The organism is Hugenholtzia roseola DSM 9546, assembly GCF_000422585.1.
Classification (GTDB): domain Bacteria; phylum Bacteroidota; class Bacteroidia; order Cytophagales; family Bernardetiaceae; genus Hugenholtzia; species Hugenholtzia roseola.
The window spans coordinates 1-57,671 of the sequence record NZ_AUGI01000032.1 but is presented as its reverse complement, the minus strand read 5'-3'; the positions used below and the strand labels follow the sequence as shown (position 1 = coordinate 57,671).

At 43.9% G+C, this 57,671-nt stretch carries 48 protein-coding genes and 1 pseudogene (1 of these 49 running past the window's edge); 29 read left to right on the top strand and 20 right to left on the bottom strand.

What is annotated here, in order from left to right:
• On the top strand, positions 1-9 hold the final stretch of the coding sequence (locus G500_RS0101130; protein ID WP_027001260.1) for a vWA domain-containing protein. The gene continues 1,020 nt to the left of window position 1, outside the view; the window shows 9 of its 1,029 coding nt (coding positions 1,021-1,029); its start codon lies beyond the left edge, outside the window; the stop codon is at positions 7-9.
• 204 nt (positions 10-213) lie between these two features.
• On the opposite strand, the gene G500_RS0101125 is transcribed toward G500_RS0101130, so the two are convergent.
• Positions 214-2,073: a M61 family metallopeptidase gene (locus G500_RS0101125; RefSeq protein ID WP_051203199.1), complete on the bottom strand. Its 1,860-nt coding sequence runs from the start codon at positions 2,071-2,073 to the stop codon at positions 214-216.
• Between the two features lie 344 nt (positions 2,074-2,417).
• Between G500_RS0101125 and G500_RS0101120 the strand changes: the two genes are divergently transcribed.
• From G500_RS0101120 to fabG, 6 genes are all read left to right on the top strand, one after another.
• On the top strand, positions 2,418-3,152 hold the full coding sequence (locus G500_RS0101120) for a choice-of-anchor L domain-containing protein (protein ID WP_027001258.1): 735 nt from the start codon (positions 2,418-2,420) through the stop codon (positions 3,150-3,152).
• Between the two features lie 10 nt (positions 3,153-3,162).
• Positions 3,163-5,292 carry a choice-of-anchor L domain-containing protein gene (locus tag G500_RS0101115; protein WP_281169304.1) on the top strand — a complete coding sequence of 710 codons (2,130 nt, stop codon included), beginning with the start codon at positions 3,163-3,165 and terminating at the stop codon, positions 5,290-5,292.
• An 86-nt stretch (positions 5,293-5,378) separates the two neighbouring features.
• On the top strand, positions 5,379-5,792 hold the full coding sequence (locus G500_RS0101110) for a hypothetical protein (protein WP_154656968.1): 414 nt from the start codon (positions 5,379-5,381) through the stop codon (positions 5,790-5,792).
• 255 nt (positions 5,793-6,047) lie between these two features.
• Positions 6,048-7,700 carry a DNA repair protein RecN gene (gene recN / locus G500_RS0101100; protein ID WP_027001255.1) on the top strand — a complete coding sequence of 551 codons (1,653 nt, stop codon included), beginning with the start codon at positions 6,048-6,050 and terminating at the stop codon, positions 7,698-7,700.
• Between the two features lie 91 nt (positions 7,701-7,791).
• A complete protein-coding gene (locus G500_RS25595; protein ID WP_154656967.1) occupies positions 7,792-8,157 on the top strand; it encodes a hypothetical protein in 366 nt (121 codons plus the stop codon).
• A 727-nt stretch (positions 8,158-8,884) separates the two neighbouring features.
• A complete protein-coding gene (gene fabG, locus G500_RS0101090) occupies positions 8,885-9,610 on the top strand; it encodes a 3-oxoacyl-ACP reductase FabG (protein ID WP_027001253.1) in 726 nt (241 codons plus the stop codon).
• A 132-nt stretch (positions 9,611-9,742) separates the two neighbouring features.
• Here fabG and G500_RS0101085 read toward each other — a convergent pair whose 3' ends face one another.
• Both G500_RS0101085 and speD read right to left on the bottom strand, forming a co-directional pair.
• Entirely contained in the window at positions 9,743-10,531 is a 789-nt protein-coding gene (locus G500_RS0101085; RefSeq protein ID WP_027001252.1) for an amidohydrolase, read from the bottom strand.
• 77 nt (positions 10,532-10,608) lie between these two features.
• The gene (speD, locus tag G500_RS25910) at positions 10,609-11,907 is read right to left on the bottom strand and encodes an adenosylmethionine decarboxylase (protein ID WP_161626055.1); all 1,299 of its coding nucleotides are present in this window, start codon (positions 11,905-11,907) and stop codon (positions 10,609-10,611) included.
• A 172-nt stretch (positions 11,908-12,079) separates the two neighbouring features.
• Here speD and G500_RS0101070 point away from each other — a divergent pair, with 172 nt between their 5' ends.
• On the top strand, positions 12,080-12,508 hold the full coding sequence (locus G500_RS0101070; protein ID WP_027001251.1) for a hypothetical protein: 429 nt from the start codon (positions 12,080-12,082) through the stop codon (positions 12,506-12,508).
• 22 nt (positions 12,509-12,530) lie between these two features.
• On the opposite strand, the gene G500_RS0101065 is transcribed toward G500_RS0101070, so the two are convergent.
• The 3 genes from G500_RS0101065 to G500_RS24655 form a co-directional block, all read right to left on the bottom strand.
• Positions 12,531-15,530 (bottom strand): WD40 repeat domain-containing protein, encoded by a 3,000-nt coding sequence (locus tag G500_RS0101065; RefSeq protein WP_154656966.1) that lies wholly within the window; start codon positions 15,528-15,530, stop codon positions 12,531-12,533.
• 222 nt (positions 15,531-15,752) lie between these two features.
• Positions 15,753-16,790, bottom strand: coding sequence for a T9SS ring complex lipoprotein PorK/GldK (gene porK, locus G500_RS0101055; RefSeq protein ID WP_027001248.1), 1,038 nt, complete (start codon positions 16,788-16,790; stop codon positions 15,753-15,755).
• 515 nt (positions 16,791-17,305) lie between these two features.
• Complete coding sequence (locus tag G500_RS24655; RefSeq protein ID WP_154656965.1) at positions 17,306-18,241, bottom strand: leucine-rich repeat domain-containing protein; 936 nt, start codon at positions 18,239-18,241, stop codon at positions 17,306-17,308.
• Between the two features lie 146 nt (positions 18,242-18,387).
• On the opposite strand from G500_RS24655, the gene tpiA reads away from it, so the two are divergent.
• From tpiA to rfbB, 3 genes are all read left to right on the top strand, one after another.
• Entirely contained in the window at positions 18,388-19,167 is a 780-nt protein-coding gene (tpiA, locus tag G500_RS0101040; protein ID WP_027001245.1) for a triose-phosphate isomerase, read from the top strand.
• 122 nt (positions 19,168-19,289) lie between these two features.
• Positions 19,290-20,129: a hypothetical protein gene (locus G500_RS0101035; protein WP_027001244.1), complete on the top strand. Its 840-nt coding sequence runs from the start codon at positions 19,290-19,292 to the stop codon at positions 20,127-20,129.
• A 137-nt stretch (positions 20,130-20,266) separates the two neighbouring features.
• Entirely contained in the window at positions 20,267-22,075 is a 1,809-nt protein-coding gene (gene rfbB, locus G500_RS25415; protein WP_086047767.1) for a dTDP-glucose 4,6-dehydratase, read from the top strand.
• A gap of 54 nt (positions 22,076-22,129) precedes the next feature.
• On the opposite strand, the gene G500_RS0101025 is transcribed toward rfbB, so the two are convergent.
• The 3 genes from G500_RS0101025 to G500_RS0101015 all read right to left on the bottom strand — a co-directional run bounded on the left by G500_RS0101025 (position 22,130) and on the right by G500_RS0101015 (position 25,161).
• Positions 22,130-23,251, bottom strand: a complete 1,122-nt coding sequence (locus G500_RS0101025) for an AAA family ATPase (protein WP_051203197.1) — start codon at positions 23,249-23,251, stop codon at positions 22,130-22,132.
• 64 nt (positions 23,252-23,315) lie between these two features.
• Positions 23,316-24,323 (bottom strand): RNA ligase family protein, encoded by a 1,008-nt coding sequence (locus G500_RS21860; protein WP_051203196.1) that lies wholly within the window; start codon positions 24,321-24,323, stop codon positions 23,316-23,318.
• A gap of 49 nt (positions 24,324-24,372) precedes the next feature.
• The gene (locus G500_RS0101015; RefSeq protein ID WP_027001242.1) at positions 24,373-25,161 is read right to left on the bottom strand and encodes an RNA ligase family protein; all 789 of its coding nucleotides are present in this window, start codon (positions 25,159-25,161) and stop codon (positions 24,373-24,375) included.
• Positions 25,162-25,519: 358 nt separating this feature from the next.
• On the opposite strand from G500_RS0101015, the gene G500_RS0101010 reads away from it, so the two are divergent.
• Positions 25,520-26,179, top strand: coding sequence for a hypothetical protein (locus tag G500_RS0101010; protein ID WP_154656964.1), 660 nt, complete (start codon positions 25,520-25,522; stop codon positions 26,177-26,179).
• A gap of 66 nt (positions 26,180-26,245) precedes the next feature.
• On the opposite strand, the gene G500_RS21855 is transcribed toward G500_RS0101010, so the two are convergent.
• The 3 genes from G500_RS21855 to G500_RS0100990 form a co-directional block, all read right to left on the bottom strand.
• The gene (locus tag G500_RS21855) at positions 26,246-26,659 is read right to left on the bottom strand and encodes a DUF983 domain-containing protein (RefSeq protein ID WP_027001240.1); all 414 of its coding nucleotides are present in this window, start codon (positions 26,657-26,659) and stop codon (positions 26,246-26,248) included.
• Positions 26,610-26,930, bottom strand: coding sequence for a hypothetical protein (locus G500_RS0101000; RefSeq protein WP_245574447.1), 321 nt, complete (start codon positions 26,928-26,930; stop codon positions 26,610-26,612). The genes G500_RS21855 and G500_RS0101000 overlap by 50 nt, the downstream gene beginning before the upstream one ends.
• A 240-nt stretch (positions 26,931-27,170) precedes the next feature.
• Positions 27,171-28,352 (bottom strand): OmpA family protein, encoded by a 1,182-nt coding sequence (locus G500_RS0100990; RefSeq protein ID WP_027001239.1) that lies wholly within the window; start codon positions 28,350-28,352, stop codon positions 27,171-27,173.
• A gap of 124 nt (positions 28,353-28,476) precedes the next feature.
• Between G500_RS0100990 and G500_RS0100985 the strand changes: the two genes are divergently transcribed.
• The 4 genes from G500_RS0100985 to G500_RS0100965 all read left to right on the top strand — a co-directional run bounded on the left by G500_RS0100985 (position 28,477) and on the right by G500_RS0100965 (position 32,686).
• Positions 28,477-29,409, top strand: a complete 933-nt coding sequence (locus tag G500_RS0100985; protein ID WP_027001238.1) for an ABC transporter ATP-binding protein — start codon at positions 28,477-28,479, stop codon at positions 29,407-29,409.
• A complete protein-coding gene (locus tag G500_RS0100980) occupies positions 29,406-30,653 on the top strand; it encodes an ABC transporter permease (protein WP_027001237.1) in 1,248 nt (415 codons plus the stop codon). The genes G500_RS0100985 and G500_RS0100980 overlap by 4 nt, the downstream gene beginning before the upstream one ends.
• A gap of 102 nt (positions 30,654-30,755) precedes the next feature.
• Positions 30,756-31,859: a Fic family protein gene (locus G500_RS0100970; RefSeq protein ID WP_027001236.1), complete on the top strand. Its 1,104-nt coding sequence runs from the start codon at positions 30,756-30,758 to the stop codon at positions 31,857-31,859.
• Between the two features lie 182 nt (positions 31,860-32,041).
• Positions 32,042-32,686, top strand: a complete 645-nt coding sequence (locus G500_RS0100965; protein WP_027001235.1) for an ABC transporter ATP-binding protein — start codon at positions 32,042-32,044, stop codon at positions 32,684-32,686.
• Between the two features lie 13 nt (positions 32,687-32,699).
• Here G500_RS0100965 and G500_RS25585 read toward each other — a convergent pair whose 3' ends face one another.
• Positions 32,700-32,846, bottom strand: a complete 147-nt coding sequence (locus tag G500_RS25585) for a hypothetical protein (RefSeq protein WP_154656963.1) — start codon at positions 32,844-32,846, stop codon at positions 32,700-32,702.
• 293 nt (positions 32,847-33,139) lie between these two features.
• Between G500_RS25585 and G500_RS0100955 the strand changes: the two genes are divergently transcribed.
• The 3 genes and pseudogenes from G500_RS0100955 to G500_RS0100945 all read left to right on the top strand — a co-directional run bounded on the left by G500_RS0100955 (position 33,140) and on the right by G500_RS0100945 (position 35,912).
• On the top strand, positions 33,140-34,552 hold the full coding sequence (locus G500_RS0100955; RefSeq protein ID WP_027001234.1) for an MBL fold metallo-hydrolase: 1,413 nt from the start codon (positions 33,140-33,142) through the stop codon (positions 34,550-34,552).
• Positions 34,553-34,729: 177 nt separating this feature from the next.
• Positions 34,730-35,308, top strand: a pseudogene (locus G500_RS0100950) (YeeE/YedE family protein); the annotation flags it as partial.
• A gap of 157 nt (positions 35,309-35,465) precedes the next feature.
• A complete protein-coding gene (locus G500_RS0100945; RefSeq protein WP_245574448.1) occupies positions 35,466-35,912 on the top strand; it encodes a DUF6691 family protein in 447 nt (148 codons plus the stop codon).
• A gap of 120 nt (positions 35,913-36,032) precedes the next feature.
• Here the strand turns inward: G500_RS0100945 and G500_RS0100940 are convergent, their stop codons facing one another.
• Positions 36,033-37,037 (bottom strand): hypothetical protein, encoded by a 1,005-nt coding sequence (locus tag G500_RS0100940; RefSeq protein ID WP_027001231.1) that lies wholly within the window; start codon positions 37,035-37,037, stop codon positions 36,033-36,035.
• A 119-nt stretch (positions 37,038-37,156) separates the two neighbouring features.
• Between G500_RS0100940 and lolB1 the strand changes: the two genes are divergently transcribed.
• Positions 37,157-37,954 carry a lipoprotein insertase outer membrane protein LolB1 gene (lolB1, locus tag G500_RS0100930; RefSeq protein WP_027001230.1) on the top strand — a complete coding sequence of 266 codons (798 nt, stop codon included), beginning with the start codon at positions 37,157-37,159 and terminating at the stop codon, positions 37,952-37,954.
• 89 nt (positions 37,955-38,043) lie between these two features.
• Here lolB1 and G500_RS0100925 read toward each other — a convergent pair whose 3' ends face one another.
• The 4 genes from G500_RS0100925 to G500_RS0100905 form a co-directional block, all read right to left on the bottom strand.
• Positions 38,044-38,439: a DUF1987 domain-containing protein gene (locus tag G500_RS0100925; RefSeq protein ID WP_027001229.1), complete on the bottom strand. Its 396-nt coding sequence runs from the start codon at positions 38,437-38,439 to the stop codon at positions 38,044-38,046.
• Between the two features lie 34 nt (positions 38,440-38,473).
• Positions 38,474-39,031, bottom strand: coding sequence for a SiaB family protein kinase (locus tag G500_RS0100920; protein WP_027001228.1), 558 nt, complete (start codon positions 39,029-39,031; stop codon positions 38,474-38,476).
• A 210-nt stretch (positions 39,032-39,241) separates the two neighbouring features.
• Positions 39,242-40,579: an adenylosuccinate synthetase gene (locus tag G500_RS21850; RefSeq protein ID WP_035755902.1), complete on the bottom strand. Its 1,338-nt coding sequence runs from the start codon at positions 40,577-40,579 to the stop codon at positions 39,242-39,244.
• A 193-nt stretch (positions 40,580-40,772) separates the two neighbouring features.
• The gene (locus G500_RS0100905) at positions 40,773-41,525 is read right to left on the bottom strand and encodes a ParA family protein (RefSeq protein ID WP_027001227.1); all 753 of its coding nucleotides are present in this window, start codon (positions 41,523-41,525) and stop codon (positions 40,773-40,775) included.
• Between the two features lie 373 nt (positions 41,526-41,898).
• Here G500_RS0100905 and odhB point away from each other — a divergent pair, with 373 nt between their 5' ends.
• The 3 genes from odhB (at position 41,899) to G500_RS0100875 (ending at position 46,714) form a co-directional block, all read left to right on the top strand.
• Positions 41,899-43,407, top strand: a complete 1,509-nt coding sequence (gene odhB, locus G500_RS0100890; RefSeq protein WP_027001225.1) for a 2-oxoglutarate dehydrogenase complex dihydrolipoyllysine-residue succinyltransferase — start codon at positions 41,899-41,901, stop codon at positions 43,405-43,407.
• 228 nt (positions 43,408-43,635) lie between these two features.
• Positions 43,636-45,819: a DNA helicase RecQ gene (gene recQ / locus G500_RS0100885; protein ID WP_027001224.1), complete on the top strand. Its 2,184-nt coding sequence runs from the start codon at positions 43,636-43,638 to the stop codon at positions 45,817-45,819.
• 304 nt (positions 45,820-46,123) lie between these two features.
• Positions 46,124-46,714 carry a YceI family protein gene (locus G500_RS0100875; protein ID WP_027001223.1) on the top strand — a complete coding sequence of 197 codons (591 nt, stop codon included), beginning with the start codon at positions 46,124-46,126 and terminating at the stop codon, positions 46,712-46,714.
• Positions 46,715-46,926: 212 nt separating this feature from the next.
• Here G500_RS0100875 and G500_RS0100870 read toward each other — a convergent pair whose 3' ends face one another.
• Positions 46,927-47,529, bottom strand: a complete 603-nt coding sequence (locus G500_RS0100870) for a Uma2 family endonuclease (protein ID WP_035755900.1) — start codon at positions 47,527-47,529, stop codon at positions 46,927-46,929.
• 106 nt (positions 47,530-47,635) lie between these two features.
• Positions 47,636-52,018, bottom strand: a complete 4,383-nt coding sequence (locus tag G500_RS0100865; RefSeq protein WP_027001221.1) for an MG2 domain-containing protein — start codon at positions 52,016-52,018, stop codon at positions 47,636-47,638.
• Positions 52,019-52,236: 218 nt separating this feature from the next.
• Here G500_RS0100865 and G500_RS0100855 point away from each other — a divergent pair, with 218 nt between their 5' ends.
• From G500_RS0100855 to G500_RS0100825, 6 genes are all read left to right on the top strand, one after another.
• Positions 52,237-52,674, top strand: a complete 438-nt coding sequence (locus tag G500_RS0100855; RefSeq protein WP_027001220.1) for an acyl-CoA thioesterase — start codon at positions 52,237-52,239, stop codon at positions 52,672-52,674.
• 44 nt (positions 52,675-52,718) lie between these two features.
• Positions 52,719-53,354 carry a flavin reductase family protein gene (locus G500_RS0100850; RefSeq protein WP_027001219.1) on the top strand — a complete coding sequence of 212 codons (636 nt, stop codon included), beginning with the start codon at positions 52,719-52,721 and terminating at the stop codon, positions 53,352-53,354.
• Positions 53,355-53,488: 134 nt separating this feature from the next.
• Positions 53,489-54,883 (top strand): caspase family protein, encoded by a 1,395-nt coding sequence (locus G500_RS21845; RefSeq protein WP_161626054.1) that lies wholly within the window; start codon positions 53,489-53,491, stop codon positions 54,881-54,883.
• Between the two features lie 69 nt (positions 54,884-54,952).
• The gene (locus tag G500_RS0100840) at positions 54,953-55,390 is read left to right on the top strand and encodes a hypothetical protein (protein WP_161626053.1); all 438 of its coding nucleotides are present in this window, start codon (positions 54,953-54,955) and stop codon (positions 55,388-55,390) included.
• A gap of 241 nt (positions 55,391-55,631) precedes the next feature.
• Entirely contained in the window at positions 55,632-56,687 is a 1,056-nt protein-coding gene (locus tag G500_RS0100830; RefSeq protein ID WP_027001217.1) for a DUF4848 domain-containing protein, read from the top strand.
• Between the two features lie 18 nt (positions 56,688-56,705).
• Positions 56,706-57,491 carry a hypothetical protein gene (locus G500_RS0100825; RefSeq protein ID WP_035755895.1) on the top strand — a complete coding sequence of 262 codons (786 nt, stop codon included), beginning with the start codon at positions 56,706-56,708 and terminating at the stop codon, positions 57,489-57,491.
• Positions 57,492-57,671 lie beyond the last annotated feature (180 nt).

The following is a 57,671-nucleotide window of genomic DNA, read 5'->3' as shown; positions in this document are numbered from 1 at the left end:
GAAGACTAACATTTTTATGAAGTAGCGCGAAGCTCCAGCTTCGCAAGGCAAACTTATTTCTAACAAAACTACTGATTCCTGCCACAATTTTGGAACGAAATAAAATTTAGCCAAAACCCAAAGTATCTTGAAGATGCTTTGGGTTCTTTTTTAAATACACAATTTTTTTCAATCCAAATTCGGACAAGGTAGTGCCTTGTCCCTACAAAACGCTTATTGGGCTTTGGTAAGCCATTTCTGACGCGCTGCCTGTGTTTTTTCAAGCTCTTTTTCGGAAGTGGAAAGTACAAGTTTTCGGTTCAGACTTTTTTGTGCCTTCATCACAAAAGGCAAACTAACCAAGACTTTGTCCCGACTAACTAATAATTCGCCCTCTATTCCAAGCTCAAAGAGATTCCAAATATTTTTAAAGTCATTGATATTTTTGGTGCGAAAGCCATTGAGAGCCAAAATTTCGTCATTGACATTTAGCCCCATCTGCTCTGCCAAACTGCCTTTATCGATGCCTTTTGCTACCAAACTGCCCCCTTCTTCGCCTACACGCGCTCCCAAGTCTAAGGTCGTTGTTTCTTCAACTTGTAAGGTAACGCCTACTTTTGCGAAAAATTCGGCATAGTTGGGTACTTCTACGCCATAGATATATTTTTCGAAAAAATCGTCGAGTTTTGTACCTGCAATCTTTTCTGCCGCCGCCTTAAATTCGGCTTCGGTAAAGCCACGCGCCTTTTTCTGGTAATATTCGGCATAGAGATAGCGCATCAAATCATCAAGATTTGCCTTTCCTTTGGTGCTTTCTGTGATGGTGATATCGAGCAGAGCGGCATAAACCGTTCCTGCATTGTAGTAGGAAATGCTATTGTTGGACGAGTTTTCGTGTGGGCGGTAGAATTTTATCCACGTATCGAAGCTGGATTCTGAAACGGCTTGCACCTCTCTGCCTTTTCGGTTTTCTAAGGTATTGATAGCCCATTCGAGCTTTTTGAAATAGTCTTCTTGGCTAATAAAACCTGCACGATAGAGGAGCAATTCGTCGTAATAGCTTGTAAAACCTTCCGAAATCCAGAGTTGGCGCGTATAATTTTCTGCGTCGTAATTGAAGGGACCCAGTTCAATAGGTCTAAGCCTTTTGACGTTCCAAAGGTGGAAATATTCGTGTGCCACTAAGCTCAAAAAGTCGAGTAAGCCCTTTTGGGTAGTATAAGCAAAGCGATTGACTATCAAGCTGGTAGAATTGAGATGTTCCAAGCCGCCATTATTTTCCGAAACGTTATGAACGATAAAAACATAGTTTTTACAAGGGTGCGGTGCTTCGAAAATAGCCGCTGTGGTTTCTACCATGCGCTGCATGGCTTTGCTAAGAAGTGGCTCGTCGTAAAATCTTTCGCCATACATCGCTACCTCGTGTTCTATGCCTGCGGCGATAAAGAAAAAGCTATGATGGTTGCCAATTTCCATGGGCGAATCCACTAAAAGGTCGTAGTTTTCTGCTGTCCTTGTCCATTTGTCGTCGCCTACGGTAGGGAGCGAAGTCGAGATATTTTTCCACTCGGCATAGGGCGTAACTTTCAGCGTTGTGGGCTGATTTTGCAAGCCTTCTACCCACATAAAGACACTGCTGCCATTGAGATAGCCATGTGAAGCATCTAAAAAACTTGTCCTGACGCTATGTTCATAGGCATACACGCGATACGAAAAGCGCACAGTGCTGCCTTTTTTGATAGATTTGGTATCGATGCGCCAAGTGTTTTTAGTGGTCTTTTCAAAAGGTAGTGCCTTTCCTTCTGCATCTTGCGCCATTTCGCCTTCTACGTGTCGTGAAAATTCGCGAATCAGATATGAGCCCGGTGCCCAAGTGGGCATCTTGATGAGCAACTGTTCTTGTTTCCAATCGGCAATCGCCATTTCTACTTCAAAATAGTGCGTATGGGGCTTGGGCATGGAAAGGTGATAGGTGAGATTTTGCCCCCAAAGGAGTGGCATTTGAAGGCAGCAGAGCAGCAAAAAGCCAACGCAAAGCCCTATCGAGCTGCGTGTTTTTTTTGGGGTCGGGTGCGATTGTGGGTCTAATTTCATGTCGTAAAATTGATAAAAGAGAAATTTATGGGTGCATTTGGAAACACAAACTTGCTTTTAAATTCTTAAAATCGCAAATTTGAAGTGCTAATCGCACTGATTTTCAGAAGCCAAAAATTAGCGTGGCGTTTTTTAATCGAAAAAACAAGGACATTTTCTTTTTGGCGGGAGTGGCGTATTTTATTTGGTAAAATTTGCTTCGGCTTATCGCAAATAAGGTATAAGTGTAAGATTTCGAACAGAAAAAAAGCTGTGTAAAGAAAAAGTTATGACAATAGACATCGAACTTAAAAAAAAGCTATCTTTAAGCCCGAAAAAACACAACAAAACCCATTTAGGCTCTTATGATAAAAAATCTTACACGCCTGACATTAACGCTATTATCGTGCCTACTTTGGTGTTTTTCTGCGAAAGTAGAAGCCCAAATTACGATTACACAGACTCTCACCCCTGCTGAAATTGCACAACGCTTGCAGGGAATAGGCATTACCGTTACCGATGTGCGCATTATCCGCTGCCACCCCACTGCACAAGGCGGCTTTGATGTAACACAGCCGCTCAATGAAATTGGTGCTATTAACTTGGGCAACACAGGCATCGTAATGGCTTCGGGCGACATCCGTAGCTCTGCTGCCATACAGGTTGGTGCGCCTGCCACTACCTTTTTAGCCACAGACTTGACAAATCCTGTTTCGCCTGCTGGAACAAGCGAACTTGGCTTATTTCCTGTTGGTACGACTATTAACTTAGACAATGACGCACAACTGCAAGCCCTATCGGGTCAGGTAATTCGCGACGTTTGCCATATAGAAATTGATATAATTCCCGAAGGCAATGAAATTCGCTTCCCCTTTACTTTTGCTTCGGAAGAGTACGCTGAATTTGTGAATGACATCTTCAATGATGCTTTCGGCTTTTTCCTATCTGGACCCAACCCTTTGGGCGGCAACTATGTAGATTTGAACTTAGCCGTAGTGCCAACTACCACAACACCCGTAACGATTAACACCATCAACTGGGGCGAACCAGGGGGGGGCAGGGGGCTGTCCTGCCACCAACCCAAACTTTTATTACCATAACTTAGCAGAGATTCTTTGTGGCAACGTAGCACCGCTCAATTTCCCTGTTAGCCCTAACGGGACGCGCATTGCTTATGACGGTCTGACGCGCAACTTAGTAGCAGAAGCGGACGTAGTACCTTGTCAGCCTTACACAATCAAACTCAAAATTGCAGATGGTTTTGACGGCACGTTGGATTCGGGCGTTTTTATTGAAAAAATCCAAAGCGATTTATTAGATGTAGATGTACCACTTACCTCTTGGGACGGTTGTAGCGACATTACCTATGGCGTTTCGCGCAGCGTAGTCGATGGCAACACGATTAACTATACCGTAGATTATTCGGGCAGTGCTACTCTAAACGGGGTAATTGATGCCACCGCTTTGCCTACCAACTTCTCCATTACCGATGATGGCTCTTTCAACTTTACCATCACGCCTGACTACTCGCTTATCAACCCAAATGGCGATACCCTCATTGTGCGCTTGCTTGGCAATAGCCTCTGTCCTGGTCTGCCTCCTATTTTGTACGATAGCGCGGCGATTATCATTGTACCACCGCTAAATATTGGCGAAGACGAAGTAGCTTGTTTGAACTTCCCCGACCCTGTCGAGCTTTTCCCCAACTACAACTACTATGGTACTTACACTTGGACGGTAACAGGGGCAAACCCACAAACCTTTATAGGGCAGAATTTTACCTACACGCCTACTGCACCGGGCGTAGATGAAGTTATCTTGGCAGTAGATAATGGCAGTGGCTGTATTGATAGAGATACGCTCATTGTGGAAGTTTTTGGCAGTCAAGTACCGCTTACGATTGGCGATGACCAAATCTTAGCCGTCGGCGAACAAACTGTTTTGGAAGCCAACCAAATCTATACTTCTTACCTTTGGGAAGATGTATCTGGGGGCGGCAACACTTTCCTAACCAATGATTCAGTCTTTGTCTTTGATGCCACTACGCCTGGACAGTTCGACATCAAACTCACCGTATTTGCGGGCTTTCCTACTTGCGAAACGTCAGACGAGGCGAGTATTTTTGTCATCAATAACGTCGATTTGGGTGCAGACTTAGAAGTTTGTAGCAACGATGTCGTAACCCTTGATGCGACCGACCCCTTCGTACCACCGATTGCGCAGGTAAGTTTCCAATGGTTTGAAGATGGCGTAGCGATTGATGGTGCAACGAATGTAACCTTTGCAGCACCGCCTTACGTAGCCCCCACTGATGCCGTTTTGGTTAAGACCTACCGCGTGCGCCGCACCGTAACGCTTACCAGCGGAGCGCAAAATGTTTCAGAAGACGAAGTAGTCGTAACCTACTATCCTACCCCTGTCATTGGCGCAAATGACACAGAACTTTGTGGCGATGATGTCGTAACCCTTGATGCGACTTTATTGAACGAAAACGTCATGAACTATGCGACTTATGTTTGGTACAATGCGGCTTCTTATCCGATTCCGCTTTCTACCAATGCCGCAGTAGATGTGCAGTTGGGTTCTTATATCGTAGAAGTGACGACAGATGTTTGCTTTGAGGCAAAACTTGTCAATGTAACCTGTCCCGACCAAGAGCTTCCTGTAAATGCAGGCTTCCGCCCTTATCGCATTAGCTTAGTAGGCACAGCAGGCTACAACAGTGCAGAATTGACGTGGAATCCTACCCAAGAAGACCAACGCCCTGTCTATTACTACGAAATTTTCTATGGTTTTACAGGTTCAGTACAGTCTGTTCGCATTGGCACTTCTACCGAGCCGCGCTTTACCGTAACAGGCTTGCTCAACGGACAAAGCTACCAATTTGCAGTACGCGCCGTCTATAAGATGAACAACGAGCGCGAAGTACGTTCCGACTTCTCTAACACAGTCTTTGTTACGCCTTCGGTAATTTTGGGTACAGATGAGGAGAAGTTGAGCGAAAAACTAAGCCTCTACCCCAACCCCAATCAGGGCAACTTTACCCTTGCTTGGGCAACGCATTTGGGCGAAAAAGCCGAAGTGAGTTTACTAAACTTGGCAGGACAGCAAATTGCGCCTGCTGCTACCTTGCAAAATGGCGAAACAATGTCATTCCAAACTTTACCAAATGGCTTGTATATTGTAGTAGTAAAATTAGGCGATACTGTACTCAAACAAAAAGTTAGTATCGTCAGATAACGCCTTCTTTCCTTTCCTACCCTAAAAAAACTGCACTATTGTTTTTTGGGGTAGGAAAATTTCAACTCCCTAAATTGCTTTTTCTTATGAAAAAAATTATCGGATTTTCACTATTTACCCTGCTGGCATTTTTGAGCCTCGCCCTGCAAGGCATACAAGCGCAAGACCTAAACCTGCGCTACATAACGCCAAATGCCACTTACAGCATCTATGATGGCAAACTTGTTCGCTTCCAAAACGGAAGCAGCGACGAAGCCAATTTGAGCAATAGCCAACTCGAAGCCATTGCCACCGTTATCCGTCAAAGCGGCTTCCTGACCCTCGACAAAGAAAGTGGTACAGGCAACCTACGCTACCTCATCTATGCCCAATTAGGCAATAGCTCTACGGCAGACAATTCCAACGCCGTAACCTATCGCACCAATGACGGCTTCAATCCGCCTGCGGGATTTGCACAAGTGGCGGCGCACCTCGACGCGCTCATTGCAGATGTTTTCTAAAAGCCTCAAAAAATAAAGACCCAAAAGCCGCCTATGCCGTATGCACAGGTGGCTTTTTTGCTTTCAAATGTCCCTTTTTTTCACCTTTCCCTACCCCTTGCCTTTTCTTTTTGTGGGGTATGATTTTGGAAAATTCACCTTTCTCTGTATTTTTGTGTGTAAGATTGTGATACGACAGGCTTCTTTTTGTAGCAAAAACATAGCAAAAGGCGTGTGTCTGTTCGGTTTTGAACCCCTCTAAATGCCGTACTCTTTATGTTGAAGCATCTACTGATTGAAAATTACGCCCTGATAGAAAAACTCGACATCTCGCCTTCGGCAGGTCTGAACGTCATCACAGGCGAAACGGGGGCAGGAAAGTCTATCCTGCGTGGCGCATTAGGTATGCTTATCGGCAATCGTGCTGATACGAAGGTGCTTTTGCAAAACGACAAAAATTGCGTCGTCGAGGGCATCTTCCAACTGCCCAACGAAGACCTCAAAGCCCTCTTTGAGGAGGAAAACCTCGATTTCGAAACCCATTGTCTTATCCGACGACAAATCAATCCTTCGGGTAAATCGCGTGCTTTCATCAATGACACCCCCGTAACGCTCGACACCCTGCGCAAAATCGCCCTGCGCCTGATGGACATTCACGCCCAACACGATACGTTACAACTTTTTTCTAACGACTATCAACTGCACATTTTAGACATTTTTGCAGAAAACCAAAAAACCTTAGACCTTTATCAAGAAAATTTTAAAAAATATCGCGCCATAGAAAAGAAGTTGCGCGATTTGAAAGAAGAAGCCCTACGCCTAACCAAAGAGCAAGACTACCACCAACACCTGCTGGGCGAACTAAACCAAGCCGATTTGGATACGCTGGATAAAGCACAGATGGAGCGCGATTTGGAGCGTTTGGAGAATGTAGAATTTATCCGCTCACAAATGTATTTGGCTTACAATGCCCTTTCGCACGAAGAATATTCGGCAGAAAACATTTTGCGCGAAGCCACTCATGCCCTTTCAAAGACGGCAAACTTTTCAAAAACGTATCAAGATTTGTATGAACGCACACAAAGCCTGCTTATCGAAACCAAAGACTTAGCCCAGACGATTCAATCGGAAAGTGAAGATTTGGTCATAGATGAGGAAACGGCTGAAATTTTGCGTAAAATTTTGAGTGCGCTCTACAATTTAGAAAAAAAGCATCAGGTACAAAGTGTAGCTGAATTGATTGCCATTCGCGACGATTTGGCACTCAAAGTCAGGCGTGTAGAAAATTTTGATGAAGAAATTAAGCAATTAGAAGAAGATTTAGCCTATCAAAAAGGTATTTTGCTCGAATTAGCACAGGAGCTTTCCACACAACGCCAAAGCGTTGTGCCGCAGACGCAAGAAGAAATCAACTTCCTGCTCACCGAACTTGGTATCCCCAATGCTACTTTTACCATCAATTTCACACAAATCCCACTTTCGCCCACAGGGACGGACTTTGTGGAATACTACTTTTCGGCAAATAAAGGTTTCAGACCGCAGCCCCTCAAAGAAGTGGCTTCGGGAGGCGAATTTTCGCGCCTTATGTTGGCGATAAAATACCGCTTGGCAAAGCGAATCCACCTGCCTACCCTTGTTTTTGACGAAATAGACACAGGCGTTTCAGGAGAAATTGCGATAAAAATGGGGCGCATCATCAAAGAGCTTTCTGTCAAACACCAGATTTTTATCATCAGCCACCTACCACAAATTGCTGCCAAAGGCGATTTGCACTACTACGTCTATAAAAAAGACCGACAGGAACGCACCGTTTCGCACATCAAACTACTGACCAATGAAGAACGTGTAGAAGAAATTGCGCAAATGATAGGCGGCGCAAGTCCCAGCAGTAGCACTTATAGCAGTGCAAAGGAACTGTTGAAAAATTAGTAGGAAGGCGGCATAAAACGCTTATCCACAACTTAATCACACACTTATCCACATTTTGAGAAAGTTATCCACAGTTTGTGGGTAACTTTTTTTGGCGAAAGCCCCCAACAAGTCTATTTTAGATAACCTTACTCACCTTTATTTTCAGAAAAAAAGACGCTTTCAACGAAATTTATACAACTTATCCACACAAAGAGCCAAAACAAGCGAAGTTATCCACACTCGACTCGTAAAATTTCACGCCCAACAAACAGTTATTCACATTATCACCTGCCAAAAGCCCAAAATACGCCGACTTATCCACATTTTCATAGAGTTATCCACAATTTGTGGAAAACTTTTCCTGCTTTTGCCCTCGCTTGTATTTTTTTTACGCCGTTTATCCACAATTTGGCTGCTGCCTAACCTCATGGGGCATCATCGAACCTTAGTCAGCCTCGAAATCAAAAGATTTTAAAGAAGCAAGGTCTTTTTTTCGAGAACTTATCCACAATGGTAACTTGCGGATAGATATTAGACCCTAAGAAATAAAAAATAGCATTTTTTTAGAATCTCAAAAAAAAAGCGCACCCGACTTATCCACAGAGTTATGCACAAAAAGCCCAAATCACTGTTAATAAGCTGTTCATAACTACCCTACTTATACACAGTCGAAAAAAGGGCTTGGCGAGTTATGCACATTTTCCACAATCAAAGGTAGTTTATACACAGAGGCAAGTGGCTTTATGCACATCTTATTCACAATTTGTAAAGCGTGAATAAGTTTTCGAAAAAGTTATCAACACTTGTGCATAAGTATCGTAAAAACCTCATTTGCAGACACTTACACTGTTCATAACTTTGTGGATAGTGTGTGAATAAGTGTGGAAAACTTCAAAAACAAAAAGATATGCACAGTATCCACAGCCCAACAACAACGTATTAGAAAGACTTTAAAAAAAAATCTAATAGTATGTTGTCTAAGCCTTCCAAAAATTTGATTTCGATTTTTTTTCCAAATTTTGAGACCCCAAGCATTTTCAGTAGGTTTAGATTTGAGGCACTTGTCAAATTTTTTGTAACTTTTAGCCGCCTCTTTTGTGGATAAGTCTGAAAAAATGGGCTGCGCGGCTTTGTTTTTCCAAATCTTATCCACACTAAAAAAAAGTAGGCTTGTATTTTCCAAATCTTATCCACACAGTTTTATGTTTCGAGTAGAAAATCAGGTGGCAGTCATTACAGGTGGCGCAAAGGGTATCGGCAAAGCCACAGCCGAAGTTTTCGCCGCTGCGGGCGCGAAAGTAGCACTCTGGGACTTAGACCCCAAAGTGGAGGAGATAGCCGCTCAAATAGGCGGAAAAGCCTATCTGGTAGATACTTCTAATTGGGAGTCGGTGCAAAATGCCACTGCCCAAACGCTTGCCGATTGGGGAACAATTCACATACTTATCAACAATGCAGGAATTTTGAGAGATGCTTCCCTTTTGAAAATGGACGTAGCCCAATGGGAACAAGTTATCAACATCAACCTGACAGGAGTTTTTCATTGTGTAAAAGCCATTTTGCCTACCCTAAAAGCACAAAAATACGGGCGTATCATCAATGCCTCCTCCATTGCAGGCGTGTATGGCAATTTCGGACAGACGAATTATTCGGCAGCCAAAGCTGGGGTAATTGGCTTTACAAAGAGTTTGGCGCGAGAAGTGGGTAGAATGGGCGTTACGGCAAATGCCATTGCGCCCGGTGTGATTGCAACCGAAATGACGGCGACCATTCCACAGGAATACATGGAAAAAATGCAGGCAGGGATTCCCGTTGGCAGGATAGGGCAGGTGCAGGATATTGCCTATGCCTATCTTTATTTGGCTTCGCCGCAGGCAGGTTTTGTCAATGGGGCAGTCTTGCACGTAGATGGCGGCATGGTCTTATAGGTTTTATGAAAAAAAACTTATTTTAAAATTTAGAACAAATCTTATTTGAGTCTAAATCCAAAATTTTACCTCAATCCAACTTCGGACAGGGCAATGCCTTGTCCTTTTTGTCTGTATAAAATACCTTTTCAACTAAATTTTATCCCAATCCTTATGGGTTTCAAATTTATTTCGGTATGATTGCAGGGTTTGATAACAAAGGCTTAGATTGTGGATAACTTCCTGATTCGAGGCTTTCCAAAGGGTCTCGCCTTTTGGGTCGAAGGCGGCACTTTCGCCTTCATACTCGATGCCGTTGCCATCTTTGCCAATTCTATTGACCCCAATGCAATAGGCAGAGTTTTCGATGGCGCGTGCAGGCAGCAGGCTGTTCCATGCTTGCTTTCGGGCTTTTGGGAAATTTGCCGTATAGAGAAGGACATCATACAAAAAAGTGTCTTCTTTTTCAAAATACTGGTTGTAGCTTCCAAGGGGAAAGCGCAAATCGTAGCAAACTTGCAAGAGTAGCTTCCAACCGCGCCAAGTGTGGCTCACTTTTTTTGTGCCTGCCCGAAAAAAGCGGTCTTCGCCTGCCATGCGAAAGAGATGCTTTTTATCATACCAAACTACCTTTCCCGTAGGTTCTACAAAAAGCAAGCGATTGAAAAAATAGTTATCTTCTTTTATCATACAAGTAGCAAGCAAAGCCGCATCTTTGGCGTGGGCGTGTTTTTGTAGAAATGCCAACGCCTTGCTTTCGGATAACTCTTGGGCGTATTGCGTTTGCATAGAAAAGCCTGTGTTAAACATTTCTGGGAGAATGATTAAATCGCTACTAAAAGGGGCTATTTTTTCGAAGAGCGTATCAAAGTGCGCATAATTAGCGTCGGGATTTTGCCAATGAAGGGTAGTCTGGACAAGGGTTAGGCGTAGGTCTTGCATGGGCAGAAGAGGTGAGGAAAATTATTTGGATAAAATAAAAGTTACTTTTTTTAAATTTGAAAAATATTAGAAAAGCATCAAAGTAGCCTTGCCACAAAATTAGGCAAAGCAAAAGCAGCCGTATGGAGTTCGGCATTGTAGTAAAATAGTTTTTCTTTTTCAGAAAAAAACTGAATTTCCTTTTTTTCCATGTGTGAAAGGCTTTCTTTCCTTTTCAAACCTGCCACTATAAAACTGCACATACCCGAAGGAAAGGTAGGAATATGCGCCAAATAGGGCAGCAACTCATTTTTATCCCAAAAATCTTGCAAGTTGCGATACTGATTTTGTAATACCTGCGGCTCTATGTAAGGCGAATGGGTCGGCATCACGACAAAACCCCCTTTGCGGAGCAGGCTCTTGATATGGGCGTAGTGTGCTTTCTCAAAAGGCAGCAGGCGTTTGCTATCGGTTGCGTCTATCAAGATGGCATCATAGCTTTCGGGCGGTGTGTGGGCTAAAAAGTCGGTAGCGTTGGTATGATGCACCCTAACACGTGAATCGCGCCAAGCTGGAGCTAAAAAGTCGAGGTACTGGCGGCTTGCCTGCCCTACCATTTCGTCAATTTCTACCAAGTCTATCACTTGTAAGTGTTGATGGCGAATTGCCTGCCGCAAAATTCCGCCTTCGCCACCGCCTAAAATTAGCACTTTTTGCAGCGTTAGGGGAGTTTCTGGATTTGGGTGCTTGTCAAAATTTGAAAACTGAAATTGAAAGAAAGGCAGATGCACCAACATTTCATGGTAGGCGGCTTCATCTTTTTCGGTCAGCACTAACTTGGCATCTAAAAGCAGGGCTTTTCCATAGGCTTGGGTCTGATAGATTTCTATTTTCTGATAGTGGCTCTGTGCCTGAAAGAGTGGGGCAGAAAGGCGTTTGAGCGAAAGGGCGAAGGTTTCGTCGCGCTCGGTGAGCCAACTTTGGAGCAGGGGCGCAGTGGCAATTTGGGCGTTTTGGGTAGGAAAATAGTCTTGCCTATTGAGTAGTCTTTTTTCGCCACGCCGCATTTCCATTGCCGAACCATGAGCTGCCCCTAATTTTTCTTTTAAAAAAAGATATGCCTGCCAAGGGTCTATCGAATCGCCGCAGGTGAAGATGTCGATGGAGGCAAAACCCCATTCAGGCCAGGTATGAATGGTGAGGTGGCTTTCCTCGATGACCACTACTCCCGAAACCCCATAAGGCGCAAAATGGTGAAACATCACCCCCACAATAGAAGCTCCGATATGATTTGCCGCCGCTCTTAACTGTGCCTCCACTTGGGCTACGTCATCTAAAAGTAAGGCAGGGCAGTCATACAATTCGAGCAGTAAATGTCGTCCTAAGGTCTGTGTCATATTATTTTGTGATAAAAAGGGCTTGAAATTTGTTGTTTTAGCGTGTATTAGAAAAAAAATATTCAACAAAACAGAATTTTATTCGTATATTGTGAAAGCAAACGCAAGCTGGTTCTTTTCGCTAAGATTTGTTGGGTTCGCTTTTTTTCTAACATTAAGTTTCTGATAACACATGGGTTTTTACAATTCACGCCTCTTTCAAAGTCGGTTAGATAGCTTCTTGCGCAGCCAAATCTGCCCCATTTCCAAACAAAAGATGCAGCCTTGTTCGGAAGATTACAAATCGGGATATAGCAGTTTCCACTACATCTGTCCCCATTTGCATCTGACGCTCAAAATTGGCATTTCAGGTTCTTTGATTTCTAATCAAGACAATCTTTATGAACTACTAAAAAATCAGGCTTTTATTCAAAACTATGTCATTGAAAAAATTAAAAATTGTACTGACGAGGAAATTCTTATCACGACACAAATGATTAGAGAAGCCCTAAGCAGTCAAATTTCCAATGAAGTAGCTCCCAAAACGGCACAAAACGCACCTTCTAACCCTGCACCTGCGCCCAGCCGTACTTCTTCTTTTCGTCCTCCCCAAGAGAAGTAAGGTAGTTTTAGCAGTTCAGAATTTAGAAAGCATACTGCCTACTTTCCTGCGCATTGAGCTGATAAATGCGTGCCTCTTTGAGCCATTGTGCGATATGAGGAAAACCGAAAGCCCATTTTTTGAGTGTGCCGTCTGTGTGCAAAAGCAGCAAGGCACTTTCGTCTTGGCTAAGGTGGGCTGCCTGCAAATCGAGTGCTTGCGAGGTAAAGATGGGGTATCCCTCCATCGAGGCAATATGAAAATGATTTTGAGAGGTAGAAAGAATTAGTTTTTGTTTGGGTGCAAATTGTAAGTCGCCGCCCTTGATGGTACGTAGGCGCAAGCCCTGTGGTGTCCAAAAGTCGGTTTCTTCGCGCGTAGAGGTGAGCAAATAGCGGCTATCAGGGGTAAAAGTGAGGGTACGAATCTTACCGCGCACAAAGTTGGGATAGATGGGAAAGAGTTTGCCACTGCTCACTTGTAGCGTCTGTTGGGGGAGTAGGTAGGTTTCGCCTTGCGTCGGGTACTGCAATTCCAAACTCAAAACAACCCATTCTTCGTTGGGCGATACGGTCAGATTCGCTTGAATAGGCTGCATACCGCTCTTCGAAGGTAGAGCCGCTTTTAAGGTCGCGCGTTTTTTTCCATCTAAGTCAAAAACCAGATATTGGAAAGGGTCTTTTTCTACCAGAATGAGCGTGCCTTGCGGTGAAAATCGCGCCTTTTGATACGCGCCCTTTATTTGTGTGAGCGTGTCGCCTTCTATGCTTTGCACCAAAATCGTCTGTGCCTGTTGGGTCAGGACAAGATTTTGTTTGGGGTGCAATTCGGCACTTTTGGCATCAAGGGCGCGAATGAGCTTTTCTTGGCTATCATACAAAAGCCAAATATTGGGCTTTTGCGCATCTTTTTTGAGTTGGTAGGCGTGCTGGCTTTGTTTCTTTTGCAAATAAGACTTCAATTCCTCGCCTTTGAGCAGCGTATAAGGAGGCAGTGTGCGCCAAAGGGTTAGCTTTTCTTGGTGGGTAATGAGGGCATGAGTCGGACTCACCTGCGGCAATATTTGGGGCATATTCGCAAAAGTAAGACCCAAGAGTGCCTTTGCCAATAGGCTATCTTCGGGATTCGAAAGGCGCACGATAGCTCCATTTTTATCCTTGCTGATATTGAGAAATTGCTCACTCTGCGGAACTTTTTGCAAGAAGGCAGTATTTTCCCATACGGCTTGGCGCAAGACCCGCCCTGCTTCGAGTTGATAGTGAAGCAGCAGTCCATTTTTATCCGTAACTAAAAACTCTTTTTCGTTTAGTTTTTGTAGTTGTAGGCTTTGTGGCAAAAGCATCAATCGCTTTTCCTGACTTAGGTCTAAAATCGTAGCCGTTTGCGCATGTAGGAAAATAAGCACGCGCCCACTATCTAAAAAGGCAGCAGACTCGGCACGATGCGTCTGCAAAAGTTCGCCTTCTTTTGTCCAAAGTGCTAAAAGACTATCAGCGGTAAGCGTAAAAAGCAGGCTATCATTTTGGGCAAGGTCAAAATCTTGCAGGTTTTTTTGTAAGCCTGCCAATTTTTGTATCGGTTCTTTCGCCCCTTTCTGCCAAAGCCATACAGTTGTGTCTGTGCCACTTAGGAAAAAATCACCTTTTTTAGAGATGCGTAGCTTTTCCCAAGTCTGTTCGTAGGCGGGGTAAATTTCGAGGCTATCTTTGCCCTGCCAATATTGCAAACTGCCGTCAGATTGTGCCAAAAGCACTGTATTGCCATTGCTGGTTACCTCTGTAAAATCCTGACTATCAAAGCGATAAATTTCTTTTCCGCTTTCATCGAAAAGGGCGCAACTTCCATTTTTGAAGTGGAGCAAAACGCGCGTAGGTGCGTCTAAAAGCAAGGCTTTTTTGATGTCTTTTGCCTCCCATTGTGCAGTGTAGTAGGCTTGTCCGCTATAAAAATTCTGATAAAATGCCCTTTGCGCCGCTAAGGTAGGATAGTTCTGACAGCCCTCTTGTGCCACACGAAGGGCTTTGGTAGGATTGTCAGTCAAGACCGTTTCGGCGATATACGCCAAAAAATCTGCCTTCTGAATCCGCTTGTCTGCATCAAGACTTTCTACCTTGTCTTGCAGGTGCAAATATTGCGACCAAGCTATCAAAGAGCCAATTAGAAGCGCGAAGAAGATAACAAAAAAGAGCATCTGACCCAATTTTGTCCCTTTTTTATTGCGGCGTAGTAGCTTGCGGCTTTGTAAAATTAGGTCTTTTTCTAAGTCTGTAAGGTGCAAATAGGATTGGTATTTTTCATACAAATCTAATTCGGCTTGGGTAAGCAAGACTTTATTGCGTTCCTCGCTATTGAGATAGAGAAGCGATTTTTGTTGTAAAAACGCCTTGAAGATGCTTAGATTTTCCTCCTGATAGGTCGTATTTTGTGAAGTTGGGGTAGGCAGGGGGGCGGCAGCAGCCACTTGCTCCTCCTCCGATTCGGGCGTAGGCGCAACAAAGTCAATAAGACTTTTTTCTACCTCCTGATTGGCTTTGGTGCTGATGTAGAAGGCACTTGCAAATTCGGGCTTTTGCAGGGCTTTGTGCATGAGCTTTGCGCCCTGTCGGTAGGCTTCTTTGATAGAAGTCTTGCCACTCATAAAGGCTTGGTAGAAAAACCACGAAAAGGTAAGTTCGGGTGCTTCTGTGTAGGCTTCATTTGTGGGGATACAAATGATAAAAGGCAACTGATTGAAGAAATCATTTCGTACCTCTTGTGCCAAATCGGGGCTTTCCACCAAAACGATTTTGAGCAGTTTGGCGGTTTTGAGCCTTTGCGCGGTTGCGGCTTTGGGGCGACTGATAAAGTGGCAAAAAAAGAGCGAATCTGCCAGCGTTTCTGTTTCTAAAAGGGCGTTTAAATCGTCTTCGTTTCCTATTTTATAGCTAATGTCGTATTGCAGCAAGGTGCTTTTGGCTTCGAAGAGCAATCTTTCCAACGCCTTCGAGAGCAAATTGGGCGTTGGGGTGCAAATAAAAAATAAGGGTGCGGTTGTTTTTGCCATAGCGAAAGGAGAAGACCAAAAGGAGAAGACTAAGTGAAGCCCTCACCTTCAAAAATTCGGTAAATTCCAAATAAAGATAGGCGAAAGCGGCTTTTTTGCATAGATACAAAAAAATCTGATGCAGAGCGCACCAGATTTTAAGTTTTTTCCTACAAACTGCATTTGTAGTACCATAACAAAAGCGATTGAAGAATTTTTCAAATCAAGACGCTTGAAACTTTATTAGAACTCCATACCTGATGAGCGTCCCAAATAAGTCATCACGCAGCGGAAACCTACAAAAGAGCGAGCAGAATCTTGATACTCGAAAGTGCGGCTACCTGTTTCGATAAAGAAAGCGATGTCTTTCCATGAGCCACCACGTACTACTTTGCGCGGTTCGCTATCGTCTATGTAAGTAGGGTTTAAGTCCCAAATAAGCGGCATAGAGTTGGGTGCGTAAGCGTCGTTGCACCATTCGGCTACGTTGCCTGCCATATCATACAAGCCCCAATCGTTAGGGAAGTAAGCACCGACAGGGTTTGTGTATTGGAAGCCGTCGTCGTAGTAGTTGCCGCGTCCGGGTTTGAAGTTTGCCAAAGCACAACCTTTTGCATTTCTAACATAAGGACCGCCCCAAGGGTATTTTGCCATATCTCTGCCGCCGCGTGAGGCATACTCCCATTCTGCTTCGGAAGGAAGGCGGAATTTGGGTTGTGGAAATTCGCCGCGTCCTTCGCGTGCTTCGTTCAAAAACTTGGTGCGCCAGCCGCAGAAAGCCTTAGCTGCAAACCAATTCACGCCCACGATAGGGTAGTCGTCGTAAGCAGGGTGAGAATAGTAGTTTTCTACCATCGGCTCGCCGTAGTGATGCGTAAAGTCGTTTTCCCAAACCATCGTGTCGGGGTAGAAACGCGCCTTAATTTCTTCTTCGGTAAGCATTTCACCATCGATGGAGTCGGGGTTGTTGGTCATCTCCTCGATGAATTGGCGGTACTCGTTGTTGGTAATTTCCGTTTGGTCCATATAAAAGCCACCGATAGTGATTTGGCGGTTCATATTGATACGAGAGGAAAGGATGTCCTCGTCGGCTTGTCCCATGTGGAAAGTACCTGCGGGAACGACTATCATGCCGTAAGGCACTTCTTGCTTCCAGCCTTCTCTACCGAGTACGCCAGTAAGTTCGCCGTCCATTTTATTGCCGCCGCCACAACTCTGAGCCATCAATGCTGCGCTTGAAATGAGTAGCAAATACAGAACTTTGCGGAAAAGTGGATTCATTTTCATTGTATTGCCTTTTGCGTTATTTTGTTCGTAAGTTAAAGAGGTGCTATGTCAAAAGAGCTTTCTTCAAAGAGGAAGGAGAAGCTATAAAAAGGGGAAGCTAAAATCGTCGCAGGTTCTTTCAAGAGATTGCCCAAGGGGTTTGGGTTAGATTGAAAAGCTAAAAACGACTTTTAGAATTCACGCTTTACCTAATAACTGTTTTTTTTAGGGTTTATTATAGCTTGGTCGAAATTTTTGTGAAATTTACCGAAAAAAAACAGAGGTTTATCGAAAACGCCCACTTTTACCTTCTACAAAGGCAAGCAGATTTGCGTATCCCTAAAATAGGCGTGTGCTATTTTTTCTTTTCTAAAAAAACACAAGCGCAAAGGTACGCAAAACTTTTGAAACAAAGGCGTTTAGAAGGTTTGAAAAAGCCCAAAAAATACCCTCAAATGCGGTATTTTCAATATTTTTTGGGCTTTTCGGAGCAGGCTTGCCAAATCATTTAAAAAAGCCTATCCAAAAGGTTACATCATCACGACACAGGTAGGGATTTTCTTTTGTAGCGCATCGGCATCGGCTTTGCTCACGCCTGTTTCTTCGCAAAAAACAATCGTCAGGGCGCGATTATTGAAAAGTGGAGCAAGCGAGGCTACTTTGGTACGTGCAAAGACAATTTCCCTTAGCTTGCCTTTTGCCGTTAGTGCGTCTATCGAGGCTACTTTGGTTTCCGAAAAATTTAGCTCTGTCAGGTTTGCAAGGGCTTTCAGTGGGCTAAGGTCGGTTACGGGAGTTTGTGAAAAATAAAGCACTTCTAAGGTTAGCACATTTTTAAGGGGAAAGAGGCTATTGACTTTCGTCTTTGAAAAGTCTAAAATTTTGAGTTTGCGAAGCCCACTTAAAGCTGCCAAACTGCTGATATTGGTTTCGAAGCACTCCAAGCGCGTCAGATTGACCAAACCGCGCAAGGGTTCTAAATCGCTCACGCCTGTACCTGAAAAGTCTATTTCGGTCAGTTTGGTAAGGGAGCGCAAAGGCTCTAAACTCACCACACTTGGGTTTTTGTCTATCCACACTACTTTCAAATTCGTCAGGTTGCGAAGCGGCTCTAAATTTCTGATGCCACTTTCGGAACAGTCTAATTTATCCAAATTGTAAATCTTGGTCAGCTCGGCAGCCGTAGGGTTTGCGCTGATTTTGTGGCGTTCTTTAAAAAGTTTTTTCCAATCGTCGTCCAAACTATTCCACCAATTAGGGGTCAGTTGTGCCTTTGCCGTAGGCAGGAGGGCGAAATTTCCTACCCATATCAAGGCTGATAGAAAAAGGGGAGCGGCTATGCGTAGAAGACGGTAATTCATATTTTTCAGACGGGTTTGAAGGATAAAGAGGTAAAAAGCGCAGGCAGGCAGCCCCGATTTGATGCACTTGGGAGCAGCCTCTTTATTTGATGCTACAATTATCATGCAAAACACAAAAAAGCGACAAGGGCTTTTGTTTTTCTTTCCATACACGTTCCCAAAGATAGCCCTTATCTGCCAAATAAAACGCATCTTTGCAGTCAAATTATACTTTCTTTTCTATTTATTCTCTCAAAATCGAATCGCCCATGATGCGTCCCCAAATTGTAGCAGGCAATTGGAAAATGAACCTAAGCCAAAGCCAAGCCCAAGCCCTTACTTCCGAAATTGTGGGCATGAGGCGCGACGAATTGCACCAAGCCGTAGAGCTAATTCTCATTCCCCCTTTTGTGCATCTCAAAAGCGTAGGCGGACTTTTCGAGCATACGCCTAATCTACACTTAGGCAGCCAGAACGTAGCAGCCTATGAAGCGGGTGCTTATACAGGCGAAATTTCAGCGCAAATGTTACAAGACTATCAAGTCGAATATGTCATCATCGGACACAGTGAGCGCAGAGGATATTTCGCAGAAAATGCTGATATTTTGGTACAAAAAGTAAATATTGCACTAAAAAATGGATTGCGACCTATCTTTTGTTGTGGCGAATCCTTAGAAATGCGTGAGAAAGGCGATTATCTTGCTTTTCTAAAAAATCAAATTTCAGAAGGGCTTTTTCACCTTTCTGCCCAAGAGTTTGAAAAAATCGTGATTGCTTATGAGCCAATTTGGGCTATCGGCACAGGCAGAACGGCGGAAGTGGCACAAGCCCAAGAGGTGCATCAGGCTTTGCGCCAGCATGTGGCAGCCCAGTATGGCCAAAATCTTGCGGCACAGATTCCCATTTTGTATGGTGGCAGTGTCAATGCTAAAAATGCGGCTGAACTTTTTGCTGCACCCGACATCGATGGCGGTTTGGTAGGGGGCGCATCTCTAAAATCTCGCGAATTTATAGAAATTGCAAAATCTTTCCCCAAAGCAGACGTTCTATAAAGGCATATAGGCGCGATTGTGGTTTGAAGAATCGCGCCTAAAAAATTGCCTCCATCATCCCCCAATCTCTTTTTGGGCAAATTCTTTCCTTTCCACTTTCGCTATCCTAACTTCGCACGACCATGAAAAAAATCCTGCTTGCGTATCTTTTTTTTCTGATGGCATATAGTTTCCTGCCTACCCTTTCGGCGCAAATTACCAACTATTTAGGTGATGAATCCGACCTATATGCGCATACCAAACAGATGAACCAGTTTTTTCGCAGGTTTAATAATGAAGAAGACAAATACGGCGAAAAATACGAACCCAATCACCCCAAATTCAGAGAACCCACACAACGCAAAGTTTATTTGCAAATGCTCTTTGATTTAGAAAGCCGCACCATAGATAACGATACTAAGCAAGATTTCATCAATCAGATGCTAACCAAGCCCGCCTTCCTCGACTTTCATGGCGGAAAATGGTTTGCCCAAGTGCATACTATTTTCAAATATCGCGGCAAAAGCCAAGATATGGTGCTTTTTATGCGCTTGCAGGAAGAAAAAGTAGGAAGCAAGTGGGTCATAGAGCAGCTACATTTTGCGCCCTTCAAAAAGATATTTGAAGAAAGCAAAGACCAAAGCGAAGAATTTTTGCACCCCCTAAGCCATGAAATCGAATTTATGAACCTCAAACGCGCCTTAGAGCAAGGAAAGGGCATCACAGGGTACTCCAAACGCAATTTTCAACCCGATTACCTCACCCTTTTTTGGTCAGAAGTAAAGCAAGGAAATTTAGAGTTCGAAACCGTTATGAACATCAAATTTCACTTTTTCCAACTCGATAACTGGTACTTCGAAATTTCTAACTTCAATAGAAAAGGGAATAATAGCGGCTGGCTTATCTCGAATCTTATCAGAATGGCAAAGCCCGAAGATAAAGCCGCCTTCGAAGCGTACATCTTAGAGCGTGGGGGACTTTAATGCTGCGCCAAAAGAAACTTTGTGCTTCAAAGTATCAAAATGAGGTGCGGAAAAAAGGCACTCCCGACTGCCTTTTTTTGTGCTTTTTGTCAGAAAAATGCTATCTTTAAGCTATCATTTCCATTTCTATTCCGACCATGAAACATATCCTTATCACAGGTGGCGCAGGCTTTATTGGGTCAAATTTTTTGCCTTATTTTCTCAATCGCTACCCTGACTATCGCCTCCTAAATTTAGACCTACTCACTTATGCGGGCAACCTCGATAATTTGAAGGAAATTGAAAACGAGCAGCGATACGAATTTATCAAAGGCGACATCTGCAATCGTGGCTTATTGAGCTATCTTTTTACCAAGTACGACATCAGGGGCGTGATACATTTCGCTGCCGAGTCGCACGTAGATAACTCCATTTCGGGTCCCGAAGCCTTTGTCAGGACAAATGTAGAAGGTACTTTTTCTCTTTTAGAAACGGCACGCAAGCACTGGTTTGAAGCTCCTTTCCAAGCCAAAGCAGGCTATCAGGATTGTCGCTTTTTGCATGTTTCCACCGACGAGGTCTATGGCTCTTTGGGCGATACAGGCTTTTTTACAGAAAATACGCCATACGCGCCAAATAGTCCTTACAGTGCCTCAAAAGCAGCGAGTGATATGTTGGTCAGAAGTTATTACCATACATTTGGGCTGAATGTCGTTACTACAAATTGTTCTAATAATTTTGGCTTCAAACAGCACCAAGAAAAACTCATTCCCACCATTATCCGAAAAGCCCTCAACGCCGAGCCTATTCCGATTTATGGTGACGGCAAAAACGTGCGCGATTGGCTCTTTGTCTTAGACCATTGCACCGCCATTGATGCCGTCTTCCACAAGGGACGAACAGGCGAAACCTACAATGTCGGGACACGCAATGAGCGCAACAACCTCGAACTTTGCTACAAAATTTGCGAAATTTTAGACCAACATCTACCCAAGCCCGATACCAAATATGCGCAACTTATTGCCTTTGTAAAAGACCGCCCCGGACACGACAAACGCTACGCCATAGACCCCACCAAACTCGAAACCGAACTTGGCTGGAAGGCTGCCACTAATTTTGAACACGACCTAACGCAAACCGTCATTTGGTATATCAAGCATTTTACAGGAAAAGAAATTGCGACTCCTGCTTTTGAAGCCAAATCAAATCAAACAGAAAATCAGACAGAAAGTCAGGTAGAAAATCAAACAGAAAATCAGACCAAAACCCAAACCGCCAACTCCCAAAATGCACCCATCGAGGATATACCCGAAAGTGTCATCAAAGAGGAAAAACTGAAAAAAGAGCCTATCGCCCCCCCGCCCGCAGAAGAAATTCCGCCGCAGGAGCAGCCCATTTATGGCGCACCTAATTCGGAGGCTACCAAATATCAGGGCTATCTCAATCTGGTGAATTTGGAAGAAGCCATTGATGCTCTTGCAGAAGTCAAGGCAAGCCTTATTCGCGTTCGAAAAGATTACGAGGCTGCCCAAGAAAAAGAAAAGGATTGCGACACAAAGGCGCGACAAATCATAGGTGCGGCGCAAGAAGGGAAAATAGAATGGGAGCAGGCTAATAAATTGGCGATGGAACTTTTGAAAAAACAGGAGCAAGCCAAAGTCTTAGCCGACCAACACCTGCACCATTTGGCACAACTTGGGGGCTTGCAGGCGCAGATGGAAGACCGCATTGCACAGCTTCGCACCATTCGTAAGCAGCACACCGTCAAGATGCCCGACTCGTCCGATACTATCAATATGATAGAGCGCATGAAAGCAAAAATTTCGAAAAACGAAATTTTAGCCGACCTGTACAAAGAAAAGCCCTTGCAAGACCCCGAATTAGACAAAAAAGTGAATGAAGCCTTAGGCGTAAATCCTGAAAAGGAAGCCTTAGAAGCCCTCAAAAAGCAACTTGGCATGAAATAAAGTAACGACTCGACAAATTAGCCCTTGCCAAATTTTTGGCAGGGGCTAATTTTTTCAAACTACATATTCTACCTGATGCGCTTCTGCAAGCGTGGGCAGTTCCATGCGCTCCGCCATGCGGCGAATAACCGCAGGCGGAACTACTTGTTTTCGGTTCTGATTTTGCTGCAAAAGTTTTTCATACGGAGATTCTACATACACAATCCTAACGGCGGCTTTGTAAGTATAGAAAAGGTCTATAAGTTTTTTGCGTCTATCGCGCTGCAAATTTGTCGCATTCCATACAAAACTTTGCTTTTTTCTCAAAAATTTTTTAGCGCGTTCCTGCCCTTCTTGTATGATAATGCCCTGATTATCGGTAGGCTTTACTTTCAATTCCCACCTAATTGCATCGAGGCTTACCATTGGCAGGTGTGAAAGTTTTTGTTCGTAAAAAGTATCTTTTCCCGAAGCGGGCAAGCCGCACAATAGGATTACTTCAAATTCGGTATCGTCGTAAAGCGGATAATCGGCAGGGCTTTCGCCATATTTGTAGAAATAGACAAAGCGTGTATGTGCATCTGCAAATTTTTTCGGACTTGTGTAGCAATTTTTTTCCTCTGCCAAAAGGCGAAAAAAAGCCACTCGTTCTAATAGCTCGTCTTGCGATTCGCAAATCCTACCCAAGACATCTGCCTCTGCTATCAAAGCCAAGTCTTGCAAACAAACCTGCAAGCTACTTTCGAAAAGGGCTTTTTCAGGATTTTCTTTTTGCAAAATCCAAAGCGGCAAGCCATGATAACGCACCAATTTACAAATCTTTTCGCGCTCGAAAAATGAAAGCCTCCCAAAACGTGCAGGCGCGGTATAAAGCCAACTCCGTACCAAGTGTTCGCCAACGAGGGCATGTTTAGGTGAGGAAATGCGACCTTCGGCATCTTGTTGGGTACAAATTTCTTTGCCCAAATCGTGTAAAAGTGCGGCATAGAAAAGAACCGCCTGCTCTTGCGCCGCTGCCTGCTGGTAGCGTTCTTTTTTCCAAAGTGCCTCCACTACCATTTTTGTATGCGTCCAAACATCTCCTTCGGCGTGGTATTCTGGCTCTTGTGGCACGCGCGATAAGCCTTGCAAAAAGGAAAAATGTGTCAAAATTTCACCCCAACTCTGTATTGCAGGAGGATAAAAATGTGGTTTCATAGGTTTTTAATGCTTTGTTTTTCAAAGTTTCAAAATGAGTTTTTGGTCAAAATCGAGCGAGTGGTTATGCTTTTAGAAAATGCGCAATGGCATCTTCTATCGCTTCGGTGAGGGTTTGGTCTAATGTTTTTCTTTTTTCAAGTGGCATTTTGGGGAATTTTTGCCTTTCGGCTTCTATATCTTCCCAAAGATAGCGTTTGAGTAGCTCAATTTGGGCTGTATTTTTTTTCTGAACTCTGCCAATTTTAGAAATTGCATTTTGCAGGCGATTAGGCGTTAGCAGGGCAAGCAGTTTTTGGGTAGGGTCGTGTGGTTGGAAAGTTGGCTCTTTTTCTGCCTGATGATAGCGAGATTCGGCAAAGGCTTCTATTTTTCTTTTGAAAATAGGACGAAAAGCGGCTTGATTGGGTAGCTTCAAATCGTGTTGAGGTTTCAAAACGATTCCTTCCGCATAGTTGGGCATGGCAAGTGGCGGCAAACCGAAAAGGGCAGGATAGTGGCTCGAAAAAAGAGGGGAATATTCCCACGCCTCTTTATATTTGCCTTCGAAAAGGATTGGCGTGCAGAGCAAGGCTACACGACGACAATTTTCTATCAGCGTTTTGATGGGCAGATATTCCGAAGGGCGTTTGTTTTCAAAATGCAGCAAAATATCAAAAATACAAAACTGCAAATCGGGCGAATAATAGACTCCTGTCTGTACCGCCTGCACCTCTTGATTTGGCGTTACTTCGGGGTGCGGATAGTTCCCTCCGAAAAGTTCGCCATAGATTTGCAACGTATCGAGCTGCGGATATTCCGCTTTCAGCTGTTGGTACAAAGTGCGAAATTGTGCTTTTTTTGAATCGAGCAAAGGGAAATAGCCAAAGAAATCATCATCTTTTTCGAGAAGCATTTTTCTTTTTGCAAAAAAAAGGCGGCTTTCTTCTACTATTACAGCGAGGTTTGCGCCATGTATTTTTTCGGTTACAACCCAAGTGGCTTTCTGCATTTGCCTATAATGCGCCTCTGTGAGCGGATATTCGGCAGGTTGTTCGGCTATTTTTTCATAAGGTTTGAAGGTAGGTTCCATTAGATATAGCTTTGTTTTTCAAAGTTTCAAAATGGGTTTTTGTATAGATTCAACCAAAAAGGTTCGCGCCTTTGTGCAATCGGTTGGGTACAATAGGGCGATTCTGCCAATGGGATTGTGAGTCTAAGATGGTATTGAGAAAATCGGGGCGGACAAATTTATACCTTCCCAGCACCTGTTTTTCATTTTCTTCTTTGATATAAAGCCCTTCCATTTGGGTACTCGAATTGGTTTGCGCCAAAACAAGTTCTGCTTTTAACCCTAAGGCTTTACAATCTTCTTCCAAAATTTGCAGGTGGTTTTCAGCAATGAAATGCGATTTTCCAACAAAAGCCGTTAGTGCGTCGGAATGGTTGAAGATGCCTTGGTGTAACACCTTTACAGAGTGCAAAAAAGTAAGGGGAGCAAGTAGTTTTTTTCGCGCGGCAGTGCTTAGAAAAATATGCTGCTGCGTATCGTATATATCAAATTCTAAAAAATAGTGTGGCAGGTCGGTATAAAAAATCGTGTGTTTGGCGTAAAGCCATTCGCCATAGAGGATATATCGATTTTGCAAAACTTCCCAAAGAGGCTGTGCAAAGACATTTGCCCATGTTTTGAAAAGGTCAAAATGGCGTTCGCGATAGCCGCCTGTGAGGTAATGCCCTCGGCTTTGCAGCCAAATTTTGCCTTCTTGGTCAAAACTGATGCCTGCATTTGCACCATCTACTTTTTCTTCTACCACCAAAAACTTGCCTTTAAGGGCTTCAAAGGGAGCTTGTGAAAGGTCTTCGTCGCCTTTTTGCAGCTTCGAGCCTGCAAGGTGCGGCGTGCGCGGATATTTTTGTATCGTTATCATGACGGTTTAGGGCAGTGATGTTCAATTCTAAAAATCAGATGCAAATGTAGGGACGAGGCACTGCCTTGTCCTATGCCCCAAACCCTAAGGGTCTTGAAGACCCTTAGGGTTTAAGTCCAAATTTTATGTCGTTTCTAATTCGAAAAAACAAGACTTTTTTCAGAACTTAACATTCCTGCGGTTTAGGGCAGTTTGAAAAACAAGAGGGGAATTTGGTACGTGTCTATAAAAAAAGTTGGATTTAAAAAGTTCCGTTTCCTACAAAAGAGGCTCAAAAAGGCAGCGTAATAATTTTGTCCTAATTGTTTTTTTTGCTAATTTTGAGGAAAATCATCTATTATATCTATCTTTCTTTTGTATGAAAACAACGCTTTTTTCTTTGTCGCGCCTTTTTTTCTTGGCGTTTGCCCTTCTTTTTTCGTCTGCCGCTTTTGCCCAAGAGGACGATTTTGGCACTAAGGAGGAAAAGGATAAAATAGCCCAAGAGGTTTGTGATTGTATGACTTCGAGCGGCATTGAACTCAAACCCGAAAATTCTGATAAGGTCAAGATGCAACTTGGACTTTGTATTTTACAATCGCTCGGGCAGCGTCCTGATATGCTTGAAAAGATAAGTGCCGAAGATAGCGAAGAAAAGCAGGCGACGATGGAATCTTTCGGTGAAAAAATTGGGGTGCTTATGGTTACGAAGTGTCCGCAGGTCTTTATGGCTTTTCAGGACGAAATGCAAGACGGACAAAGCGATGCTGGCATTTCCGCTTCCAAATCTTTGCGCGGCACGATACAAAGCATAGACGAAGGCGAATTTGTTACTTTGGTGGTAAAGGAAGAAGGTTCGGGGCGCACACACCGTCTTTTGTGGCTCGAATTTTTTGAAAATGCAAGCCAAGTACAGGAAGAGTACAAAAAACTGAAAGGTAAAAAAATTGAGGTACTCTTCGAAGAGCGCGAATTATATCAGGTAAAATTAAAGGACTATACTAACTTTAAGATTATCAAAAAGTTGCGTTTTATTTAGAAAAAAAATGCAAAGGTTTTTAACAGAACTAACAGTCTTCGAAGAACCGTTAGTTCTGTTTTTTTTTTAAGGCTCTACGATATTTTTTTCTATGGCAGTAGGGTCGTATTTTACATTTCCGAAAAGATGGAGCATCAAGACGCGCGAATAACGAAACATCAGGGGAATGGATAAAAAAAGTAGTGTAAAGATGCTTCCAAAATAAATAGGCAAGGGCTGTTTGCCCGCCAGAAGCGTAATGGCTGCCCAAGTAGTGATGATAATTGCCACAGCGATAGCATAACTAAAATACATAGCACCCCAAAAAAAGCCCATTTCGCGCTCATATTTCAAGCCGCATTTGGGGCAATTTTTGTGCATTTTGGCAAATTGAGGGCTATAAGAAGCCGCTGGATACATTTGACCCTCTCTGCAACGAGGGCAGCGCATTTTAAGGGCGGCTACTAAGGGCGAGGTTTTTTTGGCGTTGTTTCCTGACATGGCGATACCAAAGGAAGGCGATAGTGCCTATGAGTAAATAAGGCATGATAAGAAGGTAAAGGATTCCTGCATTCAGACCCGAACCGATAAGAGAGTCGCCGTTGTTCATATTGTTTTCTACGCTGGCACGACACATGGCGCATTGTGCCTTTAAGTTTGTCGTTTGTAGCAGTAGGAAGGCGAAAAACAGGAAGAGTGTCGCAACACTTTTACAGGCTAACGCTCGAAGAGCGGGCAAAAAGCGATAAGCAAAGGGACGAAGGCGTTGCATCTATTCATCAAATTTAGAGTTTGAAACAAGGGCGAAAGAAGCAAAACAGCGAACAGGGTTTGAATGTAGGACGCTGCAAAGGTACGACTTTTTGGGGCTTCTTTTCAGAAAAAAGCGAAGGCAGTATGGGAATAAAATAGGCGATTGTAGCACTTTTCAAACCTTAGTCAGCATTAAGATAGCATTAGATAGAAAACGGCGCGTTTTAGTGAAAGGTTTTGCATATTGGTCGTGTTTGCCCTACTTCCAAAAAGTAACGACTACTTTTCTATCTTGGTCTGCACCCTGACTGCCTTCTAAGGCAAAGAACTGCCCATGCGATTTGCGCAGGATTTTTTCAAAAGAGATGCCGCACATTTGTAGGTGATAACTCACATTGTCGATGCGGTCTTTGGAGAGTTCTAAGTTGCGCTTTCGGTCGCCTACGCTATCGGTAAAGCCTTCTACTAAAACGGCTTTGTAGCGTCTGCTGCCAATAAGTTCGCGTAATTTTTGTTCTTCTGTTTCTGAAAGGGTGCTTTCGCCACTTCCGAAAAAGAGGGTAATTTGCTCTTTTCGCAAGGGCTTGTGATACTGAAATTGCAGTTCTGTCTGCTCGCTTAGGCTGCCAAAATAGAAACTGCATACGCGCTTTTCTTTTGGCGCAAGGGTCTTTGTGTCCCAAGTGAGCATCAGGGCGGTATCGTCGGTGTATTGCTCTACGGTTTGGGTTTCGAAATCTACCACGCCCGCCAAATAAGCCCATTGCCCTGCACAGATTTTATCGGGCGCAATGGCTTTCCCTACCCTTGTGAAAAGGTGAGCGCGAAGGTCGGCATCTTGAAAGATAAAGCGGTGTGGCACTTTTTCGCCAAAAAAACATTCGTCCATTTTGACAACTCTGCCGTCGGCTTCTATTTTTACACCATCATTGCCACCAAGCATGACATCTAAAAGCATAGAAAAGGAAACTTCGCGTTCTATGTCGGAATGATTTTCAATTTCATAGCGAATTTCATAGAAAGAGCCATATTCGCCTTTGCCAATAGGCTCGAATTTTTCATTGGTCGGAATCAGGCTTTGTGTAATTTGTAGGTTGTCGAAGGTATAGCGCAAAGAGCCTACCTGCGAACCACGCGCATGAGGGTGTTCGGCAATAAGGGGATTGCCCTCTAAATCTACGACTTGTTTTAAGTCGGGATTGTTGGAGGCATATTTCCCATTCGAGCCAATGACAAAGTGCGAACTCGAAAAATGATAAGGATAGCCAAAGAGAAAGGTTTGGCTTTTGCTGCCCAGCGTAAAACGCCCGTCGTGTGGCTCTTGCTGTTGCGCCCAAAGGGGAGTCATAAACAATCCTAAAAAAGCCCAAACGGGGAGGATTTTCTCTAAAAAGAACCCTCCTACCAGTTGGCAGTAGCGTGTTTTCCAATTCTTTTGCATAAGACCCGAAGCAAAGTTGTAATTTTTTGACCTAAAAAAAGACCTATGAGCAAAGCCAGACCCAAAACTTTGACTATCAAGTAGGACGGCTTAAAAAGCAAAGATATTAAAACTTCCTAAAAAAGTGGCTATTCTTCGAATCGAGAACATAGAGAAACATTATCGCAACCATACCGCCTTGCAAGGCGTGAGCTTACAAGTGCCACAAGGCGCGATTGTGGGCTTGCTCGGACCCAACGGCGCGGGAAAAACGACACTCATTCGGCTCATCACCCAAATCTTGCTTCCTGACGCGGGGCAGATTTTTTTTCAAGACCGTCTTTTAGCACCTGCCGATGCTGCCGCTATTGGCTATTTGCCCGAAGAGCGCGGTTTATACAAAAAAATGCGTGTCGGTGAGCAGCTACTTTATTTAGGGCGTTTGCGCGGACTTTCCAAAAAAGAGGCGCAAAGCAGGATAGATAATTGGGTTGAAAAATTCCAGTTGCAGAGTTGGCTTAAAAAAAATGTAGGCGACCTTTCAAAGGGTATGCAGCAAAAGGTACAATTTATCGCCACTGTCTTGCATCAGCCGCCTTTGCTTATCCTCGACGAACCCTTTTCGGGTTTCGACCCCATCAATGCCAATTTGATACAGCAGGAAATTTTAAACCTGCAAGTGCAAGGGACAACCATCATTTTTTCTTCTCATCGCATGGAAAGCGTAGAAGAACTTTGTGAATACATAATCTTGATAAATCGCGCCCAAAAGGTATTAGAAGGGAAAAAAAAGGACATCAAGGCAGAATTTAAAAGCCATACCTTTCTTATCGAAACCCAAGAACCCATCAGCACGCTGCCCGAAGGTTTCGAAATTTTGTTGCCCTCTACCCACAATGGCGAGCATTATCAGACCCAAGTGCGCCTACTCAATCCGATGCCTACCGAAAGCAATCGCCTGCTCAAAGGCTTATTACAAGACCAGATTGTGGTGGGCTTTAAAGAGATTTTGCCCTCTATCAATGACATTTTTCTACAACTCACGACATCGCCTTCAACCCCCCTCCCAACGCCATGACCTTTGCCGAAAACGTGCGCGAAGCCTTACGCGCCATACGCGACAACACACTACGCACTGCCCTAACGGTAGCCCTGATTGCTATCGGAATTACCGCCCTTATCGGAATCCTAACGGCGATTGATGCCATCAAACAAGAAATTACTTCGGGTTTGGCAGATTTGGGCGCAAATACTTTTGATGTGCGCGATAAAGACAACCAACGCCGCTCGCGCCGAAGCGGAGTAGTAGAGCGTGCCGTAGAGGGATTGGACTATAAAGACGTGAAAAATTTTATCGCGCGTTTCCAGAAAGCCGACCGCCTGACGGTTTTTTCGCAAATTAGTTTCGCCACAGAGGTCAAGCGCGAAGCCAAAAAGACAAATCCCAACAACAGTGTTATCGGGACAGATGAAAACTACTTGCTCATTCAGGGGTTGGATTTGGAAAAGGGAAACAACTTTTCTGCCGTAGAAGTCAAAATGGGTGCGCCTGTGGCTATTATCGGACAGGAGATTGCAGACGCGCTCTTCGATAAAGCAAACCCTTTGCAGCAAGATATTACCATTAGCGGAGTCAAATACAAAGTTATTGGCGTGCTCAAACAGAAGGGCGGAATTAGCAGCGATAAAAGCGACGATAGGACGGTTTTGCTGCCCCTATTAGCGGCGCAGAGTTTGGCACAAAGCGGACAGACGCTCTCTTATACTATCACCTGCTATGTGCAGAACCCCACAATGCTAAATGCTGCCATGAACGAAGCCATTGGCGTAATGCGACAGGTCAGGGGCGATAAAATCGGTATGGATAATTCCTTTCAAGTTTCGAAGAGCGAAACTTTGGCTTCTTCTTTGGAAGATATTGAGGGCAAGCTCAAATTTGGGGGCTTTGGTATAGGCTTTATTACTTTGTTGGGGGCTTCGGTCGGTTTGATGAACATTATGCTTGTTTCGGTAACTGAACGCACACGCGAAATTGGCATCAGAAAGTCTATTGGGGCAGCTTCTTACCATATTCGAAGACAGTTTTTGATAGAGGCGATTGTCATTTGTCAGATGGGAGGCGTTGTGGGCATGGTCTTGGGAATTGCGGTGGGGAATTTGGTATCCCGTTTGGTTGGAGAAGGGAATGGGACTTTTGTCATTCCTTGGCTTTGGATGATGGTTGCGGTGGTGGTCTGTATTGTGGTGGGGATTGTGTCGGGTTTTTACCCTGCCTACAAAGCCTCGCGCTTAGACCCTATTGAGTCTTTGCGATACGAATAGTAAAATTTTTAGTTCCTTTTTAGAACTTGCGGTGAAAAAAGGTCGTATTCGCCGCATTTTTGCGGCGAATAAGGCTTATATTTGCCGCAAAAAGCCGTTTTTATGCCAAAATACATCTACGAATATCAAGACTGGACGCGCTTTGTTTGGGACGACAAAGTCATCAGTGCCATTTTTGGCGAGGTGCGCCTACTACAAGGAAAAATTATCGGGCAGATGACCTTGCTTGGTTTTTCGGCAAAAAGAGAAGCGACTCTCACTGCCCTAACCTTAGAGGTCGTCAAGTCTTCAGAAATAGAGGGTGAATTACTTAATTACGAGCAAGTTCGCTCCTCTATTGCACAACGGTTGGGCATCAATACAGCAGGGCTACCTACCAGCAGTAGGCATGTCGAGGGGGTTGTTGAAATGATGCTCGACGCAACGCAAAACCATTCGCAGCCGCTGACTGAAAAACGCCTCTTCGGTTGGCATGCTGCCCTTTTTCCAACAGGATACAGCGGGCTTTACCCAATTGAGGTAGCCCAATACCGTACTGGCGAGATGCAAATTATATCGGGAGCAATGGGAAAGGAGAAAGTACATTATCAAGCGATAAAGCCTGAATTAGTAAAGCCTGAAATGGATAAGTTTTTGCAATGGCTCAACCATGAAAATGAACTTGACCTTATATTGAAGGCTGCCATTGCCCATTTTTGGTTTATCATCATTCACCCTTTTGATGATGGAAATGGTAGAATGGCACGCGCTATCACAGACCTATTGTTGGCACGTGCGGAAAATAGTGGTGAGCGATTTTATAGCATGTCGAGCCAAATTTTGATAGAGCGAAAGCAATACTATGAAGTCTTACAGCAGGTGCAATACAGCAAAGGTGATATTACAAAGTGGCTTCACTGGTTTTTAAATTGTCTTAAAAATGCACTTGTAAATACAGAAAGTACAACACAAAAAATAATCTATAAAGTAGAATTTTGGAAAACATACGAGCAAGTTTCTATCAATGAGCGGCAACGTCTGATGCTTAACAAACTTCTGGACGGACTCGAAGGCAAGTTGAAAACCTCAAAATGGGCAAGAATAACAAACACCTCAACTGATACGGCTTTGCGTGATATAAAAGACCTCATCGAAAAGGGTATTTTGCAACAAACAGCAGAGAAAGGGCGCAATGCCAATTACGAATTAGTGACTTTTAAAGCATAATTTTCCTTTTCAATATTTTTGCACAGCACTCCCACAGACAGCCGCCTTTCAACTTCCTGCGCCATAAAGCCCGAAGATTTTGCCAAATAGAATGTATTGCGTCATTCCTTCCCAAAAATAAAAAAAGATGCTGGAAATACCAACAATTTCTTATCTTTACCCAATCATCTGTTTTCAACTTTATGCTTGCGCCCCTTCTCAAAACCTACCAACTCTCACACCAATATCCTGCCGAAGGCGTACTTACCTTTCCCGACTTGAACCTTGATAGGGGGCAGGCTTATCTGCTTTTAGGCAATTCTGGCAGCGGCAAGACTACCTTTCTGCATTTGGTAGGCGGTTTGCTTCCTATCCAAAGTGGCGAGGTATGGTTTGAAGATGCCCCTCTTTCTACGCGCTCCCCTGCGGCTTTGCACCAATTTCGCAAACAGAAAATAGGCTTTATTTTCCAAAAGCCCTATTTACTACCTGCCCTTACCTTATGGGAAAATATTGCCTTAGCCCAAAAGTTAGCCCTTGCAGAGGTGCAGCAGGAGGCTATTTCTACCCTTTTGGCACAACTTGAAATAGAGGCTTTGCACAAAAAATACCCCCAAGAATTAAGCGGTGGGCAGCTCCAACGCGCCGCCATTGCACAAGCCCTTGTCCGCCGCCCAAGTTTGCTTTTAGCCGACGAGCCTACTTCTAATTTAGACCCAAAACGTGCTTTGCAGGTAGCGCAACTTTTAGCCCAAACCTGCCAACTTTTTCAAACTACCTTGCTTATCGCCACACACGACCAACGCCTTCAAGATAAATTTGAACAACAGTTTTTTTTAGGAGAGTAGGATTGAGGAAACCCTAAAAGTTATCAGCCTCAAATCTATCAGCTTCAAAGTTATCCGCAGGGTGCAGTCCAGTGATGTTAAATTCTAAAAAATAGGCTCGAATGTAGGGACAAGGCATTGCCTTGTCCGAAGTGTGATTGAAATAAAAAAGGATTTTCATAAATAGGGTTCAGTCCAAATTTTATCTCGTGTCAAATTTGATAAAACAAGGCTTTTTACAGAACTTAACATTAATAGGGTGCAGTCTTTGGGTCAGAAAAACAAAAATAAGCCACAATTTGGCACAGTGTAACAAATGTTCCTAATCTTTCTATGGGAAGGCTCTAACTTTGTAGTGTAAAATCGGATAACACGCACTTCTCTTTTGCCGTTATAGATTTTACATCTCTTTCGAAATCTCTACTTCGTTTCCTATAAAACCCCAAACTCGAAATTATGACAACGACACAAAAAATGAACGTCGAGCAAATTTATACAGGCTGTTTGGCACAAGGTGCTTACTATATCGTTTCAAATGGTGAGGCGGCTATCATCGACCCCCTGCGCGAAATCGAACCCTACTTACAACGCGCTCAAAAAGATGGCGTGAAGATTAAGTACATTTTTGAAACGCACTTTCACGCTGATTTTGTGTCTGGACATTTAGACCTAAGCAAAAAAACAGGTGCGCCCATTGTCTATGGAAAGACGGCAAACCCTGAATTTGAGGCAATTATCGCCGAAGATGGGCAAGTCTTCCAAATTGGTGCCGTTACCCTGACGGCTTTGCACACGCCCGGACATACTATGGAAAGTACTACCTACCTTTTGAAAGACGAAAACGGAAAAGACTATGCTATCTTTTCGGGAGATACCCTCTTTTTAGGTGATGTAGGCAGACCCGATTTGGCACAAAAAGCCGCCAGCATGACCCAAGAAGACTTGGCAGGTTTGCTCTATGATAGTTTGATGACTAAAATTATGCCTTTGGCAGACGAGGTCATTGTCTATCCTGCTCATGGCGCAGGTAGTGCCTGTGGTAAAAATATGATGAAAGAAACCGTAGATACTTTGGGCAATCAGAAAAAAATGAATTACGCCCTCAATCAGCCCAACAAAGAAGCCTTTATCAAAGCCGTTACAGATGGGCTGCTACCCCCCCCTGCCTACTTCCCTGCCAACGTTGCGATGAACAAGAAAGGCTACAATAGCTTTGAAAATGTTTTGAATCAGGGCTTGCGCGGACTTAGTGTAGAGGAGTTTGAAACCGTAGCCGAAAGCACAGAGGCTTTGATTTTAGACACACGCGCGAGTGGCGAATTTTATCAGGGCTTTGTTCCACAATCGGTCAATATTGGTCTGAAAGGCGATTTTGCGCCTTGGGTAGGTGCTATGATTGGTGACGTAAAACAGCCTATCCTACTCATAACCGATGAGGGCAGTGAAGAAGAAGCCGTTACACGTCTTTCGCGCGTGGGCTTTGATAACATCTTGGGGCATCTCAAAGGCGGTTTTGCCGCTTGGCGAGCCGCAGCAAAAGAAGTGGATATCGTAGAGCGCATTACGGCTGAAAAGTTTGCTGCCGAAGTGAAAGTAGGCGAGCATAAAATTATTGATGTCCGCAAAGAAAGCGAATATGCTGCCCAACACATAGAAGAAGCCTACAACTATCCTTTGGCTTATATCAACGACTGGGTGCGCCACATCAATCCCAAAGAGCATTTCTATTTGCATTGTGCAGGTGGCTATCGTAGCATGATTGCGGCTTCTATCCTGCAAGCGCGTGGCTATCGCAATTTTACAGAAGTAGAAGGTGGCTTTAATGCTATCGCAAAAACAGAAAAAGTGCCTACCTCAAATTTCGTTTGTCAGAGCAAAACCCTTTAAAAAACGTTTAGCGACTTTTCGCTATCGGCGAGGTTTTTCAAAGTAGGAAAGTTAAGTGAGGCGATTGGTATTGACAGAGGACTAATCGCTTCACCCCTTGCCGAAGATAATCCTCCACAATCCTAACTTCGGCGAAGGCAACACCCCGTCGATGATTTATGTTCAAATTATCATAAAAAAAAACTTTCATTTATGTTAGAACTCATCAAAAGTCCTTGGGCATGGTATGTAGCAGGACCGCTTATCGGTCTGACTGTGCCTACGCTCTTAATCTTGGGTAATAAATCATTTGGCATTTCGTCTTCTTTGCGCCATGCCTGTGCTGCGTGTATTCCTGCGGGCATCAAGTTTTTCCAATACGATTGGAAGAAAGAGGCTTGGAACTTATTTTTCGTCTTCGGGATTTTGATAGGCGGTTTTCTTTCGATGACCTTTCTTTCAAATCCAGAACCGATTGTCATTCATCAGGATTTGGCAAAGGAATTGGCTACCTATGGCATTACCGATTTTAGCGGCTTGCTGCCCACCGAACTCTTTTCTTGGGAGATGCTTGCCACGCCGAAGGGTATGATTATGTTGGTATTGGGCGGCTTTTTGGTAGGTTTTGGGGCGCGTTATGCAGGGGGCTGCACCAGCGGACATGCGATTATGGGCATCTCTAATTTGCAAGTGCCTTCTATTATCGCGACTTGCTGTTTTATGATAGGGGGTTTTGTGATGGCAAATTTTATCCTACCCTTTGTCCTTTCGCTCTAAAAGGCAGGCTTTTTCTCATTCTACAAAAAGTACCCAAAAAGTATCCAAAAATCCCCAAAAAATCCCAAAAAATCAAAAAAGACCCATGAAACAAAATTCTTCAAACCTCGACACAACGACTTTTGAGAACGACTTAAAGATGCGCGAAACTGATGCCATGTGCGTCAATGAAAGCCGTTTAGAGCATAAATGGTGGCACAATTTGAAATACCTCGTCGTCGGAATTTTATTTGGGACAGTCTTTGTAAAGGCGGAAATCATTAGTTGGTTTCGCATACAAGAGATGTTTCGCCTACAATCTTTCCACATGTACGGCGTAATCGGCAGCGCGATTGCCATTGGTATGCTCTCCATTTTTCTCATCAAAAAATTTAACATCAAAACTATCTACGGTGAAAAGATAGAATTTCACCCTAAAAAATTCAACAAAGGACAAATCATTGGCGGCTTAATCTTTGGCTTGGGTTGGGCTATGACGGGAGCTTGTCCGGGTCCTCTTTTTGCGCAAATCGGCACAGGCGTTACCGTCATTGCGGTTACGCTTTTGAGTGCGATTGCAGGCACGTGGTTTTATGGCTTGTTGCGCGATAGGCTACCACATTAGGTTAGCGTTTCAATTTTGAGTTTAAGGTTAGAAAATTCACTCGTTTAGAGTTTTATGCCGCTATCCAAGCAAATTTTTTGCTTGGATATTTTTTTTATGATGCCACTGCTCAAATTATTTTTAGAGAATCAGCCAACCTGCACCTCGAAAGCCCAAATAAAACACTTCTGAACGCTGCGGAACGTGCAGGGAAAGGTCGTCGAAATATTTTTCGTAGGCAGCAAAAAAATCGCATCTGCCCTTTTTACCCAAAATGCTAAGTCCCATTTCGGCACGTGCATTGATTTTGAGGGTTTTGTCGCCTTGTAAAGGCGTTTGGAAATAGGCTTGACTCACCCAATTTCGCGTATAAACGCCTATCCAAGTGGCAGGTTTCCAATCGGAACGAAAACCAAGCAGGCTCATGGCACGCATATTTTTCCAACTTTGTGCCTCTGTAATACGTGGCTGCCTTGCGTCGCTGCGCACCAAATAATATTCTGCACGCCCAAAAAGGCGGCTTTCAACTATTGCCCCTAAGCGAATTGGGTGCGTAACAAAACCTGCATGAAAGCCATTGAGAATCACGACGCGCGAAGTAATCTGATAGTCTGGATTTTGAAAGTCTGAATCGGGTGGTGTGTCGTTGTCAATTTCATGGCGTGAGCGGTGTGTAAAACCTATGTCCCAAGTTAGGTGTGGCGTTTTGTGAAAGTAGGCAAAACTTTCCTGCAAGACAATGCCGCGCGGATTGAAGGAGATGTCGTTTTTGGTGTTGGCGTTCAATTCGCTACTGACGATAAAGGCAAAGGCAGATTTGCCTTCTCTGAAACGCAAAAATTCTAAGAAACTACAAAAAGTGGCGTTCCAGCCCTGTGCGTCGTTGGTAGAGCCAAAGCCGCGCGAGTTGTGGGCGGCAAAGTTGGCGCGTCCCAAAATTTCGCGTGTGCGCGTTGTGTCGTCTAAGGGGACAGCAAAGTAGTTGCGTGTGGTGAGCGTTTGTGCCTGCGTTTGGTAGAGCGGACTGATAAGCAGGCTGATAAAAAAACTCAAAAACGCAATTTGAAGCCAAAAAAGCGCGTTTTTTGCAGGCTTGATAGTGGCAGTAGAAGTGAGCGAAAAGGGCAGTAATAACTCTTTTTTCATGGCAAAAAAGGCAGCTTGTATTTAGATATGACTATTTTTGCAAAGACGAAGATACGTCTTTTTTCGCTGCTTAGGGGCGTTTCTCAAAAATTAAATCCTTTCATCATAAGTTTTTTTCTATGTTTTCAAAAACACAAATAAGTACGCCTCTCTGCCTTTGGGCAGTGGCAGTGGTTCTTTTTTTTGTCCCAATGGCGTGTAAAAAAACACCCACAGCCTCTTCGGAATTAGCAAAAAAGTTTAGCATCGAAGAAATAGATGCTCCCTTTGTCGTTACCAGAGGGAGGGCTACTTTCCAACTCAAAGACAAGGAGATGACCACGACACTCGATATGCGCTTGGCAAAAGATAGCCTCATTTGGCTCAACGCGCGTATCGCCATCATCGAGGGCGCACGTGTTTTGATAAGGCGCGATTCGATTTTTATTTTAGATAAAATCAATAAAAAATACTACCGTTATAGTTTTGCCGAATTGAGTCAGCAGGCAGGCTTTGAGCTAACCTTCGCACGCCTACAAGCGATTATTTTGGGGAATTTGCCTACCCAAAATAGCACCCAAAACACAAATGTAGAAAAACAAGAAACGGCGTTTGTCATTAGCCAAACGGAGGGCAATTACCAGAGTTTTTTCACCGTCAGCCGAAAAAATAAAAAACTGACCACTATTTCGGTTGAGGATTTGAAGAACCCCAATCCCGATAAAAAGCCGAATTTGAAGGTAGATTATGCCGACTTCCTCGCCATAGGGAAGCATCTTTTCCCACACCGTTGTAAGGCAGAGATTCAATACCAGAAAGAGAATGAAAGCCAGACCAACGCCCTTGCGCTTGAACACAAGAAAGTAGAGTTTCCCACACAAGCCCCAAGTTTTCCCTTTTCAATTCCTGATAATTATACCGACGGAAAGAAAAAGTAAATTTTGAAGCCCCAAAAACCGTTGTATAGAATCCTATCGGCTATACAACGGTTTTTTAGACGGCTTTGTCCGCTTTGTGTTTGTCCTCTTTATGCTGTCGCGCTGCCTTCCACAGGAATAAGATTGAAGGCTAATTCCACATCTTCGGCATATTCTTCGCCACTTTCGAGCATATCTACGTCATCTTTTTGGTAGTACCAATTTACCGTTATATCGCCGTTTTTTTCTTTTTTGTAGGCTTCGAGCATGTCAAAAATCTCTAAAAAGCGGCGTGAAGAGGAGGTATTGAAATACGTCATGCGGAAGTTGAAGGTGATGCTACGTCCCGGTTTTTCGAGGTATTTTCCGAGCCACTCGAAGGCAGGTTGGAAAAATTCTATCGTGTATTCGTGATAAGATTCGCCTGAAATTTCCAATACGCCCGTTTCGGCATTGAAGTCGATGGTAGGGATATAGTTTTCGCCATCTATTTGGTAATTCTCCATAGAAGAAAGAGGGTTTATGCTGTGGTTAAAAATGTTACTTATTCAATCGTAAAGAAATGGTGATAAGCGATTGGGTGGTGTCGCTTGGGTGTGGATTGACATCGGCTACAATGCGATTATTTGAGCGTCTTACCATATCAATCAGCCCGATATTTGCGCCCGGCTTATTGGCGCGTTGCGGCTCGCGCCGTTGCGCTTTGTAATACTCTTTGAGTCCTTCCTCGTCTAAGGAGTTGATATGGTTGCATCTTTGTAGCACATTCTCGACTTCATCATTGGGGATGGCATTACAAGAAGAAACGAGAAAATGGTCGTCGGCTTCGCTGGCTAAAATTAGCCCTACGCCGATAGATTTGTCTTCGGGGTTTGAAAACGACTTTTCCGCCGAGTGGAGGCTCACATTCTGCGAAAGCTCGATAAAGATACCAAACACTTTTTTGCCGATATTAGGGTCGTCTTTGGCGGTTCTTCGTTTGAGGCTGCTTGCCAAGCGCGAAAGCAGGTCTTGCGAAACCACGCCTTTAAATGCCAAGATGACTTTATGAGTGCGCATTTGGTCGTACAGACCATATAGTTTGAAGTTCTCGTCCATACCGTTTGCCGTTGGTGAAATGAAGTCCTAAAAATAAGAATATTTTTTGTTTTCCAAACGCTAAGGCTTTCCAAAATCTTAGGCTTGAAGAATTTGTTTCAACGTCCTAAATTACGAAATAATCGTAAATGCACAAAGCCAAGTGTAAAAAAAACTAAAACTCTTACACTTAGTTTTGAAAATCGCCTTTTTTTTAGCCAATCTCCTGTTTTAGTCAGGCTCTTGATGAGCTGGGCTGAAAGTAGTTCGCATCTTACAATTTTGGTAGCCTTCTGCCTCGAATAGTTCCAAAAGCAGCTCTTCCATCTTATCAAGAGAAACCCATTCAAGCCCCGTATCTGTATGGAGCGGTAGCCTTTCTAAGTTGGGAAATTGGTCTAAACAGGTGAGAATCAGGTTAGAATAGATGAAAGAGTCAGGCTTCAAATAGGGCGTGCAGCGGCGTATCAGGCGTTGGTTGTCCGAACTTTCACAGCGCAGTGCGTAACGCAAAGTCTGCAAAGAAAGGGGAGCTTTCCGAAAATGCTCCTGAAATTCGTTGAATTGATTGGTTTCATTTTCTACCTGCCCTAATTGATACTTTTCTACAAAGTTGGGGTCTTCAAAGGGTAGCAAGCCCGCGCCATGTCGTGTTTGGTAGGCACGTGTAACGTATTCAAAACCCAACGTTTCTATTTTGAAAGGCGCAAGTTTAAGCCACTCTTCGAGCAAAGCACAGACATTGCGGCTTGTCGTGTGGCTGCGCGTTACGTGTGGAAAAAGCCCGTACTCTCTATCCAAAAGCACCCCTTGTGCGCCTTCAAAAATCCAAGCCTCGAAAGGTTTTTGTACAAAAGAGGCTTCGTCTATAAAACCGACTACCCCTTCTTTGACAAGCCTTTGAATATGCGCCACTTGTTCTAAAAAATGCGCATCAGCGGCTTGGTGATTGTAGTTTTCAAATTCTGCCGCCAAATTTGAAAGGTCAGGGTCGGAAAGGCGGCGCAATTTTTCACTATAATAATGGCGCAAAGTTTTGAGTTTGTGTGCCAAAAAAATAGGCGTTTCTAAATCTTGCGCAAAGAGCAAATAAGGCGAAGTTTCGTGCCGCTCCATTGTCGCGCCGAAGCCTAAGCCACAACTGCCATGTCGATTCCTGCCGCGTCTGGTTTCTATCAGACGGTTGTAAAGTTGGTCGTAATGCGTCGTAATGGGGCAGCGTCTGTCCCAAAAAATGCGCGGCGCAACGCCCAAATGTCGCAGGGCATTGTACTCATTTAGAAAAGAATTGGGAAAGATGCTACAATATTTGCTCCAATAAGTAGGCACACCGCGCAGGGTAGCGGCTCCAAATTGTGAAAATACATGCCGTTTGCCATCTTCTAAGACAACGGTATGCCCTGCCTGCTGCCCACCATTGAAGCGTATCACCACTTGGTCTTGGTAGGGTATCCCAAAAGTGGTGCAGCCGTAGGCTACTCCATCAACGGTTTTGCCCTTGCCTTCGTCGCCGAATCCCAAACCAATGACGAGAAAGATATGACGCTTAAAAATATCTTCTTGGCTCATGTGCAAAAATTAAAAACAGGTGCAAAAATTAAAAAGAGGACAAAAAGCGACGTGCAAAGTCGGGGTAAAATTAGGAAAGGAGTGCAAAGCGTATGCACACAAGGCTTTTTTGGGGCAGACACGCTTTTGAACGCGCCCTTTCCTCAATCCTATCTGGCAGAAACAAGTCAGGCAGAAACAAGGTGGCGGCTTTTTAGTTGTTCAAACCCCTTGCGCCCAAAAGTTCTTCGGCTAATAGCATATAATCTTTTGCACCATAAGAATCGGGTGCGTAGTCAAAAATATCCTTTCCATGTGCGGAGGCTTCCTCTAAGGCTACATTTTGGCGAATGACCGTTTCGAAGACTTTGGCTTCATAGAGCGATTTGATAGTTTCGCCCATCTGCTTCCTAATAACCGTATTATTGAGTTGGGTGAGCAAAAAGCCTTCTACTTTTAGCTGCGGATTGAGTTCTTCCTTGATGTCCTCTACCACATCGAGAATCGTCTGCAACCCTTTGGCAGAAAGATAAGAACTTTGCGCAATAATCATCACGCTATCTGCCGCAATGAGCGCGTTGAGGGTCAGGATACCCAACGAAGGGGGGCAGTCTATCAGGATATAATCGTAGGCGGTTAGGCTTTGAAGGGCGCGTTTCATCTTGAAATAGCCCTTAATATCGGTCTGTAATTTATATTCGGCTTTGGTATATTCGAGTTCAGAAGGGACAAGGTGGAAACCTTCCGAAATGGGGTAAAGCGGCAGCGGTTGGTCTTCGCAGAGGGCATGATAGATGCTGCCCCTATCTGCCTCGATGCCTGTGGCGGTGGTCAGATTCGCTTGGGGGTCGTTATCGATAAGCAAGACGCGCAAGCCTTGTAAGACCAACGCCTTTCCCAAGTTGTGCGCACTGGTAGATTTGCCTACTCCGCCTTTATGATTGACTAAGGCTATGATTTTTCGCATAAGAAAGAAATAAAAAACGCATAAAACGAAATAAAAACACTTCCTTTTCTAAGGACTGCCTGCATAGGGGCGCAAAGTGATAGCAAACGCAAGCGAAAACCAAAATTAGGCAATTTTTTTGAGCTTGCCTTTCTTATTTGTAGTTTTGAGGGGAAAGTACAACTAAAACGCTATCTTTTCCTTTTTTCTACCCTCAATGGCTTCTTTTTTCCTGCTCTAAGGCGCGAAGGTGTAGGCTTTTTTGGCTCAAAATTGCTAAATAGAGATAGGTTTGGATTTTTTGTAGCTAATAAAAGCAGAAACCAAAAATATTTTCTAACTTTGAAGGAAAAAAAGAAATCTACTTTTTCAAACCCTTTGACCCACAAAAGTTATGGCAGTAGAAATGTATGTACCTGCGGTAGGAGAATCTATTGCAGAAGTCATTGTTGGCGAATGGCTTAAATCAGATGGCGATTTGGTGGAGCGCGATGAAGTCATTGGCGCACTCGAATCAGACAAGACCACTTTCGAAATTGTAGCCGAAGCCGCAGGAAAACTGCACATCAAGGCAGAGCAAGGCACAACCCTCAAAATCGGCGATATGCTTTGCACTATCGAAGAAGCCGCCGCCGCTGCTACTGCTTCGCCTGTGGCTGCCTATGCCCCTGCGGAAACTGCTGCTTCTAATGGCGAAGTCAAGACCATGCAAGTGCCTGCCGTAGGCGAGTCTATTGCCGAAGTGGTGCTATCGGCTTGGAACGTCGCTGATGGTGATAAGGTAGAATTAGACCAAATCTTAGGCGTTTTAGATTCTGATAAAAGTTCTTTTGAGATTGTAGCCGAAGCCAGCGGCATCATTTCGCTTGTCGCAAAAGAAGGCGATACGCTTGCCATTGGCGATACGCTTTGCCAAATTGCCCAAACTTCACAAGCTGCCGCCCCTCAAAAAACTGCACCCCAAGCGGCGACTACCCAAACTCCTGCGGCAAATCATAGCTCTGCCGAAGGACACCCCTCGCCTGCCGCTTCTAAGATTTTGGCAGAAAAAGGCATCAATACGGCAGAAGTAAAAGGCACAGGCGTAGGCGGTAGAATTACAAAAGAAGACGCATTAAACGCCCAAAAAACGGCAAGCACAGCCCCCACAGCCGCTCCACAGCCCCCTTCGCCGCCAAAAAGCGCACCCACCACAGAGGGCGAGCGTGGCACTAAGCGCGAAAAAATGACGACTCTTCGCAAAACGATTGCCAAGCGTTTGGTAGCGGCAAAAAACCAAACGGCGATGCTCACTACCTTCAACGAAGTTGATATGTCGGCAGTGATGGAATTGCGCAAAAAATACAAGGATAAATTCAAAGAAAAACACGAAATCGGCTTAGGTTTTATGTCTTTCTTTACAAAAGCCGTAACTATGGCACTCAAAGAAGTCCCTGCTATCAATGCGCAAATTGACGGAGAAGAAATTATCTACCACAACTACATGGACGTAGGCATTGCCGTTTCCTCGCCACGCGGCTTAGTAGTGCCTGTGGTACGAAATGCGCAAAATTTGAGCTTGGCAGGCATAGAAAAGGAAATTGTCAATCTGGCAATAAAGGCACGCGACGCAAAACTCACCATCGAGGAAATGTCGGGCGGCACTTTTACCATCACCAATGGCGGCATCTTTGGTTCGATGCTCTCTACGCCTATCCTCAATGCGCCTCAATCGGCAATTTTGGGTATGCACAATATCGTCGAGCGTCCTGTGGCTATCAATGGGCAAGTTGTCATTCGTCCAATCATGTACGTGGCACTTTCCTACGACCATAGAATTGTAGATGGAAAAGAATCGGTAACTTTCCTCTATCGCATCAAAGAACTCATCGAAGACCCTTCGCGCCTGCTTTTGGAAGTTTAAGCGATTCAACCTTTGTAGGGACAAGGCATTGCCTTGTCCGAAGTAAGATTGAAATAAAATCGGGTGAAGCCAAATTTTATTTTGTTCTAAACTTGAAAATACAAGGCTTTGCACCGAACTCGACAGGGCTGCATTTGGGTATATTGCACACTTTTATCATACATTTTCTCAACCTCAATTTCAAGCCGCATCAACTTTCCAAAAAGTTGATGCGGTTTTCATACCACTATGAATCTTGAAAGGGCAACACAAGCATTAAAAAAATATTTCGGCTACGATACCTTCCGTCCTATGCAGGCGGAAATCATCGAAAGCCTTTATCAGCGGCGCGACGTTTTGGTCTTGATGCCCACAGGTGGTGGCAAGTCGCTGTGTTATCAAATTCCTGCCGTTACATTGGAAGGAGTCTGTATTGTAGTTTCGCCCCTGATTGCGCTGATGCGCGACCAAGTGCGGGCTTTGCGCAATAATGGTATCGCCGCCGCCGCCCTTCATAGCAATCTGACACACGAACAAGAGCGAACCGTAGAGCAGTATGCCCTCGATGGCAGGCTCAAATTATTGTACGTATCGCCTGAAAAATTGGTCAGTGAGCCATTCCAGCAGCTTCTTCGGCGGCTCAAAGTGAGTCTTTTTGCCATAGACGAAGCGCACTGCATTTCGCAATGGGGACACGATTTCCGACCCGAATACACACAACTCAAAGCCCTCAAACGCCATTTTCCTGCCGTTCCTTTTATTGCCCTGACCGCTACGGCTGATAAAACTACGCGCAAGGACATCACCGCCCAGCTCGATTTAGCCGACCCCGCCCTTTTTGTAGCTTCTTTTAATCGCCCCAACCTTTCACTTTCGGTAGAGCCTGCCATCAAACGCATCGAGCGCATCATCGATTTTATCAAAAGCCGACCGCGCACTTCGGGCATCATCTATACTTTAAGCCGAAAACAAGCCGAACAGACGGCAGAACGCCTCCAAAAAGTAGGCATCAAAGCCGAATACTACCATGCAGGCATGGCAGCGCAGGCACGTGATAGGGTGCAGGAAAATTTTATCACCGACCGCACGCCTATTATTTGCGCCACTATTGCCTTTGGAATGGGCATTGATAAACCCAACGTCAGATGGGTCATTCACTACAATTTGCCCAAAAATATCGAGGGCTACTACCAAGAAATTGGCAGAGCAGGGCGCGACGGACTGCCCAGCGATACCATTCTTTTTTATAGCTTAGGCGATGTCAAGGTCTTGCGCGATTTTGCCCTCGATAGTGGGCAGGTAAAATTACAACTTGCCAAATTAGAGCGCATGCAGGAATATGCCGACGCGCGAATCTGTCGTAGGAAAATTTTATTGGCTTATTTCGGCGACTTTTTAGAAAAAGATTGTGGAAATTGCGATGTCTGTAAAAATCCGCCGCGCTATATCGAAGGGACAATTTTGGCACAAAAAGCCCTTTCTGCCCTGATGCGCACCGACCAAAAGGTAGGCATGGGCATGCTCATAGACATCTTGCGTGGCTCGCGCAACCAAGAACTTTTGAAGCGTGGCTATGATAAAATCAAGACCTTTGGTGCAGGCAAAGATTTGAACTCTGAAAACTGGACGCGCTATATCCTACAAATTTTACACTTAGGGCTGATAGAAATTGCCTATGATGAAGGCAGCGTCTTGAAGGTTACAGAAAAGGGAAAAGAGGTTTTGTTTTCAAATAAAACCGTACAATTAGTACAAGTGGAAGCCGACAAAATAGAAAAAAGTCCTGCTCAAAAAATTGCAAGAGTCAAAGCCGAAAAACCTACACCACAGCTCCTGCGCCAATATTTTACCGAGTCTTTGTTTGAAAATCTGATAGAATTTCGCCAAATGCTTGCCGAGCGCGAGGGAATTGCCCCTTATATGGTGGTGGGCGACGCAACACTGCAAGCACTAAGCAACGAACTGCCCGCTACGCTCGAAGAGGTAGCTAAAATTACAGGGTTTAGTCAGATAAAAATTCAAAAATACGGACGCTTGTTTTTGGAAATGCTTGCCGAATCTATCTCATTGCAAGATGCTGATACACAAAAAGCCCTTTTTCCTTCGCATATCCTTTCATATCGCTACTATGCGGCAGGTTCAAATTTGGAACAAATTGCACAAATACGAGGCTATAAAGTTGGCACGATTGCCCAACATTTTATCAAATGCAAAGAAGAAAATCATTTGAATATAGATTACAACGATTTTATCACGCCCCAAGAATTTGAAACCATTAGCAGGGTCATGCTCGAAATCAATGACCCCATACGCCTTGCGCCTACCTTCGAGCATTTTGCAGGCAAATACGACTACGATAAAATTCGCTTTGCACGCGCTTTGATGATAGAACGTGGCATTTGGCAGCAGCAGCAGGGTGAAGAAAGTGTGTAGGTACAGTTGTTTTTTTTGAAGCGATTTGAAAAATGAGCAATCTCAAAATGGCATTTTTTCAAAAAATACCCTATTTTTTGTCGTTTTAAGGCGTTTTTGGCTCTTTTTGGGTCTGATTTTGCTGCCCTTCGAGTTTTTTTTTCAAAAACAAGGAAAAAAAGTTGGTCGCAAGCAAACCTTTCTCTATATTTGCCGTTGAAATGATTGTAGGTACAACGATTTGAAAGTGCTTTCCCTTTCATTTACTCCTTTTTCCAAAAACAGAAAAAAATCTTTTTAAACGCTTTTTAAAACCCATTAGAAAATGAAAAAAATCCTCTCTCTTAGCAGCCTTTTGGCAGTGGCATTGATGGCTTTTGCCTTTACTTTCAAAGCCTTAGAGTACAAACTCGATACACAAGCCTCCAAAATTCATTGGCGTGGCGAAAAAGTTACAGGCTTTCACGAAGGTTATATTGCAGCCAAAAGCGGTAGCTTCAAAGTGGAAGATGGAAAAGTGGTAGGTGGTTCGTTTGTCGTAGATATGAACGCCATCACCTGCACCGATTTGGAGGGCGAATATGCCGATAAACTAATTGGACACCTCAAATCAGATGACTTTTTCAGCGTGGCGAAGTTTCCCACTTCAAAACTCGAACTCAAAAGTGTAGTATGGCAAGGGGGCGACAACTACAAAGTAACCGCCGCCCTAACCATTAAAGACGTTACCAAAGAAATCAAATTTCCTGCCGTCATCAAGCATCAAGAGGGTGAAATCAACGCCACTGCCCAACTTACCATCGACCGCACCGACTATGGCGTGCAGTACGGTTCGGGCAGCATCTTCAATAGCTTAGGCGATAAGGTTATCTACGATAATTTTGACTTGAAAATCAATTTGGTAGGTAAAAAATAAACTTTTTAACCGTCGCGGAGGCTTTTAGCCGTCCGCGAGGTTTTTTCAAAAATAAAAAACCGTTGTTTAGGCTTTTAGCCATTCGTGAGGTGTCTTTTTTCAAAAAGAAGAAAACTGTTGTTTAGGCTTTCAGCCGTCAGCGAGGTATTTTCTGTTTTGGAAAAAACCTCGCCGACGGGCTTGCCCTCGGCGACGGTTTTTTTATTTAAACTTTATTCTACAAAAATCTTAGTCAAATCTAGGCTTAAATCGGGAAAAATGTGTGCCTTGAAGGTTTCTTCTTCTGAAAACATGCCCAAAAGTTGGTATTTCCCTTGTGGGTCTAAAATAAATTGCTGCAAGACCTGTTCGTAGGGAAAAACTACCCAATATTCTTTTACGCCGCTTTCTTGGTAGAGTTCGAATTTGGTCTGGACTTCTTTTTTTGAGTTGCCTTTTGAAAGAATTTCTATAATCAGGTCGGGCGCACCAAGGCAGCCGCGCTCGTCTATTTTTTGCTTGTCGCAAATGACGCAAATATCAGGCTGCACAACGGTATAAATGTCTTTTTCTGCCGTAGATTTTTCTTTATCGAGCAAGCGCACATCAAAGGGGGCAGAGAAAACTTCGCATTTTTTAGATTCTACATACCCAAAAATGTGAAAATGCAATCTACCTGAAAGCCGCTGATGCTTGGCACTGGGGGCAGGCGACATCTTGAAAATTTTACCCTTGATGAGTTCAACGCGCTCCTCCAAACGCCAACGCAGGTAGTCGGCATAGGTATAAACGGCTTCTAAGTCGAGTTGTGAAAAGTCGGTGATGGCTGTGTTCATGGGTCTGATGTTTTAACCGTCGCTGAGGCTAAAGCCGTCAGCGAGGTATTTTCCAAAATAGAAAAAAAACCTCGCCGACGGCTAAAAGCCTCGGCGACGGTTGTTGTTATTTTGCCACTTCTATTTTTTGGGCTTCTACCCAAGTTTTGTGTTCGTTGGTATAATAGAGATAGGCAGTCGAGGCTTTTGCCGTATAAGAACCTGCAATTTCGGCTTTTAGGTCGAGTTCTACGGTTCTGACTTCTTTGGGCTTCATCTGACGATAATAGAGAATGACGCTATTTTCGCGCACTTCATAGAAATCGTACTTGCCCTCTTCTTGCAATTTTTTGAGTTGCCAAGGTTGTGGCGAAAGCCCCCCTGCGATACCCAAAATTGCGACTGTCATGGCTTTTCCTTCTTTGGTTTTGTTGGAAATGGTAGCGGAAAGGCGCACCGTTTCACCTACCTGTGTTTTGCCTTTGGCTAATTTTGTTTGCAGTTCTATTTCGCATTGGGGGCTACTTTGCGGCAGGGTGCTATTGTACCGAATCGAGAGCGTGTAGGGCAGGGCATTTTTTACCCCCACAAATTTTACCGATAGCGTGTTTTCGCCTTTTTGTAGGTGCTTTTCTAAGTTTGCTATCAAGATTTGGTTTTCTTCTCCTTTTTGGTAGGATTTGGTAGCTACTTTTTTGCCTGCTACCCAAATTTCGATAGTGCCATCTTCCTGCGCTTTTTTAGCAAACTTAGCAAATTCGGTTAGGGCTTTTAGAGCCAAAACGGTACTTTGCGTATTGCCAAAACCGCCATAGTTGCGCGAGCCGATAAGGAATTTTGCGCCATTTTGTATCGCTAAGGCGGCTTTTTGGTCTGCTTTCAAGGCTGCCAAAAGTGCTAAGGAAGTGGTTTCGATGTGCAATCCATTTCCCGTAGAAACGGTAATGGAGTGTTTTTTGCCTTCCCACGCGCCTTTTTCGGTTTGCATTTTGAGCAAATTTTTCAAGACCTCCTCGGCGCGTTTGTCTTTGGTATTGTATAAAATATTGGCTAAAAGTGCCATTTGATAGGGGTCTTGGCTGGTGGTGGCATTTTGATACACGCCTTCAATTTCGGCGGTTAGATTGGCACTAAAACCTGCCTCTGTGAGTGAATAGACGATATAAGCGTCTGTAATTTCTTTGTCGGCTCTGCCAAAAGAATCGAGAGCTTTGTCGTTGCGAAGGAAACCGCCTTTGCCATCTTTTCGGCTCAAAAGCCAATCGGCTGTGCGTTTGACCATCGCTTCTTCTACTACTTTTTCCATTACGCCCTGCATATCGCGAAATTCCATCAGACCATAAGCCGTCAGTGCTTCGTGTGGCGGATTCGAGCCAAACCATTCGTAGCCCTTGTCTTTGGTTTCATAGCTCACCAAACGCTTGTAGCCTTGTTCTATCAAATTTTGCGCCCTTGTTACTACTTCGCCTTGTGTAACGCCATTGTCTTGTAGGTACTCCAAAACCAAAATATTGGGATAGGTAGAAGAAGACGTTTGCTCGAAACAGCCATAAGGTTCGCGCAAAATAGATTCTATACCTGCCAACATATCCGAAAGCGGCGAAGGATAAGCCGAAAAATCGGCGCGAAGCGTCCCTTCCACAGGGTTGAGAATCGAAAAAGTGTAGCTTTTTTCTACCTCCTGCGCCGAAAACGAAACCGCCGAAGGAAAGCCTTTGCCATTGATAAAGACTTCCTGCTCGAAGGCATCTCTGTATTTTTCCGACTCGAAGGCAAGCGCAAAAGTATCTTTGCCCATCACATTCAAGACTTCAAAAGGTAGGAAAATCGTCTGCGTTTCGCCTGCTTTTAGGGTTAGTTCTTGCTGCAAAAGTTTTTCGTTGAGCGGTTTCCATGCAGTAGGCAGTTTCAAATTGAGCTTGCCTTTGATGTCTTTTTTTGTACTATTTGCCAAACTAAGCGGAATTTCAATCTTATCGCCCATTGCCATAAAGAGTGGCACTTTGATATCTAAGCTCAAAGGTTTTTGGGTAAAATAGCTCTTTTGCGCTCTGCCCACACTGCCTTCTATGCCTACGCCTTCGCAAGTGATTTGGAAAGCCGAAATTTCGTCAGAATTATAGAAAGTGAGAGTGGCTACGCCTTTTTGGTCTGTGCGAACATTGCCCGACCAAAAAATGGTGCTTCTAAAATCGTTTCGCACTTCTACCTCCTGACTTTGGCTATAATCAGGAGCAGGGAAAACACGCGCCCGATAGTAGCGCGAAGGGGCAGGTGCTTCGTCTTTTTTCTTGTCTATCAAATCGCCGTCCCAAAATTCGTCGTCTAAGACCTCAAAGAAGGCTTCTTCGGCTTCCTGTGCGGCTTCCAAAAGAGGCTTTTCTGCCGCCATCATAGGCTTGGCTACTGCTGCCATTTGTGGTAGGTCAAGCGGTGCGGCTTCGGCTTCAATTTCGGGTATGTCTGCGCCGCCCATCCAGTCCATTTCTTCGGCTTTTTCTTTGTTGCCTTTTTTGAAGATGCGCCCTTCTCTTTGCACTGCCCTACTCTTAAAAACTTTCATTTGATAGGCATATAAAGCAATATCTGTACTGTATTCCGAAATTTGCTTTCTATCATACGCGCCTTCTTTGGGTTCTACGGTGATAGAGATAGGCTCATATAGGGCGATACCTTCAAAGCTAAACCTTCCGTTTTGGTCGGTGATGGCACTTTTTTCTGTCCCTTCTATCAAGACCTTTCTACCTTTGGCAGGGTCTCCGTTTGCTTCATAGACCGTTCCTGCAATAAGGGCTTTTTCGGCGGCTTTTTGGGGGCTAAACGTCTTGGCATCTACTATTTGCTGCCACTCAAATTTCCGCCAGCCCTGTGTGAGGGTGAGCAATTCAAGCCCTTGGGCGGCTTTTTCTTCTTTTGGGTCGAAATAAAATTGGGGGTCTTCTATTTCGCCTTGTAGGTCGCTTTCCAAAAGTAAAAAAGAGAGAATGTGGCTCGATTTATCGTCGGCAAAGGAGAGCAATTTGGCTTCGGCTACCGAAAGGGAAACATTGGCAGGGATTGGAATACCGTCGGCATCTGTGGTGCGAAGGGTGAGCGTTACTTTTTCGCGTGGTTGATACGAATCTTTATCCGTTTCGAGGCGAATCTTCATGCCCTCATTTTCTTTTTGGTTGAAAAAGAGTCTTTCGGCGCGTTCTATGCCTTTGCTATCGAAGAGCGTTATCTGCACTACGCCTACGGGCATTTTTTTGGTATCAAAATCAAGTTGGTTATAGCCCTTGTCTGCCAAAAATTCTTTTGCAAAGACTACCTCGCCACGTATTTGTGCTATCAGGCTAAGGCGTTCTTCTTTGGGTGCAAAGAGGGTAATTTTTTTGCTCGGATTTGAAAAGTCATAATTGGGAAGGGCGTTTTCCGATTTGGGTTTGGTCTGTGCCTGCTGATAATATTCCAAGCGCAAGCCATAGCCGATAGGCAACACTTCGGGTAGGGGGTAGGTTTGTGCTACTTTTTGCGGACTTATCAGGCGTGCGCTATATCTTTCGCCTGCTTTGGGTCGGAAAAGAAATGCGCCCATTCCCTTGTGGTAGCTTTCGAAGGTAGCCACAACTGCACCTTTTGTGTCTATAATTTCACCCGCCAAATCTGCTGCCTTTCCGTATTCGTCTTTGGCAAGAAAGGCGATTTTATTTTCAAAATCAGCAATCATTTCGCCACCTTCGGGCAAAAATTCGAGTGTGAAGCGATTGAGTTTGATAGGAATGGCGCGTGAGATAGATTCGGTCTGCCCCTGATAGGCAAATTTTATATTGAGCAAACCGTCGTTGCTTTCCAATTTGGCAGGAAGCTGAAAGGCTACTTGGGCTTTTCCTGCTGCGTCGGTGGTGAAAGATTTTTCTAAAAACAAGTCATTTTCTAATAAAATCTGCGCCTTTACTTGCTGATTTTCAAGGGCTTGGTTTTTCAAGTCTTCTAAGGTTAGGGTCGCTTCTACAAGGTCTGCTGCACCATAAGCCTCCTTTTCAAACTGCAACTTCATTTTTAGACGCGGCAAGATGACCTTTTGCACCTGCATCTCTTTTTCAAAAATGAGGGTCTGGGGAAAATTCTCCTGCCATTGTGTATAGGCGCGAACTTTGTATAAGCCGCCTGCTGCATTTTCTTCCAACTCAAAATCGCCGCTGGCAGTGCCTTCCTTTAAAATAAGGTGCAACTTTTTGGCTACATTGCCTTTGGGGTCTATTAGTTCTACGTGCAGAATTTCGGACTGTGTAGAAGGGCGCAAAGTGGTTTCGTTCTGCACATAAGCCTGAAACCATATCGTTTCGGAAGGTTTGTAGAAAGGCTTATCGAAATGCAAATAAACGCGCTCGGCATTGCGCTCCTGCGTGAATTGAGATAGCTTTTGGGATAGTTTTTCTATCCAATTATCATCTAAAAATCGAAACGACCAAAAAGAAGCCATAAAGAGTAGTGATAAAATAGGTAAAATAAATAATGTTTTTTTCATAAGGAGTAAAATTTTAGGCTCAAAATAGGAGAACCAAAAAATAGATACAAGCCAAGCAAGATACTACTTTTATTCCTTTGATGCAAAAAAAGCGCGTTTCCATAAAAGCCCTATAAGTGCGTTTGTTTTTTTACTTTGCAGCAGCAAAAGCTGTTTTGGCAGAAAAAATACGCGCCGTTTTTTTATCTTTGTGCCTTATCCTTCTTTTTTTCAAATGTATGGCACGTATCAAAATAGAACTACCCGAAAAGCAAATCTTTGAAACAGAAATAGCGGTGCGCGTCACCGACCTCAATTACGGCGGACACGTCGGAAATGATACTTTCCTATCCTACCTGCACGAAGCGCGTCTGCAATGCCTTTTGCAGGCAGGCTATAAAAGCGAACTTCACTTCGGCGATACCACAGTGGGGATTATTATGGCAGACGCTGCCCTGCAATATTTGGCAGAGGGTTTTTATGGAGATAGTCTGCTTATCAAGATTTTTTTGGGTGAAATTTCGCGCGTCGGCTACGATTTATACTATCAAATCATAGAGCGCAAGAGTCAGAAAGAGGTCTTGCGTGCCAAAACGGGTATTCTTTCTTTCGATTATGCGTTGCGAAAAGTTGCGCCCATTCCAGAGGAACTTAAAAATAGGTGGCAAATGGCATAACTTTTTCCTACTCGAAAGGGTTTGCACAAAAAAACAAACCCAAGATGCGCCAACGTTACTCTCTTTCCCAAATTGTAGATTTGGAGAGCCGCTTCCGTACCAATTTCATCAATTCGCTGACAGGCTTTAAAAGTTTGGCTTTGGTCGGTACGGTAGATGCTGCCCAACAAACGAACTTAGCCGTTTTTAGTCAGATATTTCATTTAGGCGCAAATCCTGCCCTTATTGGTATGATAGTGCGCCCTGATGTTTCGCCCCGCCATACGCTCGAAAACATCGAGCAGGTCGGCTATTATACCCTCAATCACGTAACAGCCGATTTCTACCAAAAGGCACACCAAACGGCGGCGCGTTATGCAAAAGAAGTGTCTGAATTTGAAGCCGTTGGGCTTACCCCTGAATGGAAGGCAGACTTTGCCGCGCCCTTTGTTGCCGAATCGCAGGTACAAATAGGGCTAAAATTAGAAGAAAAACACGAACTTCTTATCAATGGGACAATTTTGGTCATTGGCTCTATTCAAGAGGTCTTTGTGGCGCAGCAGTATGTCGGCATAGATGGTTTTGTGGATTTAGAACAAGCGGGTAGCCTCACTTCTTCGGGACTCGATAGCTACCACAAGACCCAAAAAATTGCACGATTGAGCTATGCCAAGCCCTATCAGCCACTCAAAGAAGTTTAGAAAACAAAAAACAAAATCGCGCTTTTGTGTGTGCCTACAAAACAAGGTATCATTTTTGAGCAAAAGAGCCAAGCACTGCGGTGTTTGGCTTTTATTTTTTTGCTAAAAATTTTGTTCTAAACATGCAAATTTCTATGAAAACAATCTCCAAATCGGGGTTTCGATGGGGGCTATTGGGAATCTTTTTCTGGCTTTCCCTCACCTTCCAAACTGCTTGGGCGCAGACGCTCTATGAAGTAACCTTTCAGGCAGCACGCGTTACCTATAAAGGTTTTTTGGTTTATTTCAATGAAGAAGACGCTTATATGCGCGTCGGCTACACCTATCAGGGGACGTATCACGTCGTCGATGTCAAGTACAAATCTTCTTCGTATCAGGAAGATGGTACGAATTTCTTTGTGATGATTGGCAGCAATCCTACCTATATCACCAGTGCTTCGCGCGGCATGACCTACAATCCCGACCACTTTTTTTGGTTTTGGGAGGGGGACTACAACAATCAACTCCCCTATGTAACCGACGACCCCGATTTCAACGAAAACAACGTTATCCAAACCAAATCGTATCGCGAAGTAGATGCCAAAGAACTCACGCCTACTTATTTGAGGCAATTTTTCCGCACCGACGAGCGGCAGTACAAGGCTCTTTTGCGCATGAACAGCGAAAACAACGCGACACTTGCCCAAAACAATAGCAGCCAAAACAACAATAATAGTTCGCAAAATACGAATCAGAATAGCAGTAACAGCAGCAATAATAGCAATAGCAGCAACACACAAAAGGCAAAGATGCACCTTGTCTTGGTTGTCAATACTGACATTGCCGATATTGGACAGAGTTGTAAGGTTGATGGTACAATAATGGAAACAGAATTTCGCGAAATTGCCAAAGCCATCGGGATTTCTTTCCAAAAGTACACCATTTCGGGGCAAAATTTCACGCGCAGCAAAGTAGAAAGCACCTTGCAAGGCATACAGGTAGGGCGAAACGACATCATCGTCTTTTATTATAGCGGACACGGCTTCCGCTGGTCAAATCAAACTGACCGCTACCCACAATTCGACATGCGCTCTTCCGACTACACACGCCTAACCGAACAAACGGCACTGCCCTTTTCGAGCATCGACCAGTTTTTCGCTACCAAAGGCGCACGCCTGACCCTGCTGCTTGCCGACTGTTGTAATTCCGACGTTGGGCGCAATCAATATACCAGCACTACCTTTATGGCAAGCCGCTCGTATCAAGGAGCTGAAATTAGCAAGCTCAAAAAGTTATTTTTGGAGGCGCGTGGCAAGCTCATCATGAGCGGAAGCGCACCGGGCGAATATGCGTGGTGCAATGTCAATGGCGGATTTTTTACCCTTAGTTTTATGCAGGCTTTGAAGGAGGAAATTGGCTACATGCGCGGAGAGAATCCCAACTGGTATAATATTGTCAAGAATACGCAAAATAATACCAAGTACAAAATCAATTCTTGTGCTACCTGCAAGCCTCAAAACCCTATTGCAGAGGTTAAAATTTCTAACTAATAAGCCCCGTTTTGTATGATTCGATTACTTCAATCTTTCCTTTTTTTATCGCTTTTTTTCCTTTTTTCTATGAACTTGTCTTCGCCTACACACCCCGTTTGGGGCAAGCAGGAAGCCCTACTCAAAGAAGCCGACAAGGTGGAAGTCTTCCTACTCGAAGAAACCCCGACGCACCCGAAGGAGCAGCAAAAGTCGGAAGCCTATTTTGCCGATTTCCGCATCTTGGAGCGATATACGCCTGCCGATTCGCTCTTTGATACGTTGCGCCTTTTGCTATCCGATACGACACAATTTGAATTGGAGCAGAAAAAAAGCTGTCCTATGCAGGCGCAGTATGGCATTTGCTTTTCCAAAAAGAAAAAATTTGTCGGTCTTGTGATTTCGAAGGCGGATTGCCCTAAGAGTTTTGTCGTTAGTTCGGAAAAGGATTTGCTCAAAAAGCCGCTCGATTTAGTCTTAGAAAGTCGTTTTTATCCTATTTTGGATAGTCTGACGCAGAAAAAATAAAAGTAAATACTTTTACTACAATTTTATGAAAGATACACACCCTACCTACCGCAGGTGGGGTGTTTTTTTTATGGGTATCAATTTTTATATACGAAAAACGAAAACGCCTTTTTCTAAAAACTGCATTTTTCTAAGATAAAAATAAAAAAAATATTTGGAGCGTATATTTTTTATGGCTACTTTTGCAGCATCTTACACAAGTAAGATATTTTATTCTTCACAACTTAAAATTCATATAACCATGAATCTCAAATCTCAAATCCAAGGCATTAGCCTGATGTTTCTTCTCACATTTCTTTTTGTGAGTTGCTCGCCAGAGGAAATAGCACTACCTTCAAACGCTGAAAAAAGCCTTCGCCAAGAAGATGTTTTTCTCTCTCCGCAAGGGTGGCTTGTCTTCAAAGACGACTCTATCTTTTCAAATTTAACGGAAAAATTGCACCAAATGCCTCGAACAGAAATTGAAACTTGGGAAAAATCGATAGGTTTTACCTCCTTGAATAGCATCTATGAGCAAGCCATAGACGAGCAAGAAAGCTATTGCGCCCAATTTGAGCAAGCAAGCCCCGAACAAATCAGAGAGCTAATTGCCTCTAATAAAATCTACGCACCCTTTGTAGAAACACATAAAGAGCTTTTTTCTTTCAATGACGATAAAACTTTTGATATGAATGTGGCACTTCCTTTTTTCAAATATGGCAAAGTTCTTAATACAAGCAACTTGGTGCAGGTAGGAAAAGAAATAAGAATGTACCATCAAGACATGTATAAGGTACTTATTGATGGCGACCTTGCTAAAATTGACTTGCTTATCAGTGCTACAGAAACAGATGAAGAAAAGGGCATTTTTGTATCGAGAGTCATTATGACCTCAAGCCGAGATGGTCGTGTGCAAGAAGGTGCCTGCGTTAATACTTCCAATGGAGAAAGCATAGGTAGTGAAAAAGTAGAAGGTGAAGTCCGTGCCAATCACGTCCATCATCCAACTGCTCAGGCGCATGAGCGAAAGGTCTTTATTCGTGCGACCAACAAAATCAAATCTCCTATAATTGGTTGGAATAAGAAGAGAACTCACCATTTGCAAATCTATGGCGCAGTTTACATTAATGACCTATTTGGTATGGTAGGCGTTCAACTTAATTTTAGTCACAATACTATGAACAATCTCAAGGCAGAGATTTATGAAGAACCTTATAAGAAATCTGGAACAGGGTATCACTGGACTCGCATAATATCTGTTAATGGGCAATTTTCCGCACAAGGGCGCGGTAACACTTTTTGCTCTCACGTAGATTAGTTCTAAGTTTCTCCAAACATGAAAACATTATTCAGCTTCTTATTCTGCTTATTCAGCTTTTCCCTACAAGGGCAAGTGGTAGGAGTGGCTATGGAAGGAGGCGCAAATTTTGGTATTACGCGAAGCCAAAGCGACCAAAATTATTTGAGAACGCCACTTGTTGCAGGGAAATTTATAGGCGCACGTGTTTATTTGATTTTTCCCAAACTGCCTTCCTATCGCTTTCATGTCGGCTTAAATAGGAGTGAGTATTTAAGTCGTTGTGATTTTCAAATTGCCAATAACAGGATTGACAATCCTGAATTGAGAGTAAACTTGGGACGCATTTGGATATTGCCTCTTCAAATAGAAAGGGTAATTTGGCTGAGAAAGGGAAAGTGGGCTTTAAACCCAAAAGTAGGAATCAGTTTACTTAAAAAAGGGGTAAATATGAGTGGATATGGCGTTTGGAGTCAGGCTTTTGCTACTTATTATCCGCACCGCTACACTTCTTTTACGGAACTTATCTTTAATTCCCATCAAGGTTTTGTGCAGTCGCAGGGAGCTATTCCGATACAAAATCAGAAGAATTGGTCTTTGGGTTTAGAGGTAGGTTTGAGTTTGGAATATCACTTCCAAAACTCTCCTTTTTCATTTGGCGTGCATCAGACCTACCTGCATGGTTTGAAAAATATGGCAGAGGGAACTACGTGGTTTGAAGCTCCTCAAATTGTGGAATTATCACGCTTAGAAGGTCGTCTTCAGCACAATTTAGATAGGTTCGCTATCTATGGTAGTCTTTGTTATCAAATTATGTGGAAGTAAGTTTTTTGTATCTATCTCAACACCCTACCTACCGCAGGTGGGGTGTTTTCATGTAAGTTTTTCGTAAGAAAGCTAAAATAGCTATTGCCTTTTCTTTTAGAAATGCAAATCTTTTACTTTCGCCTATGGGATACCATTGAGCGGAGTAAAATGTACCTTTTTTTTAATATCAGAATAATA

Bases quoted from the DNA above. Each gene is read 5' to 3' on its own strand.
- G500_RS0100830 (WP_027001217.1), top strand. From the start codon at position 55,632: ATGAATCTCAAATCTCAAATCCAAGGCATTAGCCTGATGTTTCTTCTC.
- G500_RS21855 (WP_027001240.1), bottom strand. From the start codon at position 26,659: ATGTCAGGAAACAACGCCAAAAAAACCTCGCCCTTAGTAGCCGCCCTT.
- G500_RS0100940 (WP_027001231.1), bottom strand. From the start codon at position 37,037: ATGAAAAAAGAGTTATTACTGCCCTTTTCGCTCACTTCTACTGCCACT.
- G500_RS0101015 (WP_027001242.1), bottom strand. From the start codon at position 25,161: ATGATAACGATACAAAAATATCCGCGCACGCCGCACCTTGCAGGCTCG.
- G500_RS0100870 (WP_035755900.1), bottom strand. From the start codon at position 47,529: ATGAACACAGCCATCACCGACTTTTCACAACTCGACTTAGAAGCCGTT.
- G500_RS0101085 (WP_027001252.1), bottom strand. From the start codon at position 10,531: ATGCAAGACCTACGCCTAACCCTTGTCCAGACTACCCTTCATTGGCAA.
- G500_RS0100945 (WP_245574448.1), top strand. From the start codon at position 35,466: ATGTGCGTCAATGAAAGCCGTTTAGAGCATAAATGGTGGCACAATTTG.
- porK (WP_027001248.1), bottom strand. From the start codon at position 16,790: ATGAATCCACTTTTCCGCAAAGTTCTGTATTTGCTACTCATTTCAAGC.
- G500_RS21845 (WP_161626054.1), top strand. From the start codon at position 53,489: ATGAAAACAATCTCCAAATCGGGGTTTCGATGGGGGCTATTGGGAATC.
- speD (WP_161626055.1), bottom strand. From the start codon at position 11,907: ATGACACAGACCTTAGGACGACATTTACTGCTCGAATTGTATGACTGC.
- G500_RS0101070 (WP_027001251.1), top strand. From the start codon at position 12,080: ATGGGTTTTTACAATTCACGCCTCTTTCAAAGTCGGTTAGATAGCTTC.
- odhB (WP_027001225.1), top strand. From the start codon at position 41,899: ATGGCAGTAGAAATGTATGTACCTGCGGTAGGAGAATCTATTGCAGAA.
- G500_RS0100840 (WP_161626053.1), top strand. From the start codon at position 54,953: ATGAACTTGTCTTCGCCTACACACCCCGTTTGGGGCAAGCAGGAAGCC.
- G500_RS0100925 (WP_027001229.1), bottom strand. From the start codon at position 38,439: ATGGAGAATTACCAAATAGATGGCGAAAACTATATCCCTACCATCGAC.
- G500_RS0101025 (WP_051203197.1), bottom strand. From the start codon at position 23,251: ATGAAACCACATTTTTATCCTCCTGCAATACAGAGTTGGGGTGAAATT.
- tpiA (WP_027001245.1), top strand. From the start codon at position 18,388: ATGCGTCCCCAAATTGTAGCAGGCAATTGGAAAATGAACCTAAGCCAA.
- rfbB (WP_086047767.1), top strand. From the start codon at position 20,267: ATGAAACATATCCTTATCACAGGTGGCGCAGGCTTTATTGGGTCAAAT.
- G500_RS0100825 (WP_035755895.1), top strand. From the start codon at position 56,706: ATGAAAACATTATTCAGCTTCTTATTCTGCTTATTCAGCTTTTCCCTA.
- G500_RS24655 (WP_154656965.1), bottom strand. From the start codon at position 18,241: ATGATAATTGTAGCATCAAATAAAGAGGCTGCTCCCAAGTGCATCAAA.
- G500_RS0100850 (WP_027001219.1), top strand. From the start codon at position 52,719: ATGCGCCAACGTTACTCTCTTTCCCAAATTGTAGATTTGGAGAGCCGC.
- G500_RS0101120 (WP_027001258.1), top strand. From the start codon at position 2,418: ATGATAAAAAATCTTACACGCCTGACATTAACGCTATTATCGTGCCTA.
- G500_RS0100920 (WP_027001228.1), bottom strand. From the start codon at position 39,031: ATGGACGAGAACTTCAAACTATATGGTCTGTACGACCAAATGCGCACT.
- G500_RS0100865 (WP_027001221.1), bottom strand. From the start codon at position 52,018: ATGAAAAAAACATTATTTATTTTACCTATTTTATCACTACTCTTTATG.
- G500_RS0100980 (WP_027001237.1), top strand. From the start codon at position 29,406: ATGACCTTTGCCGAAAACGTGCGCGAAGCCTTACGCGCCATACGCGAC.
- G500_RS0100875 (WP_027001223.1), top strand. From the start codon at position 46,124: ATGAAAAAAATCCTCTCTCTTAGCAGCCTTTTGGCAGTGGCATTGATG.
- G500_RS0100970 (WP_027001236.1), top strand. From the start codon at position 30,756: ATGCCAAAATACATCTACGAATATCAAGACTGGACGCGCTTTGTTTGG.
- G500_RS0101035 (WP_027001244.1), top strand. From the start codon at position 19,290: ATGAAAAAAATCCTGCTTGCGTATCTTTTTTTTCTGATGGCATATAGT.
- G500_RS0101125 (WP_051203199.1), bottom strand. From the start codon at position 2,073: ATGAAATTAGACCCACAATCGCACCCGACCCCAAAAAAAACACGCAGC.
- lolB1 (WP_027001230.1), top strand. From the start codon at position 37,157: ATGTTTTCAAAAACACAAATAAGTACGCCTCTCTGCCTTTGGGCAGTG.
- G500_RS0101010 (WP_154656964.1), top strand. From the start codon at position 25,520: ATGAAAACAACGCTTTTTTCTTTGTCGCGCCTTTTTTTCTTGGCGTTT.
- fabG (WP_027001253.1), top strand. From the start codon at position 8,885: ATGTTTCGAGTAGAAAATCAGGTGGCAGTCATTACAGGTGGCGCAAAG.
- G500_RS21860 (WP_051203196.1), bottom strand. From the start codon at position 24,323: ATGGAACCTACCTTCAAACCTTATGAAAAAATAGCCGAACAACCTGCC.
- G500_RS0100905 (WP_027001227.1), bottom strand. From the start codon at position 41,525: ATGCGAAAAATCATAGCCTTAGTCAATCATAAAGGCGGAGTAGGCAAA.
- G500_RS0100990 (WP_027001239.1), bottom strand. From the start codon at position 28,352: ATGCAAAAGAATTGGAAAACACGCTACTGCCAACTGGTAGGAGGGTTC.
- G500_RS0101065 (WP_154656966.1), bottom strand. From the start codon at position 15,530: ATGGCAAAAACAACCGCACCCTTATTTTTTATTTGCACCCCAACGCCC.
- G500_RS0101110 (WP_154656968.1), top strand. From the start codon at position 5,379: ATGAAAAAAATTATCGGATTTTCACTATTTACCCTGCTGGCATTTTTG.
- G500_RS0101000 (WP_245574447.1), bottom strand. From the start codon at position 26,930: ATGCAACGCCTTCGTCCCTTTGCTTATCGCTTTTTGCCCGCTCTTCGA.
- recQ (WP_027001224.1), top strand. From the start codon at position 43,636: ATGAATCTTGAAAGGGCAACACAAGCATTAAAAAAATATTTCGGCTAC.
- G500_RS0100855 (WP_027001220.1), top strand. From the start codon at position 52,237: ATGGCACGTATCAAAATAGAACTACCCGAAAAGCAAATCTTTGAAACA.
- G500_RS21850 (WP_035755902.1), bottom strand. From the start codon at position 40,579: ATGAGCCAAGAAGATATTTTTAAGCGTCATATCTTTCTCGTCATTGGT.
- G500_RS25585 (WP_154656963.1), bottom strand. From the start codon at position 32,846: ATGAAAATCCTTTTTTATTTCAATCACACTTCGGACAAGGCAATGCCT.
- recN (WP_027001255.1), top strand. From the start codon at position 6,048: ATGTTGAAGCATCTACTGATTGAAAATTACGCCCTGATAGAAAAACTC.
- G500_RS0100955 (WP_027001234.1), top strand. From the start codon at position 33,140: ATGAACGTCGAGCAAATTTATACAGGCTGTTTGGCACAAGGTGCTTAC.
- G500_RS0100965 (WP_027001235.1), top strand. From the start codon at position 32,042: ATGCTTGCGCCCCTTCTCAAAACCTACCAACTCTCACACCAATATCCT.